The organism is Antarctobacter sediminis (genome assembly GCF_019218285.1).
Taxonomy (GTDB): Bacteria; Pseudomonadota; Alphaproteobacteria; order Rhodobacterales; family Rhodobacteraceae; genus Antarctobacter; species Antarctobacter sediminis.
Map to the genome: position 1 here is coordinate 1 of NZ_JAHUZG010000010.1, position 48008 is coordinate 48008.

Genomic DNA, 48008 nt, shown 5'->3' on the forward strand with positions numbered 1-48008 from the left:
GCGCCGCCGTCAAAGACGTTCGCATTGGCATCGCCCGACAGCACGTCATCGAAATCCGACCCGATGATGTTCTCGATATCGACAAAGCTGTCACCCGCCGCATGACCGCCAGAGGCCGTATTGTTGAACAGCGCAACCGTCACACCGGCATTCGAACTGGCATAACTCACCGTGTCGATATCCGCACCGCCATTGAGACTGTCCGCACCGGCTCCGCCGATGAGCGTGTCGTTGCCAGCGTTCCCGTTCAGCGTGTCGTTGCCATTGCGGCCGTCCAGAAGATCGTTGCCGCCGCCGCCGGACAGGATGTTGTCATCCGCATCGGTCCCAAGGACGGTCTCGTTGCCGACGCCGCCAACGAAGTTCTCGAAGTTGACCAGCGCTCCGGCGATACCGCCGACGGTTCCGGCCTGCAGGTCATAGGCCCTGCTCAGGTTGCTCAGGTCGACGAATGTATCGCTGCCGATGCCGCCGTCGAATTCATCGATGCCCGTATCGAGGTAAGAGCGCATCGTGTCATTGCCGGCGCCAAGGTCGACGTTGTTCAGGAAGCCGCCGCCCTCTTCGACATCATCGTCGAACCCGGTGCCGATGAGCGTCTCGAAGCTGCTGATTTCAATGGTATTGGGCCCCGAGGTGATTTTGGTTTCCCCATCGGTCACCATGCCGGCCGCGGCACCGCTGACATCCAGCGTATCGCTCCCGCTGCCGCCGTTCAGCGTGCTGTCACCATCGAGGTTGTCGATGATCACGTCGGACCCGCCGTCACCGTTCACGGTGTCGGCGCCGATCCCGGCGTTGATCGTGTCATTGCCCTGACCGCCCGAGATATCGTTGCTGGTGCTGCCGTCGCCCCCCACGGTGTTGGTCACGATGATGTGGTTGTTCGCGCCATCGCCTATCACGTCGGCGCCGCCGCCGATGGTCAGGTTCTCGATGTTACGGAAGGTGGCCCGGGTGCCGCCATTGAATTCGATCTGCTCATCAACCATGTCGAAGACAACCGAATCGACCCAGGTCAGGTCGGACACCAGCGTGTCGATGCCCGCCTCACCGTCAAAGACGTCGCCGGCATTGTTGTTGGGGTCGATGATCGTATCGTTGCCGCCGCCGGCCTCGATGGTGTTGTTCGACCCGTTGGCGGTGATCGTGTCCCCCCAGCCCGAGCCGATGACACTTTCGATCGAGATCAGCGTGTCGGTCTGGATGTTCGGGACCAGGCCGTTGCTGAAGACCGCACTGCCCGTGGTCAGGTTGATGTCCCACCCCGAGACAAGCGCCGGGCCGACCGGCGGCTGGGAATCGCTGTAGTCCGCGGTATCGAAACCGCCTTCGCCGTTCAGCGTGTCATTGTCGGCACCGCCTTGCAGCGTGTCGTTGTTATTGCCGCCCAGCAGCGTATCGAGCCCTTCGCCACCAAAGAGTTCGTCATCGCCGCTCCCGCCAAGGATCGAGTCGTTGCCGCTGTCGCCATGCAGTTCGTCATCGCCGAGGTTGCCCTCGATCGTGTCGCGGGCAAAGCCGCCAAAGATCGTGTCGTTGCCCTGGTTGCCCTGCAAGAGGTCATTGGCCCCGTCGCCAAAGATGCTGTCGGCGAAATCCGAGCCGATCAGCGTATCCGGACCGCCATCACCCTGAATGGTGCTGGAACCGGGGCCGCCGGTGATCACATCCGCATTGACGAAGTTCAGCGGCACGACGGCGTAATCCTCGCTGTCGATCGTGGCCGGGTTGCGCGGATCCCAGATCGCCGCCTCGATGTCGCCCGACTGGTTGTCATAGGCAAAAAGGATGCGGCCGTCGCCGGTCACGCCCACGTCGATCGAGGTGCCGCCCGTGGCATCCACGGCAAAGACCGCCCCGTCGACCGCACCATTGGCAAAGAAGGCCCGCGCCAGCACGCTGTTGGCCGTGTCATCGTCCCAGGTGATGACAAAACCACCATCGGGCAGGGCCGCGATATCCGGTTCGTTCTGGCTGTTGGTGCCCGAGGCCGCGGTCAGGATCCCGGTGACGGCTATGCCGGTGTTGGTGTAGATGCGATAATGGATATCGCCGTCGTCCTCCCATGTGAGGACGAAATTGCCGTTGGACAGCGATGTGACCTGCGGATCACGCACCGACGTGCCGCTGTCCACGTTCGGAATCGTTCCGACCAGGTTACCGCTGGTGTCGCTGATGCGGAATTCGATCGAGGTATTGGCCCCGTCTTCTTCCTCGTAGACGGTGACCATGTTGCCATTGGTCAGGATCGCCGTATCGCCGTCGCGGTTGAAATCCCCCGAGAAGTTCTGCGCCGCATCCCAGATGGTGCCGTTGGCGCCGTTGAAAAGCGCCCCGGTCTCCAGCATGTAGGCGCCCTTGATAAAGGTTTCGCCACCGGTGGAATCGGTCCATGTGATATAGGAACGGTTGCCGCCGCCGACGGTATTGTTGTTCACCGCGATCTGCGGGTTCGACAGGGTGCCGGCGACATTTTCCGAGGTGATGAGCAGCGTGTCGATCGAGTCGCCGGAGGCATTGTAGCGCTGCCAGTGCAGTTCGGTCAGGCTGGTTGTTTCGGGCTCGATATAGACCATCTGGAAACCGCCGTCCGAGGTCGGCGCGATGTCGAAATCGGCCTCGTCATCCTCGGTGGACAGGGTGTTCAGACGGAAGCTGTCCCGCACCACGTTGCCTTCGGCGTCATAGATCTTGCCGATGATGTCGGTGCCGGCCTGCGTGGCGACACCGGTGGTGCTTTCTTCTTCCCAGACGACAAGAATATTGCCGTTCGACAGACCGATGGTCCGCGGTTCGTTGGTTTCAGGATTGTCTGCTACGCCAGTATTGACTTGAAAATGGCTGAGCCATTCGACGGGAGTGGCCATGGATCACCTACCTGTTCTGGATGAATGAGGACTTCGTCAGGTCCGCAAACTGCGGACAATCATTGAGACGCGACAAAGCCGGACCATCCGCAGGTCGACGGAGGACAAAAGGAATTGGACACAGGCGCACTGTCGCTTGGTACATGAAAAAAAACCCGGAAAAACGGTAACGAAAAATTAACCCAAGTCTGCACAAGCCACGGAAACTTCGCAAGTCGCAGACCTGAGAAATCCACTGTCAATACGGGAATCCTGACCGGCCCCGACCGGGGGCACCGTTAAAACACTGGCGAAACCGCAGGCTATCGGCGACGTCAGCAGGGCGGCACGATCGGCGGTTTCTTGCCCTTGGGGCAACGAATCGCAGCCTGCAACCGCCCCCCGCCCCTCAGCGCAGCAACACGATCCGCCCGCCGGTGGCGGCCATGTTCTGCGTCACCAGCAGGCTGTCGAAAGGCCCCGTCCCGCCATAGCTCAACAGCCCCCGGGCAAAGCCGATCCCGATCAGCGGCAGGCCCGGGTCCAGCAGGTTGGCCCGGTGCCCGGGGCTGTTCATCAGGTTGCCATGCAGCCGGCCGACCGCCGCCTGCGGGCTGTCCCCGTCCAGAACGCTGACCGCGGCGATGTTCTCGGCACTGCGCCAGCCGCCCGAGAGGTCCATCCGGGCGGCGATCATGCGGTCGGCCGGGGTGCTGCCCCCTGCCCCGCCATGGCCGAACCGATCGGCACCGACCATCCATGCGCTATGCGCCCGCGCCGCCGCGTTGAGCCTGAGTTCAAGCGCCATCGGCACCAGCCCCAGCGCCATGCGCTCGGTGTTGACGAGATCCAGCATGTGGCGTTCAAGACTGCCGTCGGTGGGGATCATGCCCGCCATCCTGTGCTGTTTCGCGCGCGAAACAAGCTCCGCCCGCCCCTCAGGCCAGCGCGATCATCCCGGGATCGATATCCTCCAGCCGCGTATCGAGAAAGACCACCGTTTCGGCCCCTGCCTGCAACACCACGTCATCGCCCTGCTGGACCATCGCCGCGTGGATCTCTGCCGCGGTCAGGCCGAACCCCTCGAAGGTCAGCCCGTCCCAGGGTTCCAGATCGGTCACGGTGATCGTGCTCGGCTCATCGTCCGAAACAAAGACGAACCTATCCGCATAAAGCCCCCCCGACAGCACATCGTCGCCGCCATCGCTGTGCAGCAGGTCGTCCGGGCCCAGCCCCCTGGTCCAGGCCGCCAGCGCCGCGTCGGTCTTGGCGACGAATTCCACCGAGGACAGGAAGAAGGACACCAGCTTGACCCGGCTCATGCCGTCTTCCAGCCGCGTCACCCATCCCGACAGTCCCCCGGCATCCGGGTTGCGGTCCAGCACGTTGCGGTACAGCAGGGTGACAAATTCCCGGTCCGATGTGGCCGCGCCATAGGTGGCGATGAATTCGGGCGATGCCATGAAGCTTTCGACCACCTCGTCGAACCGCATCCACCCCCCGGCCAGCCTGCCGGTCCAGATCTCGTACCCGCCGATATCCGGGTTGCGGTCAAAGATCGCGCGGTAAAGCCGAAAGACATCGTCAGCCCAGGAGGTCACGTCGCGCGCCTCGTCAAAACTGTCCTGCGCAGTGGCGGTGCGGCGTTGGTGTTCGGGGCTTTCGGCAAAGAACTGCACCACGCGCGCCCGGCTCATGCCGCCGTCAAGCTGCGCCACCCAGAAGGCCATCCCATCTGCCGCCGGGTTACGGCCCAGCACGTTGTTGAACAGCAGGGTGACGAATTCCTCGTTCGTGGTGGTGCCATAGGTGGCGATGAATTCCGGCACGGCGACGAACCGCGCCGAAACCTGTTCCAGCGTCATCTCTCCGAGGGTCAGCCGCTGTGTCCAGGCCTGGTGCCCGGCGGCATCGGGCTCGCGTCCGAAGACCGCGAGATAGAGCCGGTAGACCTGCGCCGAGACCGCGGTGTGATACAGTCCCGCGCCGCCGCCCTGCAAGACGTCGCCGCCCGGACCGCCGGCAAGATCATCCGCCCCTCCTGCCCCGGTCACCAGATCGCGCCCACGCCCCGCGCGCAGAACATTGGCCGCCGCCGAGCCGGTCAGCACATCGCTGCCATCCCCCGAAACCGCGTTTTCGATCCCGCCCGAAACCTCGGCCCAGGTCTGCCCGGCCACCGAGAGTGTCGCGGTCTCGCCAAGGGTGATGGCAACCGGATCGGCCAGCGTGGCGGCATTGATCCAGTCGCTGCCGCCATCCGTGTCACGTACCGCCGCCCGGTCCGGTTCGGCCGCCAGCAACGCGGGGAAATCGGCGGTGAAGGTCCAGATGTCATCGACGCCCTGCGGGCTGCCGAGAAAGTCCAGTTCGATCCCCTGCAGGGTGCCCGCATCGCCGCCGGAACCATCGCTGACCCGCACCGTCCATGTGCCATCGCTGGACATGCCGCGCAGGGCCGCCACCCCAAAGGTCCAGTCCCCGTCCAGCGCCGCGCCGCCGCCGTCGCCCTCGGCCAGGATCACCTCGCTGCCATCGGGCGCCACAAGCGTCACCGTCAGGTCCGAGGCAAAGCCATGGGTGACCTCGACGGTGACATAGACATGTTCGATGACGATCCCCTCAAGGACCTCGACCGACAGTTCCGCCGCCGAGAAATCGAAGATCGGCCGGGACAGACGCTGCGAGAAACTGGCGCTGACCAGGGTGTCTGACGTGGCCGGGGCACCGGCCTTCATCTCCAGCCAGACCTCGGCGAGCCGCACCGCGGCAAAGACATCGACCAGACCGAAGCCATAGCTGGGGCTGAAGCTCAGCGCGCCGCCGTTCCATGTCTCGCCGCCATAGGTCTGCCATTCACCGGCCTCGAACCCGGCGGCCGGATCGCCGGGGGCGGAACCGGTCTGCGCCGCCGTCAGCGCCAGGATCTCCTGCACGTCGCGCCAGCCCAGCCCCGGCTCGGTCTCCAGCATCAGCGCAACCACCCCGGACACGATGGGCGTCGCCGCCGAGGTGCCGCCGAACTCGGTCGTGTAGGCCCCCGGGACATAGCCCGCCGCCCCGGTGACATCGGTGGTATGGCTGGCCGCAGGACCGGAAATCAGCAGGTTGGCGCCATAGTTGGAATAATCCATGACCCAGCCGTCGCGGCCCACCGCGCCCACCACGATCACCGTGTGCAGAACGTTGTGCCCCTCCCCCTGTGCGTTCCCGAGCACGCCGTAACTGGCATAGGTCGGATTGTTGGCCTCGTTCCCGGCTGCCTTGACAAAGACCGTACCCAGCCCGCCGCGCCCCTCGTCCACGGCGCGGGCCATGGCGCGCGCCTCTTCCCAGGCCCAGCTGCCCGGATCACCCAGATCCCAGTCGTCCGAAAAATCCGGCGTGACGCCATAGCTCTGGTTCACCACGTCGAAATGCCGGCCCCAGGCCAGCGCATCGTAGATCACCGCCTCTTCCGAGGACTGGATGTCATTGAGGTAATCCACCGAGGTCAGCCGCGCGCCCCAGGCCACGCCCAGCCCCCCGACCCCGTTCAGCGCCGCGGCGATCAGCCCACCCACCGCCGTGCCATGCCCGGCCTGCGGCGTGTTGTGGCGACCGTCGTCGCGGCCAATGCCGGCATAATGCAGGCTGGCGTCGTAATTCGCCGCCAGGTCCTGATGGGTCTGGTCCATGCCGTCGTCATAGACCGCCACCCGGATTCCGGCGCCGCTGACCTCCTGCCAGACGGTCTCGATGTCGCCGATAAGATCGAAGTGCCATTGCTGCGCGTAGCGCGGATCGGTGATGGTGACCATGAGCCCTGGGAACCGGTTGCAGATGCAGAACACGGGCGCATCCCGGGCCGGACCGGTGATCCGCCGCAGAGAGCAACCCCCGAAACTACTGCCCGAAAAAGGACCGGTCGGTCAACGCAACAGGAGGCACCGGCGGTGCTTTCCGGCTTTCCCTGCGGCCCCGCCCTGCCCTACAACCCCGCCACCATGACCCGATCCCCGCTGCCCTCGCCCGCGCTTCCGCCTGTCACCATCCTGCTGGCCAGCTACCAGGGCGCGGCCCATCTCGGCCCGCAGTTGCACAGCCTCGCGGAACAGGATCACCGGGACTGGGCGCTCTGGGTCTCGGACGATGGCTCTACCGATGGCACGCGCGACATCCTCGACATGTTTCGCCGCGATCACCCGGACCGTGACATCCGCCTCGTCGAAGGCCCCCGCCGGGGCGCGGCGGCAAATTTCCTGTCGCTGATGTGCCATCCCGACCTGCCGCCGGGGCACGTGGCGCTGGCGGATCAGGATGACCTGTGGTCGCCGCACAAGCTCTCGCACGGGCTGATGGCGCTGACGGGCCATGATGGCCCGGCGGTCTACAGCGCACAAAGCCGCCACATCGATGGCACGGGAAGGGTGCTGGGGGTCAGCCGGGTGCATTCCGGCGCTCCCTCCTTCGGCAATGCGCTGGTGCAGAACCGGGTCACGGGCCATTGCGCGGTGCTGACCCCCGCCGCGCTGGAACTCGTGCGCGCGGTGGGTATGGTCGAAGTGCCCTTCCACGACTGGTGGCTCTACCTGCTGATCACCGGCGCAGGTGGCCATGTCAACGTCTCGCCCGAGGTGGTGCTGGACTACCGCCAACACGGGGACAACGTGCTGGGCGCCCATCGCGGGCTGCTGGCCGGGCTGGCCCGGGCCGCCATGGTGCTGGGCCCCACCTATCGCGGCTGGCAGGCCCGCAACCGCGCCGCGCTGGAACAGGCGCGGCCCTGGCTGACCCCGCAGGCCCGCGCCCTGCTGGCAGAGCTTGACGCCGCCCCGGCCCGCGGGATCGCCCGCGCCCGCCTTCAGGCCCGGCTGGGCCTGACCCGCGACCGCCCCGGTGCCACGGCCTTCCTGCGGCTGGCCGCGCTGTTTGGCCGGGTCTGACCCCGAACAGGGCCGCACCGCGCCCGTCTTCTTCTGTCGAAAAATATCCCGGGGGTGAATTGGCCGTCAGGCCAAGAGGGGGCAGAGCCCCCTGCCCCGCCACACGCTCCCTGTCCCTCAGATCGCCGCGGCGCGCTTCATGTTCTCCTGGTGATGCGCGATCGCATCCTCGATATCCTCGTAGTAATAGGCCTGCCCCTCATCCAGCACCAGGCCGCTGTCACACAGCAGCCGGATCTGCGGCATCGAGTGGCTGCACACCACCGCGCCCGCCTTGCGCAACCGCGCCTTGAACAGCCGGTCCGACCGTTCGCGAAAGGCCGCGTCCCCCACGGCGGTGATCTCGTCCACGAGATAGGTATCAAAGGCGATGCCCATCGAAATTCCAAAGGCCAGACGTGACCGCATCCCCGAGGAATAGCTGCGCAACGGCAGGCGGAAATGCATGCCCAGCCCGGCGAACTCCTCGACGAACTGCGCCAGTTCGTCGGTGTCCACACCATAGATCCGCGCAACGAACCGACAGTTCTGCTGCCCCGTCAGATCCGGGTGGAAGGACCCGGCAAACCCCACCGGCCAGGACACCATGCCGGTGGTTTCGATGCGGCCCTCGGTCGGATCCGTCGCCCCCGAGATCATCTTGAGCAGGGTCGATTTCCCGGCGCCGTTGCGCCCCAGAAGCCCCACCGACCGTCCCGTCGGCAGCACCACGTTCATATCCTCGACAACCGTCTTTTCGCGGCCCTCGGTCATGTATCGCTTGGTGACCTGCTCGAAACGGATCATGCGCCCATGCCCTTGCCGACCTTACCGCCGGTCCTTGATCGAATAGACCACCAGCACCAGCGTCGACCACAGCAGCAGGATGAACAGCACCGCCAGCCCGAACAGTGTCTGGCGCTGCGGGAACCGCGCGCTTTCGGCCAGCGTCGGGCGGACATAGGCCGCAAGATAGCGGCTTTGCCGGCGCGCATCGGCAAGGCTGGCGTCATAGGTGGCCAGCGCCGAGGTATAGCTCTGTTCGGCGAATTCGCGGTCCACCACAAGGCGTTCGTATTCGCCAAAGAGATTGGCATAGACGTCCGCCCCGGTGTCCCCCGCCCCCGCCAGCCCCAGCTTGCGGCGCTCTGCGTCGATACGGTCGCGGATCACCTCGATGCGGCGCTGCGCCTGCACCACCCGCGGGTCGTCCTCGCGGGTCGAGGTGGCCAGCAGGTCGAATTCGATCAGCGCATCGGCCAGCTGCGCCTCGAGCTTGCCCAGAAGCCCGGCCTGGGTTTCCAGATCGACCGAGGGATCGACCAGCTGGTTGGCGTTGCGGAAGGTGGTCACCGCCTCGCGCGCCTCTTTCAGCCGGTCCAGCGCGGTGTTCAGATCCTCGCGCGCATAGCGGATCGCATCCTCGCGCGCGATGGCCGAGAGCGCGTTGATCATCTCGGAGGAATGGTCGAACAGCGTCTGCGCGATCAGCTGCGCATCGGCGGCCTCGAAGGCCAGCACCCGCACCTCGATCAGCCCGGCACCGTCGTCATAGTAGATCTTGACCATGCGGCCCCAGTGTTCGACCAGATCCTCGATCGTGCCGGAGGGGTCGAAGGTAAAGACCGGGTCGCCCTCGGGTTTCGACCAGAGCGCGCGCAGGTCGATCTCGGCATTGATCTCCTCGACCAGTTTCTGGCTTTGCAGGAATTCGTAGAGGATGTCGGTATCCGAGGACGAAGACCCCGACAGCGAGGTGATCCCGCCCAGCAGTTCCAGCGCCGAGTTGTTTTCCTCGGTGCGCACGGCAAAGGCCACGGTCGAGGCATATTGATCCGCCGCCTTGAGCCAGAGATAGCCCGCGGTGATCAGGGTCGGCAGGATGACGCCGATGATGAAACTGGCAAGGATGGCGAAATGGCGGCGGCGCAACCGGGCGCCCGAGGCCATGCGCGGCGCGCCTCCGCCGGCGCCGCCACGGGGCGCGGGCCCGACCGGGGTCCGGCCCGGGGCGCCCTGCGGGCCTTGCTGGACGCCCGCCCCGGGCTTGCCCGGGGCCGCGACCTGTGGCCCCGGCGGCACATCCCCGGGCTGGCGGCGCAGCGGCGCGATCTTGTCGCCGGCGTCAGAAGACGCGGGCTCGGGGGCCTTGGGCGGACGGGGCGGCGGAATCTGGGTCAAGGAAAGGCGCTTTTTTCAAGTGGCTCCTGCGAAGTCCTTGCTACATAATATGCGCGACGGTTTCCAGACAGGACAGCCACAGACGCGGTTCTCCGCGTGCTTACGCAAATCCGAGCAAAGGCCCCCGTGACAGACCTTCCCCCGACCCGGTTCCCCCAACCGCAGCGCCCCAGCGTCCGCTCCGGCATTCCGCGCTTTGCCACGCTGCGCACCATTCTTGCGCTGGTGCTGCGCGAGATGAGCACCTCTTACGGGCGTTCGCCCGGTGGCTATCTCTGGGCCATCCTGGAACCGGCGGCGGGCATCGCGCTGCTGACGGCGATCTTTTCGGCGGGGTTCCGGTCTCCGGCGCTGGGGATCAGCTTTCCGATGTTCTATGCCACCGGCATCCTGCCTTTCATGCTGTTCACCACGATCAGTTCAAAGCTGGGGCAGGCGATGAATTATTCGCGGCAACTGCTGGCCTATCCGCGAGTGACCTTCCTTGACGCGATCCTGGCACGGTTCCTGCTGAACATGATGACCCAGATCCTGGTGAGCTATCTGCTGATCGGGGCGATCCTGCTGTTCACCGAAACACGGGTGGTCATGGATGGCACGGTGATCGCCCGCGCCTATGCGCTGACCGGGATGCTGGCGCTGGGGGTGGGCAGCTTCAACTGCTTCATGCTGTTGCGGTTCCCGCTGTACCAGCAATTCTGGTCGGTGCTGACGCGGCCGCTGTTCCTGATTTCCTGTATCTTCTTTCTCTACGATACGATCCCCGATCCCTACCACGACTGGCTGTGGTACAATCCGCTGATCCATGTGATCGGGCTGATGCGCAGCGGTGTTTATCCCAATTACAACGCGCCCTATGTCTCGGAACTGTATGTGCTGGGCTTTTCGCTGGTCTCGCTGGTGCTGGGGCTGCTGTTCCTGCGCAGGCACCACAAGAACGCGCTGGAACGCTGAGCAGGGTGTTTCGCGCGCGAAACACCCACGGATCCTAGACCCCGAAGAGCCACCGCTTGCGGCGCATTTCCTCGTCCAGCGCGATGAGATGTTCCAGCGCCTGCGCCACCGCCACGTCCCAGGAATGGATCGAGGCCTGCGTCGACAGGACCGGCGGCAGCTGGGGCACCGCCTGCCCGGCGGCCTCGCAGGCGGCGGCGACCCCGCGCACCAGCGCCTGATAGAGCTCCGCCAGTTCCTCGGGGTCATCAAGCGATGACCGCCCCCGCAACAGCCGGGCGCGATAGGGGTCTTCCGAACTCCAGCGCGGATCGTTTTCGCGCAAGGCCCCGGCCTGCTGCTCTGGCAGCAGCCCGAACAGCAGGTCGAGATCCGCCCGCACCGACGCGCGCAGCAGGCGAAGATGGCGCGGCAGGATGGCCCAGGGGCGCGCCGCCCCCTCGACCTTGCACCAGCGTTGAAAGATGAAATCCGTCGCGCTGTCATGGGCACCGCGGCGATAGCGGCGGTTGCGCATCAGAAAGCCGATCAGCGCGGCGGGCAGGGCGGCATTGCGCTGTGACGGGCGGGGCAGGGTGACACCGTGATCGGCTTCGAACCCGGCCAGCACGTCCTGCCCCAGGTTCACCCGCACCACCGTGTTGGGCAGGGCCGCCCAGCGGGTCAGCGCCGCGCCGATCGCATAGGGCATCCCCATCTTGTCCAGCCAGGCGCCGAATTCCAGCCCTGACCAGACCCCCCATTGCCAATAGGCCGCGTTCAGCCAGTCCAGCGGCGGACGGGCAAAGGCGCAGATCTCGATCCGGCCGCCGTCGCCTTCCCGGAACCAGTGTGGCAGGGCCGTGGCAAAGGTCTCGGCCTGCCCGATCCAGCCTTCGTTGGAAACCACCGGCAGGCTGCGCCCGCCCCCCGCGCGCACCTTGTCGAGCGCCGCAAACAGCGGCTTGGGGTCGTCCCCGTTGGGGTTCGGCCAACTGACGTAACCATGCACCGCCCGGCTGGCGGCCAGCCGCAAAAGCCGCCCGCTGACCGGGGTCCAGCCGTCCCCCTTGGCCCGCAGCCCGGTATAGACAAGGGTTTCGCCCCGATCCGAGGTCAACCGCTGCGCCGCGCTCAGTGCCGCCTGCAAGGCGCTGCTGCCGCATTTCGGGGCACCCACATGCAGGATGATGGATCGGTCCGGTCTCATGCGGTGCCCCCCGTCAGCCGGCGCGCGGTCTGGAGAATGGCCGCCATGTCCGTGGCCGCCGACAGCGGCAGCACCGCGCCCCCGCCATGGGCCCGCACCGCGTCGGCCTGCGCCCCAAGGTCGAAGACCATGACCGGCAGGCCGGTGGCCAGCGCCTCGTGGGTGGTGAAGGAAAAGGTTTCCGGCCAGACCGAGGGGATGAACCAGCAGGTAATGCCATAGCGCGCCACCAGCCCCGGCAGGTCTTCGACCGCGTAACGGCCATGCCTGCGCGCCGGACGATGCAGCCGGTAGGCCGGATCGATTTCGCCCAGCAGGACCACGCCCGGATCCCCCGGCTTCAGCGCGCGGCTCAGCGCCTGCGCCACGCCCGCGCCCTTGTGCGGCGCAAGACTGCCCAGAATGCCGATCACAGGTCCGCCTGCGGGGCGCGGAATGGCCGGCACCGGCACATGCAGCGCATGGGGGTGTACCTCGACCCGGGCCCCTGCATAGGCCTGCCGGATCAGCGCCGCCGACGCCTCGGAAAAACAGGTGACGCGGTCGGCGGCATAGACCAGCCGCCCCCAGTCGGCACGCCAGCGCGACAGCGGCACGCCGGCACCGTCCGGGCGGCGCGTGGCATGGCGGGCGCTGGCGGTCTGCGGATCGGGCAGGCCTTTCCAGGTTTCGCCCGCCTCCAGCAGCGAGGGCGTGGGCGAGAGCGGAAAATAATCGTGGATCAACACCTCGAGCCCGTCACCCGCGCCGCGCAGCGACAACAGGAGATCGGGCAGGGTGATCGGATCCGGGTCGCCGACACCGCAGGCATAGATCACCTGCCGCTGGCTGACCGGCGCCAACAGTTGCGCGATCAGCGGCGCCTGCGCCGTGCCGCCGGCGGTGATCCCGGCACTGCCATCGGCGCGGCGACCGTGCAGTTCCAGCGTAAAGCGGAACACCCCGCCGATGCGGATCACGAAGGCCGCGCCGACCCGGTCCAGATCGGCGGCAATGCGGCGCTGCAGGTCCACCTCGGCGCCGCCGCCCATGCTGTGGGCCAGGTAGACGGGCAGGGGACCACGGCGGGCCTGTTCCACCTCTGCCAGCCCCAGAGCCAGCCGCGCCGTCACCAGCGGATCGCGGCGCAGGAAGCCGTGCACTTCGGCATCGAAGCGCGGATAGCGGCGGGTGATCAGCGCGCTGTTGCGGGCGATCAGCCGGGCCTTGGCCTCGGAGCCGAAACTCTTGCCGCCCATATGCGCCACGAACAGGTCGGGCACATAGACATGGGTAAACCCCTTTTGAACGGTCTTCTGGCACCAGTCGACCTCTTCGCCGTAACCGGGCGCAAAGACGGGGTCGAACTCTGGCACCTCGGCCAGCGCCGCGGGGGACAGCGCCATGCAAAACCCCACGCCCGCCGGGGCGGCCTGCTGCGCCCGCCCGTTCAGCGTGGCGGCATGACGGTCCACCGCATCGGCCACCTCCGGCGTGATTTCACGCGCGCGGCCCGCTTCGGGGACCGACCCCAGCTCGGCATCATTCGACAGCGGCGTGACCGACCCCACCCGCGCCTCCTCCCAGATCGGGCGCAACAGACGCGGGGCCCAGCCCGCCGGCAGAAAGGCATCGGTGTTCAGCAACACCACCGGATCCTCCCAACCCCGCGCCTCCGCCATGCCCCGTGTCACCGCCCCGACAAAGCCGAGGTTCCGGGGGTTCTCGATCAGTTGCGCCTGCGGATGACGCGCAACCCAATCCCGCAAAAAGGGGCGCACCTCGGGATCGGGCGAGGCATCCTCGACGATGACAAGACGCCATGGGATATCCGTATGCGCCGCCACCCGGGCCAGCGCGGCGCGCGTCAGGTCCAGCGCGTTGTAGACCGGCATGACAAGGGTGACACCGGCTCCCTCGGGCGGGGTGATCCCCGCCGGGGCGCGAAACAGCGCCGGATCCAGCTCTACCGGGGCAGGGCCTGACAGGTCGAGGATCTGTTTCACCCGCGCCCGCGCCGCCGGATCGCGATACCGCGCCCACCGCAAGGCATCGGGCAGGGCGCGCAGCCCGGCGGCCGTGAACCCCGGAATCAGCCGCAGCCGGTCACGACCCGGATGCGCCGTATCCTGTGGCAGGTGATAGGCAGCGTAGATATCGAACAGCCGCCGAACGCGATGCAGCACGGGATCCCCCTTCAGACTGGACCCTCATGAACCACAGATCGCCGGGGGCTCCAATAGCCGGAACGCCGGGATTGACGGGGATGTTTCGCGCGCGAAACAGTCAGCCCGCGCGCGCCGCCAGCCAAGCCCTGAGATCGGCAAGGAACCCGGCGTCCAGATCGTCGGCGCGCAGGACGATCTCCCCCTTCGCGCGCCGCTCCACCCGGACGCATGCCCCATCGGGTTTGGACCGCGCAGCCGACCTGTCCGGCCGCTTGGGGGCCATGGCCTGGCGCAGGACCGCCAGTTCCGCCTCGGCGCTTTCGGCAGGCTTGTCGCGCAACTGCGCGGCCAGCCGCGTGACCAGAGAGGGATCTGCCTCCAGCGCCTGGGCCAACGCCAGCCCCTGCCGCTCGCCCAGGGCCTGCGGGAATCGCAAGATCCCCTCCAGCGCGCTCACGATCCGGGTGAAACTGCCGATCTTCGACCGTTTGGCCCGGCTGGCCGAGGCAAAAAGCGCCCGCAAAGCGGCGGTCTCATCAGCAAAGGCCCCCGCCTCTACCGCGCGCACCACGATACGGGCACGTTCATAATAGCTCAGACCGACGCGGATCTCGTTTTCCTCGATCATCGCCACATAGGCCCCGGAACTGTCCTCGGGCCGGCGCAACAGCCCCAGCACCTCGGCAAAACGGGGCTCGCCGGTTTCCGCATGAAGCCGTTCCAAGGCCATGCAGCGCCGCCAGCCCGATATCAGCCCGTACCGCGGCCCGCCGGTCTCGGGCCCAAGATCCACCAGTTCCACCGGTGTCTGCTGCCCCCGGGCGCGGAGACTCTCGACCAGAACCGCCATTTCCTCTTCGTCGACGGCAATACGATCGCGCACCAGATAGTCACGCCGGACCTCGGACAGGGAAACCGGGATCACCATGCGCCCCTGTACGCGGGCCTGTGCCATCTGGCGCGCCAGCTCCTCGGCGGCGGCGGTGGCGCTGGCCTCGCGCGCGACATCGGCGATCGGCGCGCGGGCCGGGGCGCTGACCGCGGATTTCACCTCGGGAGCCGGTTCAAGGAACATCGGGTTGGCGGGGGTCAGGCGTTTGCGCTTGGCCATGTCATCTCCTCCAGAGGTTGGCGCAAGAACTGTCCGGTCAAGACCGTCCACGCCTTGCGCGCGGGGCGACGGGAAGAGGGGGCTCTGCCCCCCGCGCTTGCAGCGCGCCCCCCGGGATATTTTCCGACAGAAGAAACCATGAGCCGCACCGCGCCCTTCTTCTGTCCGGAAATATCCCGGGGGAGTCTCCCGGCGGGAGACGGGGGCAGAGCCCCCAGCAACGGGTCCGATGGCGCAGAGGCGTTTCGCGCGCGAAACATCATTCGGCGGCCTGTGCGGCGGCGCGTTCGTCCCGGCGCCAGGCGCCGATGACCAGCGATTTCACCGCCGCCCAGGTGGCGTCGAATGTTTCTCGGCCGCGGACATAGGTCTCGCGGTTGAAGTCGCGGTAATCCGCCTCGTAGATGCCCTGTACCTGTTCGCCGGCCTGACCGATCAGCGCGGTGAATCCCTGCCGGTGTGGTGAGAGCGTGGGGCCGAGGTAGCTTTGCATCAAGGCCGCCAGTTCCGCCTGCTGGGCACCGTCATAGCGGGTGACGATGGCGCGCACCGCGTCCCATTCAAAAGCCAGCCCCTCGCGCCCCAAAGCGCGGGCGGCGATGTTCTCGGCCTCTTCGATGGAGCCGAAGGTGGAATGCAGCATGTCGAAGAACCGGCCCGTCGAGTCGAATTCCAGAAAAGAGGCCCCCAAGGGCACCAACAGGATATCCGCCGCTGCCAGTCCGTTGATCGTCAGGTAGCCAAGCGCCGGGGGGGTATCGAGGAAGACCAGATCGTAATCGTCGAGGATCCCGTCCGCCTCGAGGCTTTCTGTCAGCGCATCCCAGAGCCGCCAGCCGCGTGCCGCCATACGCCAGACCGGGATCTGGAATTCCGCCCAGTAAAGGTTCAGCTGCGCGCCGATCAGGTCGATGTTCGGCCAGTGGGTTTTCTGCACCAGGTCCTGCGCGCGGGCGTCCAGCGCCTCGGACAGGGTATCGTCCAGCGGTTGCGGTGCCTCGCCCCGGGCCGCGCGGACCTGGTTCTCCTGCTGCATGTGGCGGGCGTAATGGCGGGCCAGCAGGGGAAAGACCGTCTGCCATTCATCCTCGATCTTGCCGCCAAAGATCGAGGTCATCGACCCTTGGGAATCCAGGTCGATGACCAGCACCTTGTAGCCGTCCAGCGCGGCACTCATGGCCAGATGCGCGGCGGTCGAGGTCTTGCCCACGCCGCCTTTGAAATTGGCCACGGCGATCATCTTGGCCGGGTGCCCCTTGGGCCGGTAGGGCAGGTAGTTCTTGGTCTTGGACCCCTCAGCCCCGAAATGGGCGCGCAGGCGCAGGACCTCGTCAAAGGAGAACCACTTGGCGCCGCCGGCGGTTTCCGACCGGCCCTGGGGCAGGTCGGGGTTCTGTTTCAGCACCCGGCGAAAATGGCCCGGCGCGACCGGAATCAGGTAGCGGGTGATTTCCCAGGTCGAGAACAGGCGCAGGCTTCGTCCTCCGCCTTCTTCCATGCCCCGGCTGCACAGGTCGCTGCGGCCAGCGGCACAGGCGCGCGCGATGGCGGCGAAATCCTCTGTCCGTGCGGGGGCCTCAAGCTGGGTCGCCGCCAGGTCGGGATCTATGCCGACATAGGGTGGAAGCTGGCTCATGTTTCTGGTCCTGTATCCGGGACCCCTTGCAGAGGGGGCAGAAGGCTCGAATGGCGCGATGTGCGCTCTTTTTCTCAGGATACGTGAAAACCGCACACATGAAAGCAAAATGCGCACATGGGGCGGGATTTTGTGGAGGCGGATGGGGGATGTGGCACATCTGGCCCATCCTTTGGTGTTAATTCAAGGTTATTAAAAGCGTTAAGGGATCCGGTTACCGGATCAACTCATTGGAATATCGCCCCTTTCTTGAGAGAGGTGACTCTGAACCCACGCTGGGGTGACTCTGATCCCCCGAGCAACTGACTCTGGTCCCCCGAAAGCCGCGGGAAATTCACGGCGGGTTGCTGGACGCGTCATGTGGATAACTTTAGGGTGGGTGTCACTGAACCCCCGAAGCGATTCCGGACAAACCGGGACGTCATGGCCGGGGGCGGCGAGGGCAAGATGAGCAGCATTACCGCGGGCGGGCTTCTGCCCGACCGGCATCCCAACAGCGATTTTTTCGTCTGCGACATCTTCGATGCCTCGCCCAAGGATGACATGGCCTCGATGGAACATCCGGTGTTTTCACTGTCGACGCGACCGGACACCCGGGTGCTGCGGTATGACCACAATGGCATGAGCATCGAGGTGACGCCGTCGGTCCGGGGGCGGGCGACGATCCATGACAAGGACATCCTGATCTATTGCATCAGCCAGCTGATGGCGGCGCTGAACGCGGGCCGCGAGATCTCGCGCCAGCTGACACTGCGGGCGCATGATTTGTTGGTGGCGACCAATCGCGACACCAGCGGCGATGCCTATCAGCGGCTGAAGGAAGCGTTCGAACGGCTGGCGGGCACGCGCATCACCACCAATATCGCCACCGGGGGCGAAGAGACGACCCGCGGTTTCGGCTTGATCGAGGCCTGGGAGATTGTGCGCAAGACGCGCGGCGGGCGCATGGTTTCGGTTCGGGTCACGCTGTCGGACTGGCTGTACCGGGCGGTGCTGTCGAAATCGGTGCTGACGCTGTCGCGCGATTACTTTCGCCTGCGCAAGCCGCTGGAGCGGCGGATCTACGAACTGGCGCGCAAACACTGCGGACGGCAACCCTCGTGGAAGGTGAGCGTGGGGCTTTTGCACAAGAAGGCGGGCAGCGCCGCGCCGGTGCGGGTGTTCCGTGCAGCGGTACGCAAGATGGTGGCCGAGGGGCACCTGCCCGATTACGCGCTGCAAGAACTCGAAGGTGACATGATCCTCTTCAGCCGCCGCGATGCGGTGCTGGAAGAGGAGGCGGCCGGTTCGGGGATCGGGCTGCCGCCTTTGCTGCCGGAGACGCTTGAGGCAGCGCGGGCCCTGCGGCCCGGCGCGGATGTTTACGCCTTGGAGGCCGATTGGCGGGCCTGGTGGGCGCGGTCGGGCCGGGCGCCGGTGCGCAACGCGGACAAGGCGTTTTTGGGGTTCGTGGCCGGATCAGGCAAAGCCTGACAAACTCTCCAGTGGAGAGTTTGAGGCCACGAAGGGCGGAGCCCCGGACGGGCCGGATCAGGCAAAGCCTTGAGACCTGCCCGCCGGAGAGATCGCAAGGCCCATGGCCGGGTTCAATCCTTCTTGCCGGCCCGGTCGGCGGCGGCAGGGCTCTTGCCGCTGTTGCCCGCATCGGCATTTCCGAAGTTATGCCGATCTGCTGCGGTGTCGCCGGGGGCGTTGTTGCCCTGGTGATTGGCGCCATGGCCGTGCCAGTCGGCGGTGAAGCCCGCGGGCCCGTCGGCATCCGGAGAGGCCAGTGCGGCGGAGGCCATGAGGATCGTCAGGGTGGCAATCGAGATATGTTTCAACAGAGGCTCCATCGTGTCGTGAAAGGGACCGGGAGACTATCCGTCCAAATTCTTTCCAAAGCGTTCGGGCGCGCGCGAAACCGGCCCCTGCCGCTGTCTTGCCGTTGCCGTGGCCAAGGGCACCGTACGCCGCCCTAAAACCCCGTTAACCCTGCTTGCCTAGCTCTGTTCCCCGGTGCTTCGAGGAGGGTTTTCCCATGTCCGATGTCTCGGCGGTTCTGTCGCTGCCTTACCTGCTGCCGTCCCAGGCGCAGAAACATGTCACCCATAACGAGGCGCTGGCGCGGCTTGATGTGGCGGTGCAACTGGCGGTGATCGCGCGGGATCTGATCATGCCGCCCGAACTGGTGTCGGACGGCGATCGCTATCTTGTGCCGGCCGGGGCCTCGGGGGCCTGGGCGGGGCATGACGGCGAGGTGGCGGTCTATGACCTGAACGACTGGTGCTTTCATGCGCCGGTGGCCGGCTGGACCGCGCGGGTGCTGTCCGAGGATGCGCTGATCCGGTTCGACGGGACCAGCTGGCAGGCCGGGGCAGGGGCGCTGGAGGCCGATACGCTGGGGCTGAACGGCGCGGCGGATGCCACCAACCGGCTGACCAGCGTGGCCCCCGCCACCCTGCTGACCCACGCGGGCGCGGGTCATCAGCTGAAGATCAACAAGGCCGCGGCGGGAGAGACCGCCAGCCTGCTGTTCCAGAGCAACTGGTCGGGCCGGGCCGAGATGGGCACCGCGGGCAGCGATGATTTCGCCATCAAGCTCAGCGCCGATGGCGGCGCCTGGGTCACGGCGCTGAGTTTCGACGCCGCGACGGGGATCGCCTCGGGCGCGGCGGTCCAGGGCACGCCCACCGACACCGGCGCGGGCAAGCTGGCGCGGGCCGATTACGCCTATGGTCCGGGCAACCTGCTGGGCACGGTCAGCGAAAGCGGCGGCACGCCCACGGGCGCGGTGCTGGAAAGCGGCAGCAATGCCAACGGGTCTTACCTGCGGCTGGCCTGTGGCACGCAGCTTTGCTGGCAGCAGATGGGGAGCAGCGCCTCGGGGCAGACCGACTGGACCTATCCGGCCGGGTTCGCGGCTCCTCCGGTGGTGCAGGCCACGAGTCAGGGGCAGGGCGCGCAGGTCGTTTCGACCGACACGCCCACGACGACCGAAGCGGGGTTTTCCGTCTGGACCCTTTCGGGGGTGCGTCAGGCCGAGACCGTCAGCCTGCTGGCCATCGGTCGCTGGACCTGAGGGGCGGCGCGGGGCAGGGATCCGGGGGCATGGCCCCCGGTCCGGCCCTGCCGCTCAGGAACGCGCGTAGACGTCTTCGTAGCGGATGATGTCATCCTCGCCCAGATACGACCCGGTCTGCACTTCGATCAGCACCATCGGCACCTTGCCGGGGTTTTCCATCCGGTGCACCGCGCCCAGCGGGATGTAGACCGACTGGTTTTCCGTCACCAGCTTGACCTCGTCGTCCACCGTCACTTTGGCGGTGCCCTGCACCACGATCCAGTGTTCCGACCGGTGGTGGTGCGATTGCAGGCTCAGCGCCGCGCCGGGGTGGACGTGGATGCGTTTCACCTGAAACCGCTCGCCGATCACCAGGCTTTCGAACCAGCCCCAGGGGCGGTGATCCACCGGGAAGCTGGTGGCCTGCTTGGCGCCGCGTTTCTTCAGCAGTTTGACCGCCTTCTTGACGTTCTGCGCCTCGGACATGTCGGCCACCATGACCGCGTCGCGCATGGAGACGGCGACCATGTTCTTGAGCCCGATGCCGATCAGTTCCTGTTCGTCCGACTCGGCCCGCAACAGCGTGTTCTCGCAGTCGAAGGCGGTGGCATGGTCGGAAACCGCGTTGCCGTCCTCGTCACGGGCCGATTCAAGCCAGACCGATTCCCAGCCGCCCAGGTCCGTCCAGTGGCCGTCAAAGCGCACCGCCGACAGGTTGTCGGCCTTTTCCATCACTGCGAAATCGATCGACTCGTCCTCGACCTGCGCCCAAAGCGCCGGGTCGATCCGGGTAAAGCCAAGGTCGCTTTTCGCGGCCTCCATGGCGGCCGCGACCCCGTCGAGGATCTGCGGCGCATGGGTCTTGAAGGCCTCGACCAGCACGCTTGCCCGGGCCAGAAAGACACCGGCATTCCAGAGATAGCGTTTGTCGGCGAACAGCTTTTCGGCGGTCTTGGCGTCGGGTTTCTCGACGAAACGCTCCAGCTTGAGCACCGGGCCGCTGGCCGCACCGGTTTCCAGCCAGCCATAACCGGTTTCGGCGCGGGTCGGTGCAATGCCAAAGGTGACGATCTGGCCGTCCTCGGCGGCGGCGGCCCCGGCCAGAACCGCGTCGCGGAACAGTTCGGGTTGCGAGATGGCATGATCCGAAGGCACCAGCAGGATCATGGCCTCGGGGTCCTGCGCCATGGCGAACAGCGCGGCGGCGGCGGCGGCGGGCGCGGTGTTGCGGCCTTCGGGTTCGATCAGGATGCCAGCCGGGTCCAGCCCGATTTCGTCCAGCTGCTCGGTCACGATAAACCGGAAAGGATCGCCGGTCACCACCAGCGGCGCGGCAAACCCCTTGCCGGTAAAGCGGCGCGCCGAGGCCTGGAACAGGCTTTCGTCGCCCACCACGTCGGCGAACTGCTTGGGATAGGATTTGCGCGACAACGGCCAGAGACGGGTGCCGGAGCCGCCACAGAGAAGAACCGGGAAGATCATGAATCAATATCCTGTGTATCTGAGACAAATATCAAGCCGTCGTCCCCTCTGCTTCTTCGCACAAGAACCCGACGAGCCCGGTGGGCAGGGAGGGGGAGGAAGGCGTGCCGTGTTGAAACATTGTCTGGACAATCGGTGTGCCCTGGTTTCCGTCAAGGTCTGTCTGCACGACGCCGCCGGGTATCTCAACCCCTCTCGCCTCCTCGCCCAGGATCAGTTGCCGCAACTGCTGGGGCGCGATGCCCTTGCCGTGGGGGATCTGTGTCACGTAGCTGCCGAGGGTCCGGTCGCCGGCGGTCAGGCGGATCACCGGACCGTTGCCCGATGCCACCAGCACCGCCGCCAGCGCCCGGCCCGGGGTGGCGACGCGGGGCCCCTTGTCGAAAGGGGCGAAATGCCAGGATACCCCGGGCTGGCGGAAATGACCCTCGGTGGTCTCCGGGGTCCGCAGGTGCAGCGAAAGGGGGGTGAAATGCGCGGCCCGCGCCGGGGGGGCCACCGGCACCCGCGCCTCTGCCAGCGCCATGAGCGCGGCTTCGGCCAGCCGGCGGGGCAGATCGGTGTCGGTTTCGTAGACCGCGTTGTTGCGATACCAGCGCCCGGGGGCCTGAACGCCGCGATCCAGCACCCGGGCCAGATGCGAGGCATCCACTGCCGTCAGCCCGTAGTCCGCCAGCAGCGCGCGCAGGCGGGCGACATAGGGATCGCCCCCGGCCGAAGTCGCCTGCATCCGGTTGCGTGTCAGAATCGGCACAAAGGGGCGGTTCTCGCGGATGCAGATCTGTAGCAGCCATTCGAGATGATACATCAGGCTGTCGACGGGCTGACCGTGGTTGAGATGCGAGAATTCGTTGATCCCCAGTTCCCAGAGCACCGCCGCCCCCGGCCGCGCCGCCCCCTGCACCAGCATCCGCACCAGCCCCAGAGCCGAGGTCCCGGCCGGGAAGGACAGGTTCACCACCTCGGCCAGCGCGCCATACTCTTGCTGAAGCAGCTGGCCCCAGCCGCCGGCGACCAGCGCGTTGGCCCCGCCCAGCAGCAGCGCCTCGGCGGGGGGCGGCGGGGCAGGGGGCGTATCTTCGGCCGGGGCCGCGGGGGGGCGGACCGGCAGGTCGGCGCGGCAGTGCGCCAGCAGCGCCGGGGGGATGTTCAGCGGCCCGAGAACCCCGCCCTTGACGATGTCGCCGGGCTGAAGGTGCTCTTCGAAGCTCCAGGCTGCCAGCCGGCCACGGCCCTGCAGGGCAAAGCGGATCTCTTCCCGCAGGCCTTCCCAGCTGACCTGCGGTCGAAAGCGGGTGTAGAAATCGGCCAGCTGCCCCTCGAAATGCCCCTGTTCGACCGCCCGCGCATGCAGCCGTTTCAGCCAGTGTTCGGGCTTGCGTTCGATGACCGAGATCACCGGGTCAAAGGCGGCCAGTTCGTGCATCAGCACGTCGATCACCGGGCAGAGGCCGGGGTAGATCTCGGTTTCCACATGGCCGTTTTCGGCATGGCCCAGAGGCGGCCCCAGAAGGGTTTCATCCGCCAGGCAGGCGACGGGGGCCTCCTGGGCGCGGATCGCCCCGGCCAGCGCGCGGGCGGCATGGGACAGGGCCTCCCGGGATCCCTTTCGCCCCCGGACCCGCGCCAGAGCCGCCTCGCGCAGGGCCACGACAAGGTCATCCTCGGCGGAATACAGCTGCATGTGCGGGGCAAGGATCGCGGCATGGTCCTGCAACCAGCGCCGCACCAGCCCGACGCCGGTCTGGTGATACCCCAGGTGCAGGACAAGCGATTTCTCTGCCATGCCCCGCCGCCCCTCAGCTGCCCGCGCGCTGGCCGCGCGCCGGGGCATCCAGAATCTGTTTCAACCGCGCCGCGTAGCGGGCCGCGATCGCATCATGCGAAAACTCCCGGCGCACCCGTTCGGCCGCGCGTGCGGTGCGGGCGGCGCGCTCTTGCGGCGATCCGTAGAGCGCGCGCATCTGGCGCGCGGCATCCTCGATGTCCGGATCGGCCCAGTGCTGGCCGGGGCGGACAAAGATGTACTCTTTCGGGCCGACCTCGGTCAGGCTGTAATCCACCAGCCAGCACGTGTCGGGGGCGCAGAAATCCATGTTGCCCGAATAGCCGGTCGCCAGCACCGGCACACCCAGGTTCATCGCCTCGATCATGCCAAAGCCCCAGCCTTCGGACCGGTGCAGGGACAGGTAGGTGTCGGACCCTTTCTTGAGCCGCAGAAGCTCGTCATATTGCAGGGTCTCGTCGATCAGGATGATCCGGCTGTCCCGGGCCACGATGGCGTCGACCTCCTGCCAGATCGCGGTCTGGCCGGGGTCGCTGACCTTGTGGCGGTTCTGGGTCTTGATCACCAGCCGCACGTCCCGGACACCGGGGAAGGCCGCGCCAAAGGCGGCAAGCACCGCCAGCGGGTTCTTGCGCTGCACGAAAGAGAAACAGTCGAAGGTGACGAGAAAGACGAAATCCTCTGGCGCCGCGCCGGTGCGCGCCGCCAGCGTGGCGCGGGCCTCCCTGCGCGGGATCTCGGGCAGTTCCTCGAAGGTCATGCCCACGTTGATCACCGGCTTGTCGGTATGGGGCTGGAACATGGAGACACCGAATTCGGTCGAAACCCAGATCTCGTCCAGCATCTCCATGCCAAGGGCGTGGCAGGTGGCGGGGCTGTCCAGTTCCCAGTAGAAATAGCCGATGTTGTAAGCCCCGGAAAAGATGTCGGGCTGGTAGGCGGCGGCCAGCGGGATGGCCTCGGCGTTGAGGTGAAAGAGATTGACCCGCGCCGGACGGTAGTCCGAGACTTCGGCGCGGCTGGAAAACCCCTTGGGGGCCGGGTTGTCCAGATCGAAATCCGTCATGTTCAGCGAATGGCCGGTGCGTTCCAGCACCCCGGCGGACAGCCGGGTCGCCTGTCCCAGCCCCGAGGCCTTGCGGAAGGGGCCGATCACCTGGACATCCACCGGCGCCTGCCGCGGGATCGCCGGCAGCCGGGCGCATTCCGCCCGGTGCCCTTCGGCGGTGAGACTCAGAAAGGTTTTGCGGGCGGGGTCGAACCCCTGCTGGCGCAGAGCATTGTCATAGGACCGCCGGTCCAGACCGGGCAGCGGCTGGCCCATCGCGGCACAGAACCCCGCCAGCGGCGAGTTGTCCCCCCCCTCCAGCGCCGCCCCTTGCGCGCCCTCGGGCAGGTAGCGCAGGATATCGGGCCGGGTGAGGGCAAGGATCATCAGCGCGCAGGTCAGGTCGTGCCGCCCTTCGGCGGTTTCGACCGGCAGTTGGGCCAGCTCCGGCGTCTCGGCCCGGAAGCGCAGCATGAACCGCGACAGCGGCCAGTCGTCTGCCGCCTCTGCGGGATCTGCCGTGTCGTCGGGCACCGAGGCCAGCAGGGCCACGTGATCCGCGGGCACCAGACAGTCTTCGCATCCCAGCGCCGGTGCCTGATGGACAGCCCACCAATAGACCGCGCGGGCATGCCAGTCGGGATCGTTGAAATCCATGTCCTGCCGCAGTTCGGCCCGGTCCATCAGAAAGGCCCATGCCGCGCGGGACAGGCTGTGTTCCTGCCCGCCGATCACCACCGGGGCATTCAGCCAATCGATCGCCGCACGCGACAACGGCGTGCGCAGCCCCGCGCGCGAGGGGCCGTAGACGCCGAGGTAATGCTTGAAGAAATGCGCCACATCCGCCGGGTCGCGGGCGGGGTCAAAGCAGCTGTCCAGCCGGTTGCGATGGCGCAGGAACTCGGCATAGGCGAACATCGGCGGCGCAAGATCGGCCCCGCCCAGCGGCCCCTGCGGGCCGAACAGCAGCGCCTGCACCGGGGAAACCGGTCGCGGCCCGGCGGGCAACCGGCTGTCCTCGGGCATCCGCCGCGCAAGGCGTTGCAGATCGCCGTAAAGCCGGTTTTGCAACGCGGTGGTGCGCGCCGGGGCGGCGATTGTGCCGGTGTCGGTGCCGGTGTCGGTCTGACCGGCCTGCCAGCGGCCCAGAAGGAAGGCACGCGGACCGATCACCCGGACCTCGGCCGTGCCGCCATTGGCCGCCACCATTTCGCGGATTTCTTCCGAAAGCGGCAGCACGAACCCGGCAAACCCATCGCCGATCCCCTGCGCCGCGAGATCGCCGCGATAGACATTGGCGGTGGCCTGCATCAGCAGCGCGCCCCCCGCAAACAGCCCCACCTGCACGTCGCGGGCCTGTCCGCTGGGCTGCACCCAGCCGACCAGCGCGCTGCCGATTTCGCCGTCCAGATGACCGCGAAAGCCGCGCAGCCGGGTCACCGGGCCGCGCAACCGGGCGCGAAGGGCGTCAGGCAAGCGCATCGTAATCGGCTTTTGCCATCATCTCGGCCAGCTGCCGGACATCGACCCGCGGCACCCAGCCCAGCCTGTCGCGCGCCTTGCTGGCATCGCCGATCAACAGGTCGACCTCGGCAGGCCGGTAAAAGCGGGGGTTCACCCGCAGCACCGTCCGGCCGCTCTGGCGGCAGCAGGCGCTTTCGCTTTCGCCCGCGCCGGACCAGTCCAGTTCGATCCCCAGCGCATGGGCCGCATGGGTAAAGAAATCGCGGATCGAGGTGGTGACCCCGGTGGCCAGCACGTAATCATCCGCCTTGTCCTGTTGCAGCATCCGCCACATGCCTTCGACGTAATCGCCGGCAAAACCCCAGTCGCGCTGTGCGTCCATATTGCCCAGTTCCACCGGTTCGTCGCCGCCGCGGGCGATCCGCGCCAGCCCCAGCGTGATCTTGCGGGTGACGAACTCGGTCCCGCGCAGAGGGCTTTCGTGGTTGAACAGGATCCCCGAAGAGGCATGCATGCCGAAACTCTCGCGGTAGTTCACCGTGGTATAATGGCCAAAGACCTTGGCCACACCATAGGGCGAGCGGGGGTAGAACCGCGTGGTTTCGCGCTGCGGCACCTCTTGCACCAGCCCGAACATTTCCGAGGTCGAAGCCTGATAGAACCGGCAGTCCGGGGTCAGCGTGCGCAGCGTATCAAGGATCCGCACCACCGAAACCCCGTCCACCTCGGCGGTATAGACCGGCAGTTCCCATGACGCGCCGACAAAGCTTTGCGCGGCAAGATTGTAGAATTCGTCCGGTTGCACCTCGCGGATGGTGCGAAAGATGTTGTTGGTCTCGCCAAGGTCGAACTCGTGCAGGCGCACATCATCGGTGATGCCCAGCAGGTCCAGCCGCGCGGTTTCAGCCTGGCTGATCCGGCGCACGCCACCATGGACCTCATAGCCCTTCTGCAGCAGCAGACGGGCCAGGTAGCTGCCATCTTGTCCTGTGACCCCCGTGATGAAGGCTTTTTTCATATCGAGATGACCCTTGAGCGGAACCTCGGGCTGGGTACTTTGCAGCGCCCTGAAAGGCAATGGTCAAGCCCGGCGGCCCGCGGCGTCCCGCCTTTCCGGCTTTAATTCGGGGGGGGAGCATGCGATGTTTCCCCGGGCGTGGACCAGGCCACCCGGGCCGATGCCCGAAGCCGCCGCCCCGGCGGGACTCCTGGTGCCGACACGATGCAGAAAGCCGTCCCGACCCAGATGGAACACGCCCCCGACCTGACCGAATTTGCCCCCGGGCACCTGCAATATCACCTGCGGGCAGAGCAGCCGTTCAGCTGGTTCGACGCCAAGGGGGCCTGTGCCCTGCCTGTCAGCCTCACGCTTGACAGGGGCGCGCCGCTGACGCTGGCGGGTGCCGGACCCCATCCGCTGAACATCGGCGGACGGGTCTTTGTCAACGCCGGCAGCCCGGAGACCCCGGAGCCGGGGCAGCTGATCTCGGAGAGCCGGGCGCTGCGCGCTCCGGTCACGCTGCACCCGGGGCAACCGCACAGGATCATGGTGCCCGCCCATGTGCCCGAAGATGCGCCGCCGGACCTGCTGATCGAGATCGATCTGGTCAAGGAACATCATTTCTGGGGCAGCGCGCTTGGCCATGAACCGCTGCGGATGGTGCTGGCCAGCCGCCGGATCGCGATCCGCCCCGCCCGGCCGGATCCCACCGACATGACCGAGGCGCTGATGCAGCTGCATGATGCCCGCGCGCGTGAGGACCGCTATGAAGCGGTGATCTTTTTGCTGCTCAACCAGCTGTCCGCGCGGGACAGGTAGAATGCCCGCATCATGAAGACCTGTTTCATCGGACAGGGCCGTGGCCGCGGCACCACAGCGGCCGAGGCCATCGCGGCGCGGCTCTATGCCCGTTCGGACGTCTTTCACCGCCATGATCCGGTGCCCGGCGCACCTGACGGCGATGTGCTCGCCGCGCTGGCCGGCGACGGCCATGACCTGATCTGCACCGTCGGGGCGGGGCCGGCCACCCGCGCCCTGACCGAGGCGAAGGGCGCGGCGCGGCGGGTTGTCCTGCTGACCGATCCCGACGTCAGCGAGGCCGATCTGGACGCGCTCGCCAATCGCGACGACATCCGGGTGATCTCTTTTTCCTACGGGCTGCACCTGCGCGCCGCGCTGCGGGGCGTCAACAGCTTTCATGCCTGCCATGTTCCGCCCGCCGCCGCCGCCGGACCGGCGGCGGAACGGCCCATGGCGGTCTTCTGCCAGCAACAGGGCGGTGCCCCGGACCGGGCCACCGTCGGGGTGCTTCTGTCGCAGGTTCCGGAGGTGCCTGTGCACCTGTTCGGGGCGGGGGACGGCGCTTTGACCGGGGCGCAGCGCCTTGCGCGGGACTGCGCGGTGCATCTGCTGCCCCCCGGGGCCGGACCCGGACGGCTGTTGGCGGCCATGGCGGCGGGCAACTGCGTGATTGCCCCGGATCGCCCCTGGGTGCGGGATTATCTGACCCATGGGGTGACGGGGCTGCTCTACGATCCCGACCACCCAGAGCCTCTGGATCTGGGCGCGGCCCTTGACATCGGGCGGCGCGCCCGGCGCAGCATCGAACAGGGGCACCGGAACTGGCAATGGGATCTGGACAATCGCCTGCAGGCGATCCTGTTCCAGCCGCGGCTGGAGGATCCCGGGGCCTGCCGCGAACTGGGGGCCTATGTGCGGGCCGGGCTGGGCACGGGCGCGCCCGCCGCACCCGGCATCGCAGAGCCCGCGCCCCGGGTTTCGGTGGCGGTGGTCTGCTACAACGCCGGGGCCGAGATCGAGAGCACCCTGCAATCGGTGCTGGCGCAGACCTATCGCAACATGGAAACCGTCGTCGTCGATGGCGGATCGACCGATGGCACGCCGGGGGTTCTGGCCCGCTACCGGGACCGGCTGGATATCCTGGTTTCGGAACCGGACGCGGGCATCTATGACGCGATGAACAAGGCCGCGCGGCTGGCAACGGGCGACTATGTCATCTTCATCAATGCCGGCGACCATTTCCACCTGCCCGGCGCGCTGGAGGTGGCGATGCATAACGTCACCTGTGATCGCGGCGGGCGCGCCCTGCCGGATTTCATCATCGGGGATCATGTCTATCGCCATGAGAACGGGTTCACGGATCTGCACAAGGCGGCGGATTTCGAAGACACCTGGGCACAGCTGCAAAGCGGCCGGTTCCGGCCCGGCTGGTGGCAGGGCATCCCCTGTCATCAGGCCACGCTGACCCGGCGCGCGCTGCTGGCCGAACGGGGGTATGACCTTGGCTTCGAGATCACCGCCGATCACGCCTTCATGTTCTCGCGCCGCGCCGAAGGGGCCCGTTTCGAACATTGCCACGCGGTGATCGCCACCTATGCCGGGGGCGGCATTTCGGCGACGCGACCCCTGCAATGCATGCGCGAGAGCTATCGCGTCTCACGCGCGCATACCCGGGCCCCCGGGGCCGTGGCCGATCTGTACCGGGCGCTTTACGGCGAAGAGGCCGTCGTCGAAGACCCCGGCAGGATCGAGGCCGAGGCCGAACTGCTGCGCGGCTCGGGGCTGTTTTGTGCCGAGTGGTACAGGGCCCGCTACATGGAACCGGGCTGTGGCTTTCGCGATCCGGTCCTGCATTACGTGATGGCCGGGCGGCGGCAGGGGACCCGGCCGCACCCGCTGTTCGACGCGGACCATTACCTGTCACAGCACCCCGAGGCGCTGGACAGCGGTCAAAGCCCCTTTGCCCATTACCTTGCCACCGGCCGGGCGCGGGGCTGGACCCCCTGCGATCCCGAGCGGGGGCCGCTGGCCGGGCTGCTGGCCGGGCAGGGCCCGGACCTGCGCGATCTGGAACAGGCGCTGGCCCGCGCCCCGCGGGACCGGCTGCTGTCGGCCCTGCGCGATGGGCAAACATGATGCAGAAGCCGCGCCCGGCGGAAATCCGACCAGGCGCGCGGCCCTTAGCTCTGGAATCTCGGCGCCATCAAGGGCAGAAGACAGGACGCATACTGTGAAAGGGCGGCCGTGCCCCGCGCCATACGGAAGTTGAGGACATGCAGAAAGAGTTCAAAGTCTCGGACACCCTGAGCGCGACGCTGGAGATCCCCGAACCGCGCCAGGCGGAGTCGGTTTTCGTCGTCGCCGGGCACAAGACAGGCAGCGTTCTGCTGACCAAGATCATCGCCGATATCGCCGCGGAAACCGGCCTGCCGGCGGTGCCGGTCGAAGGCGATGTCTGGCGGCAGGGCCTGTCGCTCTCGGACTGGCCGGCAGAGCTTTATGCCTTCCTCGAAGAGCCGGGCTATGTCTTTTATTCCTTCCGCTGGCTTCAGAAGCTGCCCGAGGTGGCGGCTTTTGAAAAGGCGCGGAAACTGTTCATGATCCGCGATCCCCGCGACGTGGCGGTGTCTTATTATTTCTCGATGGCCAAAAGCCACGGCCTGCCCAAGGCCGGCAAATCGCGCGAAAGCATCTCGAAGCTGCGCGAAGAAACCAGCGCGATGGACATCGACAGCTTTGTGCAGGAAGGCAAGGCCAACCCGATCCTGCGCAACATCGCCCGTTTCGCCAATTACCTCGACCGCGACGACAGCCTGTTCTTCCGCTACGAGGACGTGATCTTTGACAAGCGCAACTGGGTTGCGCAGATCGCCCGCGAACTGTCCGTCGACCTGTCGCAGGAGATCTGCGACCGCATCGCCGACAAACATGACCTGCGCCCGGAAAAGGAAGATCCCAACGCCCATGTGCGCAGCGTCACCCCTGGCGGCTATGTCGACAAGCTGTCGCCCGAAAGCATCGCCTATATCCACGAGACCTTCCCGGTCTTCTTCGACCGGTTCGGCTATCGCTGAGCCTTTGGCGGGGCGCGCCTACCGCGCCCCCGCCACAACGGTTCCCGGTCTCAGCGTTTGACCGGAGAGACCAGCGTTTGCGGCCGCCGCGCCTCGGCGGCCTCGAACAGCGAAAAGGTCTGGTTCACGTAGTTCACCACGCCGCTGATCTCGTCGAGATAGGTCTTGAGCTCGGGGGTCTGCTCGGCCTCGACAAGGCGCACGGGGCGGTCCTGCGGCAGGGTTTCGAACTGCGCGTAGAACAGCGGCTGACCCCGGCGCAGCGTCACGGGCGCCTCGAGATTGTGCCACTCGAAGGCCCACATCAGCGGCCTTGGCCAGATATGGATCGGGAACCGCCCGCCGATCATCAGCCCCGGCAGGGGATCGGGGCGGAAATATTCAAAGGCCGGCCCCTGGTTCAGGTAGACCGGCTCGTCGGCGAGAAACAGGTAGGGCAGCTTGAGCTGAAAGATCGGCCGGTCGGGGCTGCGCCATTCGTTTTCCGCCACCGTGTTGATGATCTGCGCCAGCTTGTTCTGCCGGACCGGGGTCTGGTCGCCCATCAGGTTGACGATCTCGATCTTGCCGGCATCGGTCCGGCGCAGCCCGAGACGGAGATCATAGGGGCAGGCAATTTCGAAGAACCGGCTTTCGTAGTTCAGCACCGCCGGGCAGCGGGCGACGGATTTCACATGCGTGCCCGACATGCTGGCGCTGCGCAGACGGGTGGGCGGTTTGAACAGCACGCTGGCCGTGGTCTGCGTCAGCATCCAGCCCACGGTCACCGGACCCGAGCGTTCCCCCGGTTCCGGCCCGTCCAGCGATATGGTGATCTGCATCTGTAACGGTTCCCCTTGTCAGCCCGGGCATCCTTGCCGGGAAAATCGCACCCGGGACACAGTTTGCCAGCGGCGACCGGGAAAACAAGCCCGGTCCCGGGCGTGGCGACGGTTCCGGACTGTCCGGCCCGGCGGGGCGCTCAGCTGTCCTTGCGTTCCGCCAGCAGGCGGCGGCGTTCCAGTTCGCGCTGCCACAACCCCTTGTTCAGGGCCTCGTGGATATGGGCGTTGGCCAGGTATTCCGCGTTCTTTTCCAGAAGCTTGGACATGATCCGCATCACTTCGACATCGGGGAAGGCCCGCGACAGCGCCGCGTGCAGCGCGACAAGGTTTTCGGGCGGCAGCGAGGTCTGCCACGGCAGGTCCAGGATATCGAGGATCGCCTCGACCAGTTCCGCGCCCATTTCCTTCTTGTAGACGAAGGCAAAGTGGTTGCCGATGAAACGGCCCTGACCGGACATGATCCGCGACAGGTAATAGGCGGCCTGACTCAGCGCCGCGGTGTAATTGGCGTCGTGGAAGGCAAAGATCGCGCCATCGTTGACCTGGGTCATCGCGCTGAGCATGTCGAAGGTCGCCCAGGGGTGCGAATGGGCGGCGTCGATGTGCACGAGATCGAATTTCATGTCCATCGTCAGCACATGTTCAGAGGCGACCCCGCTGAAGATCGTATAGCGCGCCTGCATTTCCGGCAGCGCCTCGGGCACCACGTCCCCGACCTTGTGCGACTTGTCGTAATAGACCTGCTCGGCAAGATCGATGCCGGTGAGCGTGCCGCTGCCTTCGCGGCAGCCGTACAGCAGCGCCGCCGCGCCTTCGCCCGCCGAGGTGCCGATCTCGAGGATATTGCCGTCCTTCTTGAGCTGCGCGAGGGCGATCAGCGTGGCCGCATCCTCAAGCGTCTGGTCGCCGTGGCACCAGCCGGGCTTGAGCGGCAGAAAGGCCCGGGCCGCGTCGAGATCCATCTCGACCGTGTCAAATGTCTTTGCGCTATCGGAAACGGAATAGGGCAGGTTGCTGCTCTGGGAAACGGACATATCCGGGCCTCTTGAAATGAATGTCGGGTCTGGCTGCCGGACCGTAACGCGGCACGGCAGCCATATCTATCTTTTATCGGGAGCGGCGGCGGGCAAAATACACCTGCGCGGCCGGGGCCCGCCCCGGTTCAGGACTGGCTTTCGAGAATCCGCTCGGTCGCCAGACCGTTCAGCCCCATGCCGAGTTCCGGGAAGCAATCCCAGACCCTTGGCTGCCGGTCGGTTCCGGCGGCACGGCCACGGCCCAGTAGGTCGGCGTAAAGCGACTCGTAGGCGCGGGCCTGTTTCATGAAGGACAGCGTTTCGACCGCATGGGCCCGGCAGGCCGCGCCCAGATCGGGCCCCTGCAAGACCGAGCGGATGCCCCCGGCCAGCCCGTCCACGTCGCCGACCTCGCAGGTGAAACCGGTCTTGCCGTTCACCGCCAGATCGGGGATCGCCCCGGTCCGGAACCCCACCACCGGCACGCCGCAGGCAATCGCCTCGGCCGCGGTGTTCGAAAAGGTCTCTTCGAGCGAGGGCACGACGATCAGGTCGGCACAGGAAAAGGCCCGGGCCAGTTTTTCATTGTCGCCGATGTAGCCCAGAACCTTCTTGTCCTGTTCGATCGCATCGGTGGCCGGGGTCTTGTTGCCGACCAGCATGATGTAGGGATCAAAGCCCAGCGTCGCCGGGTCCAGCTTTTTCAGCGCCGCCAGCAATTCGCGGTATCCTTTGACCTCGCTCGAGAAGCTGGGAACATAACCGATGATCTTGCGATCCGCCGGCAGGCCGAATTCCGCCCGGCAGCGGGCCTTGTCATGCGGTTTGAACACCTCTGTCTCGATCGAGTTGGGGATGTGTTCGATCCGGCAGTCCTTGAAATAGGGCGCCCGTTTCAGGATCTCGCGCGAATGCCGCGACAGTGCCACCAGCGTCAGGTTGCTGAAATCGTAATGCGCGCGCTTGGCCGCCAGAACGCGGGCGGGGAACGCCTTGTCGCGGCTGTCGATCTGCGGGCAGTCGCCGCAGTTGCCCAGCCATTTCTCGCAGCCGTGGAAGAAATGGCAGCCGCCGGTGATCGGCAGCATGTCGCGAATGGTCATCACCACCGGTTTGCCGCTGTGGGTCAGCGCGGCGATGTTTTCGGCCGACAGGAACCGGGCGTGCCAGTGCAGGTTGACGATATCGTAGGGTTCGACCATGCGCAGCAGGTCCGCCGAAGGGATATGCGTCTGGTTCAGGGACATGATGGTCAGTCCCGGCTTGGGCGGCTTTTGCAGGGCGCTCCAGCTGCGGTTGTCACCGGAAGGGTGGCGCAGCACGGTCACGTCGGGTTCGTTTTCGTGGTTGCGCACGGTGGTGAACATGGTCGGCCGGAACCGGGTGTCGCGCAGCCCCTTGTGCAGCCGGTAGGCAGCATACCCCGCCCCCTGGATCGTCGAGGTCGAGAACAGCGCCACCCGGGCCGGCCGGACCGAGATCCGGTCGATGATCCGGGTGATCGCCGCGGTCTGGCGTTCCGGGGCAAAGGCCGCCAGACGGTCACGGGCATAGTCGATGTTGTCGGTAAAGGTCTCGGGGTTGTGGTACATCCGCTCCAGCCCCTCGCAAAGCGCCCGCGCATTGCCGTGCCGGATGACCTGCGCATGGGGGCCGGCGGCGCCGATCACCTCGGGCAGCCCGCCCGCGTCCGAGGACAGCACCGGCAGACCCGCGGCAATCGCCTCGAGCACCGCGACGCCGAAGGTTTCGGACTTGCGCAGCGAATCCTTCGAATAGCTGGAAGGATGCACGTAGATGTCGAAACCGGCCAGATAATCGGGCTGGCGTCCGAAATCGACGAAGGGTTCGAAGGTCACGTGATCCTGCAACCCCAGCCGTTCGGCCTGCACCGTCAGGTGTGGCAGCCGTTCGTCGCCATTGCCGTAGACGATGGTCAGATGCACGTCCTTGCTGCACCGGTCACGGAACATGGCCAGCGCGTCCAGCATGACGCCATGGCCTTTCCAGTCGATCAGCCGGCCGATGTTCAAAAGCTTCAGCGTGCGGCCGCCCTTGAAAAAGCCCGAGGTCTTGCGATGCGCAAAGAACCGCGGGTTCACCGAGTTGGGCAGGATCGTGATCTTGTCCTGCGAAACCCCGGCGGCCTCCAGTTCGTTCTTGAGATAGTTCGACACAGCCGTAAAGGCGACATCGGGGCGCCGCGAGAGGTTCCCGGTGACGTAATCGGTATAATCCGAGGGCAGCTTGAGGCTGAAGACATCGATGCCATGGGTCATCACAAGGGTCGGGAATTGCAGATCCAGATCCTTGATGCGCTCATGCAGGCGATGTTCGTTGATCGCGAAATGCGCGATCACAAGGTCGGGCTGCACCGCCTCGATGAAATACTTGTAGATCTGCTGTGCCACGGGGGCGGCGAAATCGTTCCACGGCACCCGGTACTTCTTGTCGAAGGGGCGTTCCTCGGCCATCTTCTCGTGCTCGTAAAGCACGAAGTTGTCGAAATCCTCCACCGCGTCCAACCGTTGCAGCAGGTCGTAGATGAAGGTTTCGGAGGGGGCGGAAAACACCGTGACGAAATGCAGGATGGTCTTGCGCGCCACGGGTTTGCGCCGCGCGACCACCTCGTCGATGCGGGTCAGGATCTCGGGGAAGGTGCCGTTCTTGGTGTTGATCCGGATGGTCTTCTTGCTGGCGCCCAGCAGGTCGCACAGCGCGACGAAGACCCCGAACAGGCTGTCGGCCTCGCTGTGGTGCAGCCCGAAATTGCCCCGCGTCCCGAAACAGTATTCGACATATTCCCGCAGCGCGTCGCGCAGCAGCGGGTTGCCGGGCACGCGCCGCCGGGCGATCTCCAGCACCGGTCCGGCGCGTTTCTTGTTGAAGCGGAACAGATAGAGTTCCTCGGCCTCGTCCGGCGTGAGTTCGGGAAAGATCCGGCGATAGCTGTCCGATGCCTCGCGGATGAACAGCAGGCGGCGCGCCTCGGTATTGCCCGAAGACATCCCGCCTTCGATCAGCGTGAACAGCGGCTTGTTCAGGCACAGGAACTGCGCCCCCGCAAGATAGGCCTCGCGGATCCAGACCGCGTCGCTGACGATGCGCAGGTCCTCGTCGTAGCGGCCAATGCGTTCATAGCAGTCGCGATGCGCAAGAAAGGTGTTGTGGCAGATGTTGAGATGCCCCAGCAGCACACCGGCCCCGATGGGCTGCGCCACCATGCGGTTTTCGCCCTGGGTGTAATCGGTATAGACGATATCGACCCGCCCCGGGGCCTCGCGCGCGGCCCGGACGGTTTCGGCCACGAAATCGGGTTCGTAGAAATCATCCGAGTTGAGCAGGCAGATGTAATCGCCCTGCGCCAGCTCGATCCCCTTGTTCATCGCCGAGTAGATGCCCCTGTCGGGCTCTGAAACGTAATAGTCCAGCACCGCATCGTTGGCGCGCAGGATGGCCAGCGTGCCTTCGGGGCTGCCGCCGTCGACGATGACATGTTCGACATTGTCATAGGTCTGGGCCTGCACGGAATCGATGCAGCGTTGCAGGCTGTCGTCATTGTCATAGACCGCGGTCACGATGGTGACGAGCGGCGCGTCGGGGCGGGATTGCCGCGGCGCCTGTGTCAGCCGGCGGCCGCCCTCGGCCTTGCGCTTGCCGGTCTGGTCCGGGTAGCGCAGGTAGCGGCCGGGAAAGCCGCCGCTCTCGGCCGGGCCGTCCAGCGCCGCCATCTTGTCGGCGATCCAGCGCGCCGAGGGGCGCAGTTCCTGCGCACGGCGATAGGCGGCCCGCGCCTGTGCGCCATCGCCTTCGGCCTGGAACACATCGCCCAGGTATTCGTGGTACAGGAAGAAATCCGGGGTCTTTTTCAGCGCGGTCTGCAACAGCTGGCGGGCCGGGGCAAAATCCCGCGCCTGCACCAGCGCCTGCACCTTGGTAATGATCGGGGTCAATTGTTCCTGCATGCCAATGTCTTTCCGGCCGACACGGCCTTCCTGAGGAAAAGGACGGTTTCTTAATCCGAAGGGGTCTGCCGCGTGCTAGCCCGAAGCGGGCAAATCCTCAAGGCAGGGCATCCCCACCTTGCGGTTTCTCGGCCTGTTCCTGCACAGGCTTCCCGTCCTGTTCCGGTTGTGGTCGATAATCGAGCCGCGCGCAAAGCCGGTCGTAAGAGGGGCTGCGCCCCGCTTCCTCGATCAGCTCGGGCGGCAAGGCGCGGCGTGGACGCGCCGAGATGACCGCGCTGGACCGGCCACTGTCCCCCGACAGCCGCGCCAGCGGCATGACGGTTTCGAAACAGGGATCGAACGGCAGCTCCAGAATCTCGCAGAGCCGGGCGGCGGTTTCATCCGTCCGGGTCACGAAATCCTCGTATTTCACCACCGGCAGGCCGGTATGCACATCCAGGAATGCCAGGTAGCGGCGGCTGTAATCCTCCAGCGTCCCGGGGCTGAAATGCACCCAGTTGTTGTGTTTCAGCGAGAGGAAGGAATCCAGCGGATGGCGCACGGTGACCACGCCGCGCACCGGCGAGATCCGGCGCACGACAGTATAAAGATCGGGCCGGTCGGCCGGGGCGTGGTCGGTGCAGAACAGCGAATGCGCATGGTCGCGCAGGACAAGGCGCATGCCGCGCCGGGTCATGTCGTCCCGCAACGCCAGCAATCCCGCGCCAAAGACCTCGAGCAGCGTGTCATCGCCGATCGGACGCGGGGAATACCGCAGGGCGGCGATCATATCGGTGGGAAAGAACGGCTGCTTGGGCACCTGAGTGTGTATCTGGCTCAGCGGGTCGATCTCGTTCAGCACCACCGTGTTGGGCATCGCCGACAGCGCCTTGGCGATCAGCGTGCCGCCGCTACAGGCGAAATGATGCAGTGTGCGGACCGGTTCGGGCGCAAGGGGGGCCGCAAGACGCGCTTCGCAGCTGTCCAGCAGCGCAGCGAGCGCCGGCGCCTGTTCCTGTGCGGGGCTCCGTTCCAGCGCGGCTAGCAGACCGTCGAGATCCCTGCGCAGCGCCCCGGTCCGGTCGGTGCCATCATCAGCCATCGGTCTTTGCCTTGCCGGGTTTCTTGCGGGCCGGTTTGGTCCTGCCGGCCGCCGGTTTCGACAGGATGTCCCGCAACCGGGTCACGACCTCCTGCAACAGCTGTTCCTGTGCCCTGCGTTCGGCCTGCAAATCCTGATAGCGGCGGCTCAGGTCAAGGTAATCGCTGCGGGCCATGGTCTGCTGGCGCAGCACGGTGTTCTGCGCCGCCTCGGCCTCCAGCCGGAGCGCATCGCGCCGGCTTTCTTCCTTGCGCAACTGTTCCTGCCGGTCACGCAACTGGCCTTCGAGCCGGGTGACCTGACCGGCGGCTTCGGCGGCCTTCTTGCCGGTTTCGGCCTCGCGGGTTTCCAGCGCGGCGCGCTGCTCTTCGGCCTCGCGCAGCCGGGTTTCCAGCTCTGCGATGCGCGTGCCGCTCTCTTCGACCTGCTTGCGCGCGGCGGCAAGACCGTCACGCAGTTCGGCCAGCTCGCGGCCCTGTTTGTCCAGTGTCCCCTCGGCTTCGGCCTGACGGGTTTCCAGCGCCGCGCGCTGTTTCTCTGCCTCGCCCAGCTGGCTTTCCAACCCCGACCCTCGCCGGGTGGCCTCTTCGACCTGTGTCCGCGCGGCGGCAAGCGCCTTGCGCAGCTCGGCCAGTTCCTGTTCCTGCTTGCCCAGCTGTGCCTCGGCTTCGGTCCGGCGGGTTTCCAGCGCCGCGCGCTGTTTCTCTGCCTCGCCCAGCTGGCTTTCCAGCCCCGACCCCCGCCGGGTGGCCTCTTCGACCTGTGTCCGCGCGGCGGCAAGCGCCTTGCGCAGCTCGGCCAGTTCCTGTTCCTGCTTGCCCAGCTGTGCCTCGGCTTCGGTCCGGCGGGTTTCCAGCGCCGCGCGCTGTTTCTCTGCCTCGCCCAGCTGGCTTTCCAGCCCCGACCCCCGCCGGGTGGCCTCTTCGACCTGTGTCCGCGCGGCGGCAAGCGCCTTGCGCAGCTCGGCCAGTTCCCGTTCCTGCTTGCCCAGCTGTGCCTCGGCTTCGGTCTGACGGGTTTCCAGCGCGGCGCGCTGTTCCGCATGGGCCGCACCCTGTGCGGCAGCTTGCTCTGCCCGGGTCTCGGCCTTGGCCAGTGCCTCCCGCAGGGCCCGGTTCTCGCGTTTCAGCGGATCGGGGCGAATCCAGTATTCGATGAAATCCGGATCTTCATCGGAACGGTCTTCCAGCGAAAAGACCGACTCCTCCAGTGCCGCGGCCAGATCGGGCAGGGCCCGTGGCACCGCATAAAGCCCGGCGGCAGGGACCCGCAAAAAGACGTGATCGGGGGCCGCGTCCTCGGGCAGGGCCAGCAGGGCGTCGAGGATCTCGGCCTCGCTTCCGGGCAGTTCCGCCCGCAGCACCCGCAGCTTGCCCGCGCTCTGTGGCAGCCCCTCCAGCAATGCCGCAAGGCTCTGGGCCGCGACCTCGCAGGTTTCGACCTCGCGCAGGCCGGGAAACAGCTCCAGCACCTCGGCCGGGGCGGCAAGACCCGACAGGCCGGGCAGGGTCATGACATGGAAGGTCCGCGGGCCGTTCCCGACGACCACCGGCGTGAACCGCAGCCGGTCGCTGCGTTCGGCGGCCTCGGCATAATCGTCCTTCAGGGCCGGGTTGCCGCTGGCCAGCAGCAGATGTTCGGCGCGGTCGGGGCCCGGCGTTGCCAAGAGGTCGGGGTGATCGCTGCCCAGATAGAGCAGGCCGCCAACCGGCGCGGTCTCGGCAAGCTTCGTCAGCCATCTTGTCCAGACGTACATGCGGTTCACTCTTTGCGTTTGAAGGCCGCCCGCAGGCGCCGGGCCGGGGCCATGATCCGGTACGACTTGGACGCCTTGATGCCCTGAATCCAGAACTCGGCCTCGCCAAGCCGCGTCGAAAGCGTGTCACGCGACTGGGTCAGTTCGGTGATCTGTTTCGCTTTCTCGGCGGCCTCTGCCTCCAGCCGGGCCAGCCGGTCCCTGGCCTCGGCCAGTTCGGTCTCGGCGGTCTGGCGGCCCTGATACTGCTGTTCGAGGTCCGACTGGATGTTCTGGAACCGGCTGCGCAGCCCGTCACGGTCACGGGTGGTTTCGGCGGCCTGCCCCTTCAGGCGGTCCAGTTCGGCGCGCAGCGGTTCCAGCGCGGTGATGGTCTGTTGCGCCTCTTCCAGCTTTGACTGGACGGCCTGCAACCTCTCGCGCAGCCCGTCACGATCGCGGGCGGTCTCGGTGGTCTGCGCCTTCTGGCGGTCCAGCTCGGCGCGCAGCGGTTCCAGCGTGGCGATGGTCTTGCGGGCCTGTTCCAGCTCGGCGCGCAGGGCGGTTTCGGCCTGACGGCGGCGGTCGACCTCTGCCTCGGCTTCCTGCCGGCGCTGGTACTGCTGTTCGAGATCGGACTGGATGTTCTGCAACCAGCCCTGCAACCTGTCGCGCTCTTGTACGGTCTCGGCGGTCTGCGCCTTCTGGTGGTCCAGCTCGGCGCGCAGCGGCTCCAGCGTGGCGATGGCCTGCTGCGCCTGCTCCAGCTCGGCGCGCAGGGCGGTTTCATCCTGCCGGCGCTGCTCCAGCTCGGTGTCGGCCGCGTCAGAGCGCAGCCGCAGCGCGCGGTAATGGGCCACCGCTCCGTCAAGCCCAAGCCCGGGCCGGGGCCCCTTGTTCGACAGGTCCAGCGTCACCGCCCGGACCATGGCCGAAACCCTGCGCAGCCCCGCATCGCCTTGCAGGCTGGCCTCGAGAAGCGCCTGAACGACCGGGTCCGGCTCTTGCCGGGGCAGGGCGGCAAGGGCCGCCGCAGCGGTCGCCGGAAGCCCGAGCCGGGTGGCGAAGACCTCGGGGTAGAAAAGCACCGCGCGCGCCTCGATCAGCAGCATGCGGCGGCGGTTGCGGCCTTGCAGCGTCAGCAGCTCCTGCATGTCCGCCGCCCAGCCGTCCAGCACCCGGGCAAGATCGCCGTCCCCATCGCGGCCGCCGGAAAGCTCATCGGCTTCCAGCGCCTCGGCGGCGGTCTCGTACAGCGCGACGGCGCGGGCCTCGGGGCGGGCGTCAAGGGATCGTGCCAGCGCATCCAGCCCGTCCACCGGGACGATGCGGGAATGTGCGGACAGGGCCTGTGCGATCATCTCTCCCGCGGCCCTCCCCCGGGAGAGAAGCAGGATCGGCGGTGTGCCGGCGGGATCCAGATTTCCGGGGTGCGGATCGGGGAGCTGTTCAGGCAGATCCATGCATGGCCTCTGTATCGTAATTTGCGGCACTTATAGGAGCGCCGTCAGACAGAATCCACCCGATGCCCCCGACCTGTTGTGCAACCTTGGGTTACACGGCCCGCAAGTGACGAGATGCCTCCGTGAGGTCAAGGGCCAATCGGACACCCGTTAACCATGAAAGGTGACGTCGCGACACGGAATCCTTTTACATGTAGGATAAACTTGAAGTATCAATACGCAGGACCATGGCCGCGGGCGAAGCGACAGAGGACGGCAGTGGCACCGGAAGGCACACAGGCGCAAGGAGAACACCATGACCAAACCCAGCCTCCCCACCCGTGGACTTGCAGCGGCGGGTTTCGGCGCCTGCATGATGCTGGCCCAGGCAGCCAGCGCCGATCAGGTCTTTAACGATGACGTGATCATCACCTTCAGCCTCTGCGTCGGCAACGACTGCGTCAATGGCGAAAGCTTTGGCTTCGACACGATCCGGTTGAAGGAAAACAACCTTCGGATCAAGTTCCAGGATACCTCGAACAGCGCCAGCTTCCCGACCGTCGACTGGACGATCGTCGCCAACGACAGCAGCAACGGCGGACTGGATTACCTTGGCTTCGAGGACGGCAGCACCGGGCGCTTCCCCTTCCGCGTCGAAGCCGGCGCGCCGGCGAACTCGCTTTATGTCGAGGCCGATGGCGACCTTGGCGTCAAGACCGCGAACCCGGTGGTCGACATCCACGTGGTCGAGGGCAACACCCCCACGCTGCGTCTGGAACAGGACGGTTCGAACGGCTTTACGCCCCAGACCTATGACATCGCCGCCAACGAGGCGAACTTCTTCATCCGCGACGTGACCAACGGGTCCAAGCTGTTCTTCCGCGCCAAGCCCGGCGCCCCCGAGGACAGTATCTTCATTGCCGCGGACGGTGATCTGGGCATCGGCACCGATGCCCCGACCGCCGCATTGCACGTGCGCCGCACGGACGGCAACGCCGCGCTGAAGATCGAGGAGGTCAACGGCACCGCCGCGGCGCGCGGGCTGCTGTCGCTGGTCAACAACGGGCGGGTCTTCTTCTCGCTCGAAGACACCAGCATCATCGGCACCAACAACACCGGGCGCATCTGGAACTTGCAGAACGACGAAGGCCAGTTCACGATCACCACGGCGCCCGGCACCGACGGCAAGGAACTGATCCTGAGCCAGAACGGCAACCTGACCATCACCGGGGATTTCATTTCCGGCACCACGACGCTCACGGTGCCCGACTACGTGTTCCAGGACGGCTATGACCTGCGGCCCCTGTCCGAGGTCCGTGCCCATATCGACGCCAAGAGCCACCTGCCCGATGTGCCCTCGGCGGCGGAAATCGCGCGCAGCGGGCTCAACATGGGCCAGATGCAGATGACCCTGCTGCGCAAGATCGAGGAACTCATGCTGTATACCCTGCAGCAGGAGGACAAGATCGCCGTGCTGAACGCGGAACTCGCCACCCTGAAACAGCTCCTGCCGGACTGAGCGGCGCGCTTCCGGCCCCGCCACGCCCCCTGATCTCCTCACGGCTCCCCCTCACTCTGCGAAGGGGAGCCATAGCCATGTCCGAAGCCCCTTGTCCCAAATCAGCACTCCCCTGCGCGTCCTCCATCCCGACGAGGATTACGCGGCCCGCGTCACCGCCCGCATCGAGACCCTCCAAGCCCGGTTCGATGCTGCGGCACAGATCACCACCGTGTCGCAAAGGGAGATCGCCGAACGGCTCCTGGCGCAGATCGGCACCGACGACTGGAAAACCGAAGGCTATGCCAGCCCCGAGAACCAGCGCGACCTGACGATCCGCTTCCACTGGGGGCACAATCACCGTTTCGACGCGGATCTGGCCGTGACCGGGCGCATGCACAACCGCCACATCTCGCTGGCGGCGCAGTTCTTCGAGGGCTTCGACCTGCCGCAGGACTTCTTCGAGGGGCGCGACGTGCTGGATATCGGCTGCTGGACCGGCGGTACGACCCTGTCGCTCAAGGTGCTGGGCGCGGCGCGAATCCACGCCCTCGACGAGGTCCGCAAATACGCCGCTACGGCGCAGACCCTCCTGCGCGATGTCTACGGTTTCGACGACGTGCAGGTCGAGGGCCGCTCGCTCTACCGACTGGAGGAGGGCAGCTTCGACTGCGTCTACGTGCCCGGCGTCGTCTATCACCTCTCCGACCCGGTGCTGGGCCTGCGCAAGCTGTTCAACCGGCTGCGCGACGGCGGCGAGATCCTCGTCGAAAGCGCCGGCATCGCCTCGGAAGAGTCGATGTGCTATTTCAAGGGCAACCGCCGCCAGGCGGCGGGTCAGGCCGAGAAACGCAACCGCAGCGGCTGGGCCTGGTTCTGGCCCTCGGCCCGCTGTCTCGGCGACTGGCTCGAAGAGGCGGGCTTCGACGAGGTCCGCGTCTACCGCTCGCCCTTCGACGAACGCATCTTCGGCTACGGGCGCCGCACCGGCCCGCGCCAGATCACCCGCGCCGGCCTGTCCGATCCGGATGTGGCGTGACCATCGTCAGCTTCCGATACAACCTGGTCTTCATCAAGACCGCCAAGACCGCGGGCACCAGCATCGAGGTCGATCTATCCCGGCGAGTCGAGGAATCGGCCATCGTCACGCCGATCATCCCCGCCATGCCCGGCCACCGGCCGCGCAACTGGGGCGGCGACCCGAAAGCGCCGGTCTATTACAACCACATGCCCGCGACGCGCCTGCGGGCGCTGCTGGGCACGGCCTGGTTCGACCGCATGACCCGGTTCTGCGTCGAACGCGAACCGGTCGAGAAATGCATCAGCCATTTCCACATGCTGCGCAATTCGCCGGCCCACTCCCGCGGCGGTGAGCTGAGCTGGGCCGATTACATCGCCGCCGGGGAATTCCCCGTCGATCTGCACCGCTACAGCGAGCTGCGCAACGGGCACCGCCGGCTGCTGGTCGACCGGGTGCTGCGCTACGACCGGCTGGCAGAGGACCTGCCGGCGCTGCTGGCCGGGCAGGGGATCGAGGGGTTTCGCCTGACGGCGCGGGCCAAGTCGGAATATTCCGCCAACCGCCTGATCACCGCCGCCGAGGTCACCGACGAGCAGCGCGCGCGCATCCACGCGGCCTTTGCCGACACACTCGCGCTGACCGGCATCGACTGGGATGCAGGCCAATGATCTTCGGGGCCAGCGATCTTACAGGCCGGTAATCTCCCGGACCAAACACCCGGGCGGCCCCGACCGCCTTGACCCGCGTGTAAAAACCGGTAGCTAGCGGACCAGTTTCCCGGGGCCGGATCACCATGAAGCATCACGTTGTCGTCGCGACCTACCACAAGACCGGAACCGTCTGGATGAACAATGTCTTCCGGACCTTCTGCGCGGCCGCCCCGGCAAGCTTTCATACGCTCAGCCGCGATGTCAGCCGCTGGAAGGACACGCCGGACCAGATCCGCATCTTTCAGGAATTCCAGGCCGATGCCGAAAGCCGCGGCGAACATGCGGTCATCTTCGAAAACCACTGCAACCTGCCGCCGGTCGAGGTCATGCAGGGCTGCCGCGGTTTCCGGGTGGTGCGCGACCCCCGGGACGTGCTGATTTCCGCGGCCAATTACCATGTCCGTTCCGACGAAGCATGGCTGCATGCCAAGCAGCCGAAATTCGGCGGCATGACCTATGCCGAAAAGATCAACTCGCTGGACAGTTTCGAGGACCGCATCCTGTTCGAGATGGACCATGTCGGCGGCGAAACCATCGTCAAGATGGCGCATTTCGACAAGGACCGGATACTGGAGACGGTGAAATACGAAGACCTTGTCACCGACACCGAAATGACGGTCTGGACAAGCCTGATGCGGCGCATCGGGCTGGAAGACACCGACCTGGACGCCGCCGCAAATGCCTTTTGGCAATGTTCGCTGTTCGGCGGAATGCGCAACAAGTCGATCAGCCACCAGACCAGCGGCTCGCCCCGGCAGTGGTACGACAAGTTCAGCGATGCGCTGTCCCAGGCCGTCGAGGCGCGGTTCGGCAAGGAAATCGAAACGCTGGGCTACGCCGTGCCCGCGGCCTGATCGCTGCGCCGCCCGGCGGTCTTTGCGGCCCGTACATTACATAACATGGATTATCCGTGACCGGCCGGGACGCGCTCAGAGCCGCGCCGCCAGCCCGTCATAGGCCGCGGCAAGACCGGACAGCGTGGCATCCCAGCCATAGCGCGCCACATCCTCGGCCCGCCGCGTCCCGGCGATGTCTCCCGCAAAGAGCGCGCGGACCCCGCTGCGGAAGTCCGCCTCGGTTTCGGCCACATGGACACCGTCCAGCGTCATGGCCTCTTCGAACCCGCGAAAGGCCGGGCGCATGGCGACCACCGGCTTGAGGCTCAGCAGCGCCTCCGCCGTCTTGAGATTGGTGCCGCCACCGGATTTGATCGGCAGCAGGATGCCCCGGGCATGTGTCAGCAAGGCCTGAAGCGCGCTGTCGCTGACCTTGCCGGCCAGTTGCACGATGTGATCGTTCAGCATCCGGTAATGGCGGTGGCGCGGATCGCTGCGCAGCAGGTTGCCAAGATCCCCCGCCACGACCAGCCGCGCATCCGGCGGGATACAGCCCGGAACCTTGCCGATCACATCCCAATACCCTTCGGCATTGGGGGCATGGCCGCTGCCGACCAGCAGCAGGTAATCCTCTTTGACCGGGCGCGGCACCGACGGGTCCAGCGCCGGGGGCCAGCACCCGTTCGGCGCCACCACCACCGGGGCTCCCCGCCCCTCGGCCGCCCATGCCGACAGGCTTCGGGCATCGGCCTCGCTGACCGCGACAATCAGATCCGCCCGCCGCGCCGCCGCCTGCTCGACCGCCAACACCGCGTCGCGGAACCGCGCCGGGGCCAGATCGGCCTCGATGTTGTGCGAACTGTAGACGACCGTCACATCGGCCAGCTCGGGCATCCGGTCCAGCAAGGGGAACAGCCAGGGATGTTCGAACTGCACCACATCGGGGGCAAAGGCCCGCAACTGGTCGCGCAGGGCATCGAAAGCGGGCTGCCCCGGGTGCAGCAGTTCATGCATGTGCAGATCTTCGCGCCGCCCTTCGGCAAAGATCCGTTGCAAGTGCTCGCCGGGCAGGGCCGTGGGTGCCTCGGCGGCCCCGTGTTCGGGATAGTTGCTGCCAAAGAAGACCGGCAGCGGGCGGACCTCGTGCCCGGCCTTGCCAAGGGCGCGCAGGATCGCGTCGACACGGCGCTGCCCGCCGTGGATCGGACGGCTGACGGGATAGGTCGAAAGCACGACGATCTTCACGATGGGTCCTTCCTGCATCTTGTTGCGCATCGGTCTGGGGGGCTGTTTCGCCTCGGGGGAATGTTCGTCAAACCGCCGCCCCCTGCTCAGCCCGCATGCGCAGCCGGAGCCGAGACCGGTGCCGGGGCATCGCGGAAAGACTCGAAATCGGCAATCAGGTTGTGGCGAAAGTCCTGCCAGCTGTAGCCGCCAAAGGCCCGGGCCCGGGCGAGGGCCTCGGCATGGGTGGCCGGATCCGTCATCAGCGCCATGGCGCGGGCGATCCAGGCTTCGCCATCCATCACCGGCAGGCAATCGGCCGCCCCCTGCGCCGCCTCGACGATCGAGGGCGCATCCGAGCACAGGCAGGGTTTGCCGTGGTTCAGGCTTTCGACCACCGGCAGACCCCAGCCTTCGTAATGCGAGGGATAAAGCGTAAAGCGGCAGTTGTCGTAAAGCACGCCAAGCGCCTCGTCATCGACATCGGTCAGGATCCGGATCGCCTTGTGCGGCAGGCCCACGTCCTCGGCCAGCATCTCGATGAAGGGATCCATGCTCCAGCCCGGCTGGCCGACAAAGACCAGCGGCAGCACTTTTTCCGGGTGGCGGCGGTTCATCTCGCGCCACAGCCGGTAGGCGAAATCATGGTTCTTGCGCGGCTCCAGCGTGCCGACCATCAGAACATAACCGTCCCGGTCAAGGTCATGGCGGGCCAGAACCGCGCGTGAGATGTCCTCATCCGAGGCCGAGGTGCTGTCAGCCCCCAGAAGCACCGGCGTCACCCAGCGGTCGGGGATCGGCGGATAGCCGTTCTGCGCCACATGCCCCAGCAGGTCCCGCCGGGTGGTGTCGGAAATGGTCCAGACCTGATCCACCCCCCAAAGCACCCAGTGCAGGGCCAGCGGGAAGGTTTCCTTGGTGGTCGGTTCGGTCAGATGCCGCCAAAGCACCGGGATCAGGTCATAAAGAAGGTAATGCACCTTCCAGCCATGCGTGCGACGGGCGCGATAGGCGAATTCGGCCCGGTCATCCGACCAGAACCCCCCGGCCGAAATGTAATGCGACACCTGTGACAGGTCGATGGCATTGCCGGGCGCGAAACGGTGCGGCGCCAGCGCATCCAGCTGACCAAAGTGCAGCCTGTGGTTGACCATATCGGCCCGCAGCATCAGCGGGGTCAGCTGCGGGGCCAGTTTCTCGACCGGGCTCAGCCAGCGGCGCAGGCTGGAATATTCCTCGAGGCTGACCGCCGTCAGCGCCTCGGCGATCGCCTCGTCGCGGCGCCATTCGGCCAGCGGATCCGTTCCCGGGTGACGCCGCACCGCCCGGCGCAGGTCGCGGGCCAGCCGAAACCGCCGCATGTGCCGGTTCAGGCGCGACGGAGAGGTCGGCACCCGGTCCCGCTTGGGCACATGCCAGCCGCGCGCCGAGATCAGCGCATCGACCTCTTCGGGTGCGACCCGGAAATAGCCCCCCAGCGTCGGGTTGTAGATCCCGAAGGTCACCGCCTCGCCCAGGGCTTCGCGAAAGGCCCGGATCACCTCGTGTTCGACCCGCAAAAGCCCCATGGCCTTCCAGTGCCGGAAATTATAGCTGGTCGTGATATCGAGCAGGATCATGGTGTCGGGCGAACGCTCTCATTACGTTGCAAAGGCCCGGTTTTCCGGGCCGGGCCAGCGGGATCGCCCCAGCCTTTAGAGCAACCCGGACAGAGTTCCAAGACGCCTCACCGTCGCGCCCCGGCGGGGTCTTGCCGCCGCCCGCCCCACACAGGAAAGAGGCGGCGAAGATCTCTCTCCGCCGCCCCCGATGCCCACACGCGCCGCCCTATCCGGCGGGGATCGCCTCAGACGAAATCCGCCGCTGTCACGTCGCCGGGGTTCAGCCCTTCGAGCGTGATGAAGACCGACGGATCCGAGGTCAGCGCGATCCGTTCGCCGCCCGCCACCGTGGTGATCGTCAGATCCGCGAAGGTCAGCCCGCC

At 66.5% G+C, this 48008-nt stretch carries 33 protein-coding genes; 11 read left to right on the plus strand and 22 right to left on the minus strand.

The genetic code is table 11. The annotated features are described in order from the left end of the window. From KJP30_RS24110 to KJP30_RS25145, 3 genes are all read right to left on the minus strand, one after another. Positions 1-2870: calcium-binding protein (locus tag KJP30_RS24110; RefSeq protein WP_218452107.1), on the minus strand; the 2870-nt coding region annotated here is incomplete at its 3' end. 388 nt (positions 2871-3258) lie between these two features. After that, on the minus strand, positions 3259-3738 hold the full coding sequence (locus KJP30_RS24115; RefSeq protein WP_218452108.1) for a CAP domain-containing protein: 480 nt from the start codon (positions 3736-3738) through the stop codon (positions 3259-3261). Positions 3739-3787: 49 nt separating this feature from the next. Then, on the minus strand, positions 3788-6649 hold the full coding sequence (locus KJP30_RS25145) for a DUF4214 domain-containing protein (protein ID WP_218452109.1): 2862 nt from the start codon (positions 6647-6649) through the stop codon (positions 3788-3790). A 186-nt stretch (positions 6650-6835) separates the two neighbouring features. Between KJP30_RS25145 and KJP30_RS24125 the strand changes: the two genes are divergently transcribed. Then, on the plus strand, positions 6836-7774 hold the full coding sequence (locus KJP30_RS24125) for a glycosyltransferase (protein WP_218452110.1): 939 nt from the start codon (positions 6836-6838) through the stop codon (positions 7772-7774). Between the two features lie 117 nt (positions 7775-7891). On the opposite strand, the gene KJP30_RS24130 is transcribed toward KJP30_RS24125, so the two are convergent. After that, on the minus strand, positions 7892-8560 hold the full coding sequence (locus tag KJP30_RS24130; protein WP_218452111.1) for an ABC transporter ATP-binding protein: 669 nt from the start codon (positions 8558-8560) through the stop codon (positions 7892-7894). 21 nt (positions 8561-8581) lie between these two features. After that, positions 8582-9934 (minus strand): KpsE/RkpR family capsule polysaccharide export protein, encoded by a 1353-nt coding sequence (locus KJP30_RS24135; protein ID WP_224874757.1) that lies wholly within the window; start codon positions 9932-9934, stop codon positions 8582-8584. A 126-nt stretch (positions 9935-10060) separates the two neighbouring features. On the opposite strand from KJP30_RS24135, the gene KJP30_RS24140 reads away from it, so the two are divergent. Continuing rightward, positions 10061-10888 (plus strand): ABC transporter permease, encoded by an 828-nt coding sequence (locus tag KJP30_RS24140; protein ID WP_224874755.1) that lies wholly within the window; start codon positions 10061-10063, stop codon positions 10886-10888. Between the two features lie 34 nt (positions 10889-10922). Here KJP30_RS24140 and KJP30_RS24145 read toward each other — a convergent pair whose 3' ends face one another. The 4 genes from KJP30_RS24145 to KJP30_RS24160 all read right to left on the minus strand — a co-directional run bounded on the left by KJP30_RS24145 (position 10923) and on the right by KJP30_RS24160 (position 16971). Beyond that, positions 10923-12077, minus strand: a complete 1155-nt coding sequence (locus tag KJP30_RS24145) for a hypothetical protein (protein ID WP_218452112.1) — start codon at positions 12075-12077, stop codon at positions 10923-10925. Beyond that, positions 12074-14242, minus strand: a complete 2169-nt coding sequence (locus KJP30_RS24150; RefSeq protein WP_218452113.1) for a glycosyltransferase — start codon at positions 14240-14242, stop codon at positions 12074-12076. Before KJP30_RS24150 ends, KJP30_RS24145 begins: the two co-directional genes overlap by 4 nt. Positions 14243-14342: 100 nt before the next feature. Continuing rightward, positions 14343-15335: a ParB/RepB/Spo0J family partition protein gene (locus KJP30_RS24155; RefSeq protein ID WP_218452114.1), complete on the minus strand. Its 993-nt coding sequence runs from the start codon at positions 15333-15335 to the stop codon at positions 14343-14345. 259 nt (positions 15336-15594) lie between these two features. Further along, positions 15595-16971 (minus strand): AAA family ATPase, encoded by a 1377-nt coding sequence (locus KJP30_RS24160; RefSeq protein ID WP_218452115.1) that lies wholly within the window; start codon positions 16969-16971, stop codon positions 15595-15597. Between the two features lie 447 nt (positions 16972-17418). Here KJP30_RS24160 and KJP30_RS24165 point away from each other — a divergent pair, with 447 nt between their 5' ends. Continuing rightward, positions 17419-18444 (plus strand): replication initiator protein A, encoded by a 1026-nt coding sequence (locus KJP30_RS24165; RefSeq protein WP_224874753.1) that lies wholly within the window; start codon positions 17419-17421, stop codon positions 18442-18444. A 113-nt stretch (positions 18445-18557) separates the two neighbouring features. Here KJP30_RS24165 and KJP30_RS24170 read toward each other — a convergent pair whose 3' ends face one another. Beyond that, positions 18558-18806, minus strand: a complete 249-nt coding sequence (locus KJP30_RS24170) for a hypothetical protein (RefSeq protein ID WP_218452117.1) — start codon at positions 18804-18806, stop codon at positions 18558-18560. A 185-nt stretch (positions 18807-18991) separates the two neighbouring features. Between KJP30_RS24170 and KJP30_RS24175 the strand changes: the two genes are divergently transcribed. After that, complete coding sequence (locus KJP30_RS24175) at positions 18992-20032, plus strand: DUF2793 domain-containing protein (protein WP_218452118.1); 1041 nt, start codon at positions 18992-18994, stop codon at positions 20030-20032. Positions 20033-20086: 54 nt separating this feature from the next. Here the strand turns inward: KJP30_RS24175 and KJP30_RS24180 are convergent, their stop codons facing one another. From KJP30_RS24180 to gmd, 4 genes are read right to left on the minus strand one after another with little or no spacing between them, the layout of a single operon-like run. Beyond that, the gene (locus tag KJP30_RS24180; protein WP_218452119.1) at positions 20087-21496 is read right to left on the minus strand and encodes a mannose-1-phosphate guanylyltransferase/mannose-6-phosphate isomerase; all 1410 of its coding nucleotides are present in this window, start codon (positions 21494-21496) and stop codon (positions 20087-20089) included. A gap of 31 nt (positions 21497-21527) precedes the next feature. Further along, entirely contained in the window at positions 21528-23282 is a 1755-nt protein-coding gene (locus tag KJP30_RS24185; protein ID WP_218452120.1) for an SGNH/GDSL hydrolase family protein, read from the minus strand. A gap of 13 nt (positions 23283-23295) precedes the next feature. Further along, positions 23296-25812, minus strand: a complete 2517-nt coding sequence (locus KJP30_RS24190) for a glycosyltransferase (RefSeq protein WP_218452121.1) — start codon at positions 25810-25812, stop codon at positions 23296-23298. Then, a complete protein-coding gene (gmd, locus tag KJP30_RS24195) occupies positions 25799-26812 on the minus strand; it encodes a GDP-mannose 4,6-dehydratase (RefSeq protein ID WP_218452122.1) in 1014 nt (337 codons plus the stop codon). The genes KJP30_RS24190 and gmd overlap by 14 nt, the downstream gene beginning before the upstream one ends. Before the next feature lie 204 nt (positions 26813-27016). On the opposite strand from gmd, the gene KJP30_RS24200 reads away from it, so the two are divergent. The 3 genes from KJP30_RS24200 to KJP30_RS24210 all read left to right on the plus strand — a co-directional run bounded on the left by KJP30_RS24200 (position 27017) and on the right by KJP30_RS24210 (position 30669). Continuing rightward, positions 27017-27613 (plus strand): hypothetical protein, encoded by a 597-nt coding sequence (locus KJP30_RS24200; protein WP_218452123.1) that lies wholly within the window; start codon positions 27017-27019, stop codon positions 27611-27613. A 12-nt stretch (positions 27614-27625) separates the two neighbouring features. Continuing rightward, complete coding sequence (locus KJP30_RS24205) at positions 27626-29731, plus strand: glycosyltransferase (protein WP_218452124.1); 2106 nt, start codon at positions 27626-27628, stop codon at positions 29729-29731. Positions 29732-29868: 137 nt separating this feature from the next. Continuing rightward, complete coding sequence (locus KJP30_RS24210; protein ID WP_218452125.1) at positions 29869-30669, plus strand: sulfotransferase domain-containing protein; 801 nt, start codon at positions 29869-29871, stop codon at positions 30667-30669. A gap of 50 nt (positions 30670-30719) precedes the next feature. Here the strand turns inward: KJP30_RS24210 and KJP30_RS24215 are convergent, their stop codons facing one another. From KJP30_RS24215 to KJP30_RS24240, 6 genes are all read right to left on the minus strand, one after another. Continuing rightward, complete coding sequence (locus KJP30_RS24215; RefSeq protein ID WP_218452126.1) at positions 30720-31490, minus strand: hypothetical protein; 771 nt, start codon at positions 31488-31490, stop codon at positions 30720-30722. A gap of 140 nt (positions 31491-31630) precedes the next feature. Beyond that, complete coding sequence (locus KJP30_RS24220; protein WP_218452127.1) at positions 31631-32527, minus strand: class I SAM-dependent methyltransferase; 897 nt, start codon at positions 32525-32527, stop codon at positions 31631-31633. Positions 32528-32655: 128 nt separating this feature from the next. Beyond that, complete coding sequence (locus KJP30_RS24225) at positions 32656-36474, minus strand: glycosyltransferase (protein ID WP_218452128.1); 3819 nt, start codon at positions 36472-36474, stop codon at positions 32656-32658. 97 nt (positions 36475-36571) lie between these two features. Then, entirely contained in the window at positions 36572-37558 is a 987-nt protein-coding gene (locus KJP30_RS24230; RefSeq protein WP_218452129.1) for a sulfotransferase family protein, read from the minus strand. Then, entirely contained in the window at positions 37551-39314 is a 1764-nt protein-coding gene (locus KJP30_RS24235) for a coiled-coil domain-containing protein (protein ID WP_218452130.1), read from the minus strand. Before KJP30_RS24235 ends, KJP30_RS24230 begins: the two co-directional genes overlap by 8 nt. Before the next feature lie 5 nt (positions 39315-39319). Next, positions 39320-40654 carry a coiled-coil domain-containing protein gene (locus KJP30_RS24240; RefSeq protein ID WP_218452131.1) on the minus strand — a complete coding sequence of 445 codons (1335 nt, stop codon included), beginning with the start codon at positions 40652-40654 and terminating at the stop codon, positions 39320-39322. Between the two features lie 397 nt (positions 40655-41051). Between KJP30_RS24240 and KJP30_RS24245 the strand changes: the two genes are divergently transcribed. From KJP30_RS24245 to KJP30_RS24260, 4 genes are all read left to right on the plus strand, one after another. Beyond that, positions 41052-42254 (plus strand): hypothetical protein, encoded by a 1203-nt coding sequence (locus tag KJP30_RS24245; RefSeq protein ID WP_218452132.1) that lies wholly within the window; start codon positions 41052-41054, stop codon positions 42252-42254. A 91-nt stretch (positions 42255-42345) separates the two neighbouring features. Beyond that, complete coding sequence (locus KJP30_RS24250; protein WP_218452133.1) at positions 42346-43272, plus strand: DUF1698 domain-containing protein; 927 nt, start codon at positions 42346-42348, stop codon at positions 43270-43272. Further along, the gene (locus KJP30_RS24255; protein ID WP_218452134.1) at positions 43269-43922 is read left to right on the plus strand and encodes a hypothetical protein; all 654 of its coding nucleotides are present in this window, start codon (positions 43269-43271) and stop codon (positions 43920-43922) included. Before KJP30_RS24250 ends, KJP30_RS24255 begins: the two co-directional genes overlap by 4 nt. Before the next feature lie 125 nt (positions 43923-44047). Further along, positions 44048-44818 carry a sulfotransferase domain-containing protein gene (locus KJP30_RS24260; protein ID WP_218452135.1) on the plus strand — a complete coding sequence of 257 codons (771 nt, stop codon included), beginning with the start codon at positions 44048-44050 and terminating at the stop codon, positions 44816-44818. A 75-nt stretch (positions 44819-44893) separates the two neighbouring features. Here KJP30_RS24260 and KJP30_RS24265 read toward each other — a convergent pair whose 3' ends face one another. Together KJP30_RS24265 and KJP30_RS24270 are read right to left on the minus strand one after the other, a co-directional pair. Beyond that, positions 44894-46063, minus strand: a complete 1170-nt coding sequence (locus KJP30_RS24265) for a glycosyltransferase (protein ID WP_218452136.1) — start codon at positions 46061-46063, stop codon at positions 44894-44896. Between the two features lie 68 nt (positions 46064-46131). Further along, entirely contained in the window at positions 46132-47643 is a 1512-nt protein-coding gene (locus tag KJP30_RS24270; protein WP_218452137.1) for a glycosyltransferase family 4 protein, read from the minus strand. Between the last annotated feature and the right edge of the window lie 365 nt (positions 47644-48008).

Excerpts from the sequence above, each read along its gene's own strand:
- KJP30_RS24155 (WP_218452114.1), bottom strand. The coding sequence starts at position 15,335 with ATGGCCAAGCGCAAACGCCTGACCCCCGCCAACCCGATGTTCCTTGAA.
- KJP30_RS24270 (WP_218452137.1), bottom strand. The coding sequence starts at position 47,643 with ATGATCCTGCTCGATATCACGACCAGCTATAATTTCCGGCACTGGAAG.
- KJP30_RS24170 (WP_218452117.1), bottom strand. The coding sequence starts at position 18,806 with ATGGAGCCTCTGTTGAAACATATCTCGATTGCCACCCTGACGATCCTC.
- KJP30_RS24165 (WP_224874753.1), top strand. The coding sequence starts at position 17,419 with ATGAGCAGCATTACCGCGGGCGGGCTTCTGCCCGACCGGCATCCCAAC.
- KJP30_RS24160 (WP_218452115.1), bottom strand. The coding sequence starts at position 16,971 with ATGAGCCAGCTTCCACCCTATGTCGGCATAGATCCCGACCTGGCGGCG.
- KJP30_RS24115 (WP_218452108.1), bottom strand. The coding sequence starts at position 3,738 with ATGATCCCCACCGACGGCAGTCTTGAACGCCACATGCTGGATCTCGTC.
- KJP30_RS24185 (WP_218452120.1), bottom strand. The coding sequence starts at position 23,282 with ATGGCAGAGAAATCGCTTGTCCTGCACCTGGGGTATCACCAGACCGGC.
- KJP30_RS24175 (WP_218452118.1), top strand. The coding sequence starts at position 18,992 with ATGTCCGATGTCTCGGCGGTTCTGTCGCTGCCTTACCTGCTGCCGTCC.
- KJP30_RS24230 (WP_218452129.1), bottom strand. The coding sequence starts at position 37,558 with ATGGCTGATGATGGCACCGACCGGACCGGGGCGCTGCGCAGGGATCTC.
- KJP30_RS24265 (WP_218452136.1), bottom strand. The coding sequence starts at position 46,063 with ATGCAGGAAGGACCCATCGTGAAGATCGTCGTGCTTTCGACCTATCCC.
- KJP30_RS24205 (WP_218452124.1), top strand. The coding sequence starts at position 27,626 with ATGAAGACCTGTTTCATCGGACAGGGCCGTGGCCGCGGCACCACAGCG.
- KJP30_RS24245 (WP_218452132.1), top strand. The coding sequence starts at position 41,052 with ATGACCAAACCCAGCCTCCCCACCCGTGGACTTGCAGCGGCGGGTTTC.
- KJP30_RS24145 (WP_218452112.1), bottom strand. The coding sequence starts at position 12,077 with ATGAGACCGGACCGATCCATCATCCTGCATGTGGGTGCCCCGAAATGC.
- KJP30_RS24125 (WP_218452110.1), top strand. The coding sequence starts at position 6,836 with ATGACCCGATCCCCGCTGCCCTCGCCCGCGCTTCCGCCTGTCACCATC.
- KJP30_RS24225 (WP_218452128.1), bottom strand. The coding sequence starts at position 36,474 with ATGCAGGAACAATTGACCCCGATCATTACCAAGGTGCAGGCGCTGGTG.
- KJP30_RS24210 (WP_218452125.1), top strand. The coding sequence starts at position 29,869 with ATGCAGAAAGAGTTCAAAGTCTCGGACACCCTGAGCGCGACGCTGGAG.
- KJP30_RS24235 (WP_218452130.1), bottom strand. The coding sequence starts at position 39,314 with ATGTACGTCTGGACAAGATGGCTGACGAAGCTTGCCGAGACCGCGCCG.
- gmd (WP_218452122.1), bottom strand. The coding sequence starts at position 26,812 with ATGAAAAAAGCCTTCATCACGGGGGTCACAGGACAAGATGGCAGCTAC.
- KJP30_RS24215 (WP_218452126.1), bottom strand. The coding sequence starts at position 31,490 with ATGCAGATCACCATATCGCTGGACGGGCCGGAACCGGGGGAACGCTCG.
- KJP30_RS24200 (WP_218452123.1), top strand. The coding sequence starts at position 27,017 with ATGCAGAAAGCCGTCCCGACCCAGATGGAACACGCCCCCGACCTGACC.
- KJP30_RS24220 (WP_218452127.1), bottom strand. The coding sequence starts at position 32,527 with ATGTCCGTTTCCCAGAGCAGCAACCTGCCCTATTCCGTTTCCGATAGC.
- KJP30_RS24190 (WP_218452121.1), bottom strand. The coding sequence starts at position 25,812 with ATGCGCTTGCCTGACGCCCTTCGCGCCCGGTTGCGCGGCCCGGTGACC.
- KJP30_RS24180 (WP_218452119.1), bottom strand. The coding sequence starts at position 21,496 with ATGATCTTCCCGGTTCTTCTCTGTGGCGGCTCCGGCACCCGTCTCTGG.
- KJP30_RS24240 (WP_218452131.1), bottom strand. The coding sequence starts at position 40,654 with ATGATCGCACAGGCCCTGTCCGCACATTCCCGCATCGTCCCGGTGGAC.
- KJP30_RS25145 (WP_218452109.1), bottom strand. The coding sequence starts at position 6,649 with ATGGTCACCATCACCGATCCGCGCTACGCGCAGCAATGGCACTTCGAT.
- KJP30_RS24260 (WP_218452135.1), top strand. The coding sequence starts at position 44,048 with ATGAAGCATCACGTTGTCGTCGCGACCTACCACAAGACCGGAACCGTC.
- KJP30_RS24130 (WP_218452111.1), bottom strand. The coding sequence starts at position 8,560 with ATGATCCGTTTCGAGCAGGTCACCAAGCGATACATGACCGAGGGCCGC.